A 57,671-nucleotide genomic window follows, 5' to 3' on the forward strand; every position below is an offset into this window, starting at 1 on the left:
CAGGGGGTAGCGACTGTTTAGTAAAAACACAGGGCTCTGCGAAGTCGAGAGACGACGTATAGGGTCTGACGCCTGCCCGGTGCCGGAAGGTTAAGAGGAGGTGTGCAAGCACTGAATTGAAGCCCCGGTAAACGGCGGCCGTAACTATAACGGTCCTAAGGTAGCGAAATTCCTTGTCGGGTAAGTTCCGACCTGCACGAATGGCGTAACGACTTCCCCGCTGTCTCCAGCATCGGCTCAGCGAAATTGAATTCCCCGTGAAGATGCGGGGTACCCGCGGTCAGACGGAAAGACCCTATGAACCTTTACTGTAGCTTTGCAGTGGCATCAGGAAAATGCTGTGTAGGATAGGTGGGAGGCTATGAAGCATGGGCGCCAGCTCGTGTGGAGCCATCCTTGAAATACCACCCTGAATTTTTCTGATGTCTAACCGCGTCCAGTCAGCCTGGACCGGGACCCTGCATGGTGGGCAGTTTGACTGGGGCGGTCGCCTCCTAAAGTGTAACGGAGGCGCGCGATGGTGGGCTCAAGTCGGTCGGACATCGACTGTTGAGTGCAATGGCATAAGCCCGCCTGACTGCGAGAGCGACAGTTCGAGCAGAGACGAAAGTCGGCCATAGTGATCCGGTGGTCCCGCGTGGAAGGGCCATCGCTCAACGGATAAAAGGTACTCTAGGGATAACAGGCTGATCTCCCCCAAGAGTCCACATCGACGGGGAGGTTTGGCACCTCGATGTCGGCTCATCACATCCTGGGGCTGGAGCAGGTCCCAAGGGTTCGGCTGTTCGCCGATTAAAGTGGTACGTGAGCTGGGTTTAGAACGTCGTGAGACAGTTCGGTCCCTATCTGCCGTGGGTGTTGGAGACTTGAGAGGAGCTGTCCCTAGTACGAGAGGACCGGGATGGACATACCTCTGGTGCACCGGTTGTCACGCCAGTGGCACCGCCGGGTAGCTACGTATGGAAAAGATAATCGCTGAAAGCATCTAAGCGAGAAACTTACCTCAAAACCAGGTCTCCCCGAGGGCCGTGATAGACCATCACGTTGATAGGCCAGATGTATACGGGCAGTAATGCCCTCAGCTAACTGGTCCTAATCGCCCAATAGGCTCAATCATAACCGGGACCGCAGCAATGCAATCCCAAAACCACATGCATAGAAATCATCCACAACACCAGAACTGCTACTCACACACACGACCAAACGACAACACGCACACGCACCAACCCCCACACGTCCCATCAAACATACCAAGTTTGCTCGGACGACCTGGTGGCCATGGCGGGGAATGATCCACCCGATCCCATCCCGAACTCGGCCGTGAAAACCCCCAGCGCCTATGATACTGCATCTTAAGATGCGGGAAAGTCGGTCGCCGCCAGGTCTTCCAAACAAACCAAGCCGCATCCTCCATGCAGCAATCACATCACCCACGCGGGGTGGAGCAGCCCGGTAGCTCGTCAGGCTCATAACCTGAAGGTCACAGGTTCAAATCCTGTCCCCGCAACCAAATGAACATAGCGACGAACCCCCCGCACCGTAAGGTTCGGGGGGTTCGTCGTTAGTCCTAGCCACGCCCTAAGAACGGCATCGCATTTGCCATCACCGTCAGAAACGGGATGTTGGTGCCGAGCGGTAACGACGCCATCAGCACGACAGTGCGGCCGACATCCTTCACGTCCATCATCGGCTCCACCGCGATATGGCCGGCCGCCTGTTTGGCACCGGTCTGCATCCTGGCTGCCAATGCAGTTGCTGCATTGCCGATGTCGATCTGGCCGCAGGCAATATCGAAAGCGCGGCCATCCAGCGAGAGCGTCTTGGTCAGTCCCGTAACGCCATGCTTCGTGACCGTATACGGAGCCGAATCCGGGCGAGGCGCGTGCGCCGAGATCGATCCGTTATTGATGATCCTGCCGCCGCGGGGCATCTGCGCCTTCATCATCCGGAATGCACCCTGCGCGCATAGGAAGATGCCCGTCAGGTTGACGGAAACGACGCTGTTCCAGTCCTCGAGCCGCAGATCTTCGAACGGAACGCCGGGCACGTTGATCCCGGCGTTGTTGAACAGCAGGTCGAGCCGCCCGAACTCGGCCTGGATCGTCGCGAACAACCTGTCGACAGAATTCGGATCGGCGACGTCGGCCGCGCAGGCGAGCGTACGGGTCGCGTCGCCGGCCTGGCCTATCGTTTCCTGGAGGGTCTCCATCCGACGTCCGGCAAGGACCACCGACCAGCCGTCCTGCAGGAGTGCCAGCGTGACCGCCCGGCCAATGCCGCTTCCGGCTCCGGTGACCAGGGCAACCCGACTGGTCCCGGTATCGGCATTCTGAGCTGTCATTCTGGTCGTCCTTCCTAAGGCACGGATGCGCGCGTCGTACCACGCGGGATCAAGGTGAAGCCAACGTCGGTTCGTGCGATCCCACTGGGGTCATCGTGCTGAAGCAGCTCTGCGACCAGCTCGCCGGTGCGCCGGCCGAGATCGTCGAAATCCACGGCGATCGTACTCAGGGCCGGAACCATCTGCTGCCCGATCTCGAAATCACCGAAACCGAGCAGCGACATGTCGTGGGGAACATCGATGTTTCGTCGCCGGCATTCCATCAGCACACCGACCGCGGCCAGGTCGGACACCGCGAATACCGCATCCGGCGGCGCCGCCTCGTCGAGCAGCCTGGCCATGATCCGTGCACCCTCGGTAAACGAGAAGGGAATATCACCCTCCATACGGACCATATCTGCCGGAAGCTTGGCGGCAAGCAGAGCATCGGTGAAGCCATGCAGGCGCGCCTCGCCACGCAGATCCCTGCGTTCGCCATCCGACGACGCTCCGATGGCGGCAATACGCTTGTGGCCGAGCCCGGCCAGGAAGTCGCCCGCCGCACGACCGATCGCATAATTGGAAAAGCCGATGACGTGGCCGATCGGATCGTCCGGCAGTTCAGCAACCTCGACAACCGGGATACACGCCTGCGCCACTTGCCGCCGCATGGTCGCGCTGTGCGCCGATGCGGCCAGCACCAGCGCTTCCGGGCGCCTGGAAAGCACCGTGTGCACCTGTCTTTCTTCCTCGGCCACGCTGTAGCTGGTGTAGCCGATCAGCAGTTCGTATCCGGCCGTCCGCAAGGCTTCGGTCAGGCCTTCGACCATCGCTGCGAAATTGCCGTTCGACAACGTGGGCAGCACCAGTCCGACAAAGCCGCTTCGCTGCGTGGCGAGGCTACCAGCCGCACGGTCCGGCACGTATCCGAGTTCCAGAACCGCCCTTTGCACCCGCTCGCGGGTTTCCGGCAGCACATGATCCGGGCGGATGAACACGCGCGTCACCGTCATCCGCGACACGCCGGCCAGCAGCGATACATCCCGCAGGGTGGCCTTGCGTCCGGCCGGCCTGGTCAAGGATCAGCCCAGGCCGTCAGTGTTCGGAAGGGAGCTGCCACGACGGTTCAGATACAGCGCATAGACCTCGCTGCTCGCACAGATGAACAATCTGCTACGGTGCCTGCCGCCGAACACCACGTTGGAAACCGGGTTTGCCAACCGGATCTTGCCCAGCAACTCGCCTTGCGGGCTGACGCAATGCACGCCGTCGCCAGCGCTGGTCCATATATTTCCATCCTCGTCGCACCGGAACCCGTCCGATGCGCCGACCGAAGGCGCGTAGAACGGCCGCTTCTCGCCAACGCGACCGGTTCCTGCGTCGAGGACATCGAAAACACTGATCTGTCGTTCGACCGACTTGTCGTTCATGCGCCCGGTATCGGAAACATAAAGCTGTTTCTCGTCGGGCGAAAAACACAGTCCGTTCGGACAGGCGAACGCGTCGCTCACGACGTCCAGCCGGCCGCCCGCATCAAGCCTGTAGATCTGGCAGGGCACTTCTTCCACGGCACGCTCGCCTTCATAATCCATCGCGATCCCGTAATGAGGATCGGTAAACCAGATCGAACCGTCCGACTTGACGACAACGTCATTCGGCGAGTTCAGCCTCCTGCCATCGTAGCGGTCGACCAGTGTGGTGATGCGCCCGTCATGTTCCGTACGAACCACCGAGCGTGCGCCGTGCAGGCATGAAATCAACCGTCCCTGCAGATCGCGGGTGCCGCCATTGGCAAATTGGCTAGGCTGGCGATAGACCGAAACGCCCTGTCCCTCGATCCATCGCAGGATGCGGTTGTTCGGAATATCGCTGAACAGCAGGCATCCTGCATCGCCGAACCAGACCGGCCCTTCGGTCCAGCGGCAACCTTCGGCAATGCGCTCCAGTCCGGCATTGAAGTGGATGTAGCTCGAAAACCGCTTGTCGAATGTCTCGAATATTTCCACCGCTCAGCGTCCCCAGATCTTTTTGTACGCCGCGCGGTAGTTGTTGTCGGGATCGTAGATGTCCTTCTTGCCGCCATCCAGGTCGACGTTCTTGATCGTGACCAGATGCACCGGCGCGACGTAGCCGGAGGCCGGCTGCCCGGCGAAGCTGCGGTTCATCTCGTCGATCACCTGCCAGCCCTGCAGCAGCAATGGTTCGGGCACCGTCGCTGCCTGGAACTGGCCGCTCCGGATGCGCTCGTAGGCGGAGTTGCTGCCATCGCCGGCGCTGATATTTGCCGGCGGTCCGGCGGCGTCACGTCCGGCGGAGATCAGAGGCGGTCCGATGAAGTCGTAGTACAGATCGTTGATCGCCAGCGTGTAGGTCCATTTGGCGCCGAACCGCTGCAGCAACGCGGTGGTCAACTGCGACATGCGCGTCGAGGTATCCGCCAGCGGCGTATCCTCGAACGACAGCACGGTACATCCGGGACAGGTCTTGATTTCGTCGCGCATCATCTGCGCCTTCGCCAGTGCAATCGCATAGGCGCTGTCGGTAAAGATCACTACGCCGGCCTTTCCGCCGCTTTGCGCGATTGCATAGTCCGCTGCGACCTTCGCTACCTGCGAACTGTCGCTGCCGATGTTGCTGACCACTTTGTATTCCGGCATCGGACCGGGCTTCGGGCCGCCGTGCCAGGCCATGATGGTGATCCCGGCCTCTTCCGCCCGGGCGATGTCGGCCGCGTTCTGGACCACATCGTAACCACCTATGACGATCCCGTTCGGCTTCAATGCCATGGCCTGGCTGAATGCGGAATGGATGCCCGAAACGCTGCCCTGGCCGTCGAGCACGCGGATGGTCCAGCCGATCGCCTTGCCAGCCTCCTTCACCCCGTCGCCGTTCTCCTGGATGCCGCCGTTGCGCAGGTCGGCGGCCACGTAGATGACAGTCTTGCCGGCAACTGCCTTCGGCCCGGTCGTTGGTCCGGTCCAGGTGACGGAAGGATTCGTGGCAGCCGTAACGACGGCCTGTGCACGGACGAGGGTGTCGTCCGCATGAGCGGGCCGACCAAGTGCGACCAGCCCAAGTCCTGTCGAGATCGCGATCCCGGCGTAACGGCGTGACGGATGATGTCTGGTCATGATGTTTCTCCCGTTTTGGCCTGCTTTGCGCAGTGCCGGTTTAATCAGTAGGCAGTGATCCGGCCGGAGCGGGCTTGGGCGCAGGACGGACGAGCCGCGCCATGCCGCGTCGCCGTCCCGTCCAGCCGGCAAGTCCGATGGCGATCAGCAGGGTGGCGCCGTTGAAGGCGGGCTCGACCCAGAAGGCGCCGCCCAGCTGCTCGATCCCGGAGATCCCGATCGCCAGGATCACCACGCCGACGACCGTGCCCCAGATGTTGACGCGGCCTGGGTTGATCGTCGTGGAGCCCAGAAACGCGCCGACCAGCGCCGGCAACAGGAACTCAAGGCCAACGCTGGCCTGGCCGACCCGCAGCCGTGCCGCCAGCACGACACCGGCAAAGGCGGTGATCAGGCCCGACGTCATGAAGGCCAGCATCACGTAGCGGCGGGTGGAGATGCCGTTCAGCTCGGCGGCGCGCGGATTGGCGCCGATCGCATACAGATAGCGGCCAAGCGGCGTGTACGTGGAGATCACCCAGAGAACTGCGGCGAGGCCGAGCACGTAGAAGGCCGGGATCGGGATCCCGGCGATCCGGGCGATGTCGAGCTCGAAGAACGATTGCGGCAGATGGCCGATCACTTGCCGGCCGCCGGTCCACCAGAGCGCGATCGCATAGGTCAGCGTGCCGGTGCCGAGTGTGGCGATGAAGCTGTCGATCTGCGCCACCTCGACCAGCAACCCATTGAGCAGGCCGAACAACACCCCCAGTGCCAGCACGATCACGACGGCGAGCGGCCACGGCACTCCGGCGACCTGTAGGGAGATGGCCAGGATGTGCCAGAGCACCACGCCGTAACCGACCGTAAGATCGATCTTGCCGGTCATCATCGGGACGGTGGCGGCGAGGGAAAGCATCGCCACGACCGCCTTGTCGCCCAGGATCGAGCGCACGTTCAGCCAGGTCGGAAAGGTGTCGGGCAGGATGACCGAGAACAGCACGGCGAGCAGCACCGTGAGGACCACAAGCCCATAGACCGGCAGCAATCCGGCGATGCGCCGGCCGAGCGGTAATCCTCTCAGGCTACCCCGCACCGGCTCCAGTGCAGTGGATTTCAACGACGTCATAGCTGAAATCCTTCGGTTCGAACGTGGGTTTCGGGCGATCCGGGCGGGTGACATGAACCACCGGCGGATGCCGCCTGGAGCAGGCTCTGCACCGACAAATCGTCGCGGGCGATCTCGGCCACCACCGAACCCTGGCTGAACACCAGGGCCCGGTGACAGATGGCAGCGACCTCCTCGAAGTCGGTCGCAACGACGATGATCGACAGCCCGCTCGAAAGCGCCTGCTGCAGCAGGGCGTAGATCTCCGCCTTGGCGCCGACATCGACTCCCGCGGTCGGTTCCTCCAGGATCAGCAGGTGACTGGCGATGCCGAGCCAGCGTGCCAGCACCACCTTCTGCTGGTTGCCGCCGGACAGGGTTTCCACCGGGCGCCTTGGATCGTTGGGACGCAGGCTCATGCGTGCCCCGGCGGCGACGCAGTCGGACCGCTCGGACGACGGCAGGCGCAGGCTGAACAGCCGGTGGCCCAGCGCGCCCGGGTTCAGGAACAGGTTCTCTCTCACGCTGAGCGGCATGCCGAGGCTCTCGGCGACCCTGTCGCCCGCGACCAGCCCAACGCCGGCTCCCATCGCGTCGGACGGGGTCCGCGGCTGGTACGGGCGTCCGTGCAGGCTGATGCTGCCGGCGTCGATGCTTCGCGAGCCGAACAGCGCCCGGCCGATGGCGTCCTGTCCGGCACCGCGCAGCCCGACCAGACCGACGATCTCGCCACGGGCCAGGGTCAGGCTGACCGGGCCGGTTTCGTCGACCACCAGCCGGTCCAGGACCAGGCAGGTCTCGCCGGACACCGGGCCCGGTCCCCGGAACAGCTGCTCCGGCGGCCGGCCGACGATCATCGTGACGAGATCGGTCGGGTTGGTCTCCGCGACGGTCTTGCGGCCGACCAGCCTGCCGTCCCGCAGCACCGCGACCTCGTCGGCGACCTGGAACACCTCGTCGAGCCGGTGCGAGACGTAGATCATGCCGATCCCGCTCAGCCGCAGTTCGCGGAGCACGGCCAGCAGCCGGTGTACCTCGTCGGCAGGCAGGCTGGCGGTCGGTTCGTCAAGCACCAGCACTTCGGCCTGGGCCGCAAGCGCCCGCCCGATGGCCACCAGGGACCGTTCGGTGCGGGAGAGATGCATGATGCGGGCATCCGGATCGATGTCGGCACTCATCAGATGAAGCACGGACAGCGCCTGCTTCCGCGATGCGCTCCACGAGATCAGGCCGTGGCGGCGCTTGTAGCCGACCCCGAGCGCTATGTTCTCCGCCACCGTCATCCAGTCGATCAGGCCGAGATCCTGGTGGATGAACGCAACCGACTGGTGGCTGCCCTTCCGGGCGGCGAGGTGCCGGTACGGCTGGCCGCGAAACAGGATCTGGCCGCCATCAGGCACATGAATGCCCGCGAGCATCTTGATCAGCGTCGACTTGCCCGCGCCGTTCTCGCCCAGCAGCGCCAGGATCTCGCCATGGTTCAGGCCGATCGACACATCGTCGACGGCGAGCGTGCCGCCAAACCGCTTGCTGACGCTCCTGAACTCGAGAAGTGGCGGCCCGGCTTGATCCATGGTGCGATGTCTCCCCGCTGCGTACCGGTTCAGGTGATGTCGAGATGCACCTTGATGGCGCGCTGCCGGTCGGCAGCCAGCACGAAAGCTTCCGGCGCATCCCGGAGCGGGAAGCTTGCGGACAGGATCGGGATAATATCGATCCGTCCGCTCGACAGCGCCGCGACCGCGATGTCGAACGCGTCGTGGAAGCGGAACGAACCGACCATGTCGATCTCGCGCGCCATCAGCAAATTGACCGGCAACGGCACCGCACCGGGCGGCAACATGCCGAGCTGGACGATGCGCCCTCCCGGACGCACCAGCAGCGGCAACTGGCTGACCGAGGCGGCGGCGCCGGTCGCCTCTATGGCGATGTCGAAGCCGTCCTGCTGCCGGGCTTCGCGATCGAGGCCTTCCGGATCGGCCAGGATGTTGATTGTGCTCGCGGCACCCATCGCACGGGCCACCTGCAGCGGGGGATCGCAGAGGTCGGTGATGGTCACGCCGGCGGCGCCCGCATGCAGGCTGGCGGCGAGGCATAGCAGCCCGATCGGACCCGCGCCGGCGATCAGCACCTGGCGCCCGACCATGGTGCCGGCCCGCGATACGGCATGAAGTGCCACCGCCAGTGGTTCAGCGCAGGCGGCGACGCGGTATGACATGGAGTCCGGCACCGGTACGCATTGGTCCGACCGCACCACGACGTTTTCGCTGAAGCCGCCTTGCACGTGCGGCATCAGAGCGGCACTGCCGAGGAAACGCATATTGCGGCAGAGATTGCCGCGGCCCTCGCGGCAGTAACGGCACTGGAGACAGGGGCGGCTCGGGTTGATCGCCACCCGGGTACCGACCGAGACACCGGCGCGTGCGGGGAGGTCCGCCTGCGGAGCCAGTTCGATTACCGTGCCGGATACTTCGTGCCCCAGGGTCAGCGGTTCGCGTATGCGAAAGTCGCCGACGCCGCCCTTGTTGAAATAGGACAGGTCGGAGCCGCAAATGCCACCACAGGCAACGCGGACGCGCGCCTCGCCCGGCAACAGGGCACGATCATCCCGATGTTCGACGCGCAGATCATGCGCACCGTGCAGCACGGCAGCAAACATGTTTCTCCCCCGAGGTCATTGTCCAGGCCGGATTATCGCTCCAGCTCTTGCAGTGTGACCGTGCACATCGCTATGCCAGTTTGTGCGCGACGACGGAAGCCCATTTGTCGGCATCCGCCCGGACGACGCGGCCCGCCTCGAAATGCCGAGGCTGCATAAGGATGTTCCATGAGCGGAACCAATGCCTTCAACCTGGCCGGGCGGCTTGCCCTGGTGACCGGCTCGAGCCAGGGGATCGGCTTCGCACTCGCCAGGGGCCTGGCCGATGCTGGCGCCAGGATCGTGCTGAACGGCCGGCGGCCGGATGCACTGGCGGACGCCGCTGTCAGGATAGGGGCAGCTTGCGTCGCACCGGGCTACGGGCTCGGCCTGTTCGACGTGACCGATCCGGACGCGGTGGAGGCCGGTATCGCGCGGATCGAGCAGGAGGCCGGGCCGATCGAGATCCTGGTCAACAATGCCGGGATCCAGAGACGCCAGCCCCTGGACGAGTTTCCGGTCGAGACCTGGCGCGAGGTCATGCGCACCAATCTGGACAGCGTCTTCTTCGTGGGCCAGGCGGTCGCCAAACGGATGATCCCCCGCGGGCATGGCAAGATCATCAACATCGCCAGCCTGCAGAGCGAGGCGGCGCGTTCGACCATCGCGCCGTATACGGCGTCGAAGGGGGCGGTGAAGATGCTGACGAAAGGCATGTGCGCGGATTGGGCACGCCACGGCCTGCAGATCAACGCGATCGGGCCGGGATATTTCGAGACGGAACTCAATCGTAAACTGCGTGACGATCCGGAGTTTCACGCCTGGCTCTGCAAGCGGACGCCGGCCGGCCGCTGGGGCAAGGTCGAGGAACTCTGCGGCACAGCGGTGTTTCTTGCGTCCAGCGCGTCGGATTTCGTGAACGGCCAGGTCATCTATGTCGATGGCGGCGTGTTGTCGGTTCTTTAAGGGGTTTTCGATCATGCCTGAAAAACTGCTTCAGCTTTGTGGTGTCCTGCCGGCGACGCAGGCGGTACTGGATGCGCGCTACGATGTGTCCAGGTGGACCGGCATTGCCGATCCCGACGCCTGGTTGTCGGAGCACGGTGCCACGGTGCGGGCAGTCGTCACCGGCGGCCATTTGGGCATCGAGACCGCAATGGCCGAACGCCTGCCGTCGCTTGGGATCGTGGCGATCAACGGTGTCGGCTACGATCGCGTCGATCTCGATGCGATGCGACGTCTCGGGGTTCGGGTCACCAACACCCCCGATGTGCTGACCGACGATGTCGCGGATCTGGCGATCGCGCTGATGCTCAACGTCATGCGGCAGCTGCCCGCGGCGGAACGACATGTGCGGGATGGGTTATGGCCGACCTCGCAGCCGTCGCTCGCCCGGCGGGCATCGGGCCTGCGATACGGCATAGTCGGGCTGGGCCGGATCGGGCAGGGGATCGCTGCACGCCTGGCCGGGTTCGGCGGCAGCATCGCCTATACCGGGCCGAACCCGAAGCAGAGCGCGCATCGCTATCATGCGAAGCTGCATGATCTTGCCGCTGCGTCGGACGTCCTGTTCATCGCCACGGCCGCGTCCGGCGCGACGAGGGGTCTGGTCGATGCGTCGGTGCTGGAGGCACTTGGACCGCAAGGCGTTCTGATCAATGTGGCCCGTGGTTCGATCATCGATGAGCCGGCGCTGGTAGAAGCACTCGCGACGCACAAAATCTGGGGCGCCGGTCTCGACGTGTTCGATGACGAGCCGAATGCGCCGGAAGCGTTGTTTACGATGGCGAACGTGTCGCTGGCACCGCATGTCGGGAGCGCCACCGCGGAGACGCGCGATGCGATGGGAAAGCTAATGCTGGAAAATCTCGACGCGTTCTTCGCGAACGCGGACCTACCGACAGCGGTGGTCTGACCATCCGCTCCAATGCCGCTCCCGGTGGATCGACCACGCGGGAGCGGACGTTCGATCAGTTACCGCGCTGCGTAACGCTGCCCGGTCGTGGCCTCGTGCGGGTCGCACTGCATGACGTAGGCGCGCATCTCTTCGACGGCGAGATCGCTTTCCTCGAGCCGGTGCTTCACGACGTCGCCGATGCTGATCAGGCCGACAAGCTTGCCGTCCTCACAGACCGGGATATGCCGATGCCGATGCAGGGTCATGAGTTGCATTGCCTGGGTGACGGTTGCATCGCCGGTGAGCGTCGGCATGTCGAGCGACATGAGATCGGCGGCTGTCAGCTCGGTCACCTCGTCATGATGCTCGGACAAACCCTTGACCACTTCGCGCTCAGATAGAAGCCCGAGAAGCTGGCCGCTTCGATCCTGGACGACGACGGCGCCGATATGGTTGGACGTCAAGGTATCGACGACAGCCAGAAGAGTATCGTCCGGATAAACCGTGGTCACTCCCCAACCCTTACGACCGAGGATGGTACGGATCGAAGTCGACATGACTACCTCCTTTGCAGTTCTCTTAAGGAACAACACCGGTTCTAGCCGCGCCGGCAACGGAAGCCGTAGTATAGTCCTCGTCATTCGCCATCGGCGCGTTTATTCCGAGTGCGAGCCGAGCTTCCGATCACTTAAAAGAGAGGACGCAGTTGCAGCATGGACAAATTCTGAATTCATGCGTGGGTCGGCATGTTGTATCGGCGCGATCAGCATCGATGGCACGAGACCGAGAACAACGACCAGCACTGCCAGGACACCGAGTGTTGCAACGCCGCTGAAGCGGGTTGGAAAGACGGTGCGATCGCCGAGACGGTCGGACACCGGCATCGCCATCACGACCACGATCCGCAGGTAATAATAGAGGCCGATGATGCTGCCCAGAATAAGCGCGATCAGGGGCAGGGTGAGGTGGCTGCCGACGCCGGCGGTCATGACGTAGGCCTTGGCGATGAAGCCCATGGTCGGCGGGATGCCGGCAAGCGAGATCAGCATCAGGGTCAGGATGCCGGCGAGCCATGGCCTGCGCCAGAACAGCCCTCGATAAGCGTCGATTTCCGCCACGTCGTGCGGCGCCGCGGGATCGGACAGGATGCCGATGACGCCGAATGCGCCGAGCGTGGTGACCGCGTAGGCGGCGAGGTAGTAGCTCGACGCCGCGATGCCGAACGTCTCGGGCGACAGGAACGCGACCAGCAGATAGCCGAGATGCGCGATCGAGGAATAGGCCAGGATCCGCTTCAGATTGTCCTGGCCGAGTGCCAGGAGATTTCCCGCGACCATCGACAGGATCGCGAAGACGGCGATCGCCGACATCGCCGCATGGTCCATTCGCCCAGGGCCTGCCACGAAGTAACGCATCAGCACGGTGAACACCGACAGCTTGGAGATCACCGCGATGAACCCGCCAACCGGGGCCGGCGCGCCCTCGTAGACATCCGGGGCCCACATGTGGAACGGCACGATCGACAGCTTGTAGCCGATGCCGGTCAGGATCAGTGCCGAGGCGACGAGCCGATACACACCGACAGTGTGTCCGGCACCGGAGCCGGCCGCGGAAAAAGACAAGGTGCCTTGGGCCGCATAGATCAGGGCGATACCGAACAGCAGGAACGCCGACGATGTCCCGGCCAGCACCAGGTATTTCATGCCGGCTTCGGTGGCATCCGGGCGATGCCGCGGGTAGGCGATCAGGCCCAGCAGTGCCACGCTCAGGGTCTCAAGCCCGAGGAAGAAGGTGGCGAAATGGTCGCTGCCCAGCATGACCACGGCCCCGAGCGTCGCGATCAGGAGCAGCAGGTAATATTCATCCGCCGGGCTGGATCGCAGGGCGCCGACATAGCCGTGCGACAGCAGCAGCACCGCGAGCGACGACAACAGCACGAGGGCGGTGGCGAAGGTGAAGTAGCCGTCGATCAGGAACAGCGGGGGCACCCGGACCGGCAGGCTGCCGGATGCGGGCCAGAGGCAGGCCAGCGATACGAGCAGGCACAGGCCGGTCAACCAGGCGGCCAGTCCGTTCGAGCGGCGAAAGGCGATCCCGGCCATCAGCACGACGGTGCCGCCCGACAGCACGATCATCGGCAACAGCGCCACGAGGTCTGCGATGGTCATGGTCATGGCAGTGTCTCCCGGGTGTTTGCCTGGCTGAGCACGACCGGACGCGCGGTGGCGGCGACCTGTGTCGATGGAACCAGATGGTCGAGCGACGAGGCCGCCACGTTGATGATCGGCTGCGGCAGCACGCCCACGGCGATGATGGCCACGATCATCACCGCCATCACCGCCATGTGGCGGCGGGACAGGTCGGTGATCACCGCGCCGGGCTGGCTCGGTCCGAGCAGGCTGCGCTGCACCAGCATCAGGACGTAGACCGCCGCCATCACCAGCCCGACGGCGCCGAGGATCGCGGCGGGAGGACTGACCCGGTAGGTGCCGAGCAGGGTCAGGAACTCGCCGACGAAGTTGCCGAGGCCGGGGAGCCCGAGCGACGCCACGCCGAAGAACAGGAAGATCGCCGAGAAATGCGGCGCGCTGTGCCAGAGACCGCCCATCCTGCGCAGGTCGCGGGTGTGCAGCCGGTCCTGCAACGTGCCCACCAGGATGAACAACGCGCCGGTGCTGATGCCGTGCGCGATCATCTGGATGACCACGCCCTGCAGGGCGAGGCCGTTCCAGGCAAAGATACCGAGCAGGACGAAGCCGAGATGGCTGACGCTGCTGTAGGCGACCAGCCGCTTCATGTCGGTCTGCGCCATCGCCAGCAGGGCGCCGTACAGGATGCCGATCACGCCGAGCGCCAGCGCCACCGGCGTGAACAACCGTGCCGCATCGGGGAACAGCGGCACGGTGAACCGGATCAGGCCATAGGCGCCGGTCTTCAGCAGGATGCCGGCAAGCAGCACGCTGCCGGCGGTCGGCGCCTGGGTGTGGGTGTCGGGCAGCCAGCTATGAAACGGCACCACCGGCAGCTTCACCGCGAACGCGATGAAGAAGCCGAGCATGAGCAGCATCTCGGTGCCGGGCGGCATGTAGGTGCCGAGCAGCTGGAAGTAGTCGAAGGTGAACTGCCCGGTCGCCTGGCGGTGCGCGAACACCAGCCCGAAGATTGCCAGCAGCATCAGCAGGCCGCTGCCCTGGGTGAACAGGAAGAACTTGATCGCCGCATGCACCCGGCGCTCGTGACCCCAGATGGCGACGAGGAAATACATCGGGACCAGCATGATCTCCCAGAAGAAGAAGAACAGGAACAGGTCGGTCGAAAGGAATACGCCGATCACGCCGGATGTCGTGGCCAGCAGGCATACGTGGAAGAAGCCGACATGCTCGGTGATCTCCTTCCACGAGATCACCACGCTGACGACCGAAAGCGCCAGCGTCAGCCAGAGCAGCAGCAGGCTGAGTCCGTCCATGTCGAGCCGCAGGCCGATACCGAGCTGCGGGATCCAGGGCGACGAGAAATGCGCGAGCCAGCCGGCGCGCAGTCCGGGATCCGGGGTGGCGACGGACAGGGCGGTCAGCAAGCCGGCATCGACCACCAGGGAGCCGATCGTCAGCCAGCGCGGCCAGTTTGAACGGCTGGCGCCCCCGAGACACGCGATCAGCGCGCCCAGTAGCGGGACGATGATGAGCAGGGGAAGCATCATGCGAATAATCCGATCGCAAGAGCGGTGATCGAGCCGGCGGCGACCCAGCCTGCGTACCAGCGGACGCGTCCGGTCTGGGTGAGCCGCAGCGCATCGTGGGCATGGCGGGTGGCAACGGCGATGCCCTCGTAGAAGCGGTCGATGATGTCGTCGCGGTTGATGTGCACCAGCCAGAGCAGCGGGCCGACGATGACCGTGTCGTAGAGCGTATCGAAGCCCCATCCGGTGCGAAGCAGGCGGGCCGTGGCAGTCTGGCTCGGAGAGAGTTCGGCCTGCGACGAGAACCGCCGCCAGGCCAGCCCGATCCCGACCAGCGGCACCAGCGAGGCGACCACCAGCGGCCAGGCGGACTCACCGACAGTCTCGGCGGTGACACCGAACACGCCGCCGAGCAGGTGCGACATGATGGCACTGGAGCCGAACAGCGCCGGCGTCTGCAGGAAGCCACCGATGAGGGCGAGCACCGACAACACGCCGAGCGGCAGCCCGATCCGCCAGCCGGTCACGCCGTGCGGGACGGTACGCACCGGTCCGAGGAACACGATGAAGAAGGCGCGGAAGATGTAGAGCGCGGTGAGGAACGCGCCGACCAGACCGGCGCACCAGAGCACCCGGCCCGCGGCACCACCGTTCCAGGCGCCCTGCAGGATCGCCTCCTTGCTGTAGAAGCCGGCGGTGATCAGCGGCAGTGCGGCCAACGATGCGCTGCCGATCAGGAAGCACCAGAACACGCCGGGCATGCTCCGGCGCAGGCCGCCCATCCTGAAGATGTCCTGCTCATGGTGCAGGCGCAGGATGATGGCACCAGCCGACAGGAACAGCAGCGCCTTGAAGAAGGCGTGCGTCACCAGATGGAAGATCGCCGCATCCCAGGCGCCGACGCCCAGCGCCAGGAACATGTAGCCGATCTGGCTGATCGTCGAGTAGGCGAGGATGCGCTTGATGTCGGTCTGGACGAGCGCACTGGCGCCGGACAGCAGCAGCGTGATTGCCCCGATCGCACCGGTCGCCAGCATCGCGTCCGGAGCCAGCGCGAACAGCACATGGGTGCGCGCGATCAGGTAGACGCCAGCGGTCACCATCGTTGCAGCGTGGATCAAGGCCGATACCGGTGTCGGCCCGGCCATCGCATCGACCAGCCAGGTCTGCAACGGGAGTTGTGCCGACTTTCCGAGTGCGCCGCCCAGCAACAGGAACGCCGCGACCGTCGGCATCAGGCTGCCCTGCGGCCAGGCGGTCGCCGCCTGTTGCATCAGCGGCTGGATCGACAGCGTGCCGAACTGCGTCGCCAGCAGGAACAGGCCGGTGATGAGTGCGGTGTCACCGATGCGGGTGACGATGAACGCCTTGCGTGCGGCACGGCCGTTGGCGGGATCGTCGTACCAGAAGCCGATCAGCAGGTAGCTGCACAGACCGACGCCTTCCCATCCGACATAGAGCGCCAGAAGATCGTTCGCGAGCACGAGCAGCAGCATCGCAGCAACGAACAGGTTCATGTAGGCGAAGAACCGGGCATAGCCGGCATCGCCATCCATGTAGGCCGAGGCATACAGATGGATCAGGAACCCGATCACGGTGATGACCAGCATCATCGCCAGCGACAGCCCGTCGAGACGCAGCGCCACGTCGGGGGCGAACGAGCCGATCCGCATCCAGTGCCACAGGGTCAGGTCGAACGGCGTCACCGCGCCGCCAGGCGCCAACTGCGTGGTCGCGACGATGCAGGCCAGGATTGCCGCGATGCCGACCGAGCCGACACCGACGATGCGTACGCCGTCCGTGCCGAGCCGTCGGCCACCCAGCATCAGGATCACGCTTCCGAGCAGCGGGAAGATCAGGACGAAGGCGAGCAGCGCGTGCATCGTTCATCCCCTCAGGGTGTTGCCGGTGTCGGAATCGAGCGTTGGTCGCCGCGTCTGCAGCAGAAGGATCAAGGCCAGTCCGACCGAGATCTCGGCAGCGGCCAGCGTCAGCACCAGCAGGAACATGATCTGCCCGTCGGGCTGGCCCCAGCGGGCGCCACCGGCGACGAAGGCAAGGCCGGTCGCGTTCAGCATGATCTCGATCGACATCAGCATGAAGATCAGGTTGCGCCGGATCAGGACCCCGGCGAGACCGAGCGCGAACAGGATTGCGGCGAGCAGGATGGCGTTCTGCGGCGAGACGGTGCCCATGATGTCATGTCCCCCTGCCGCTCTCGCGGCCAAGATGGAAAGCGCTGATCAGGCCGGCGAGCAACAGGATCGAGGATAGCTCGACGGCGAGCAGGTACGGCCCGAATAGGGCCAGCCCGACCTGCTGTGGCCCGACCATCGCGACACCAGTCGCTTCGCCGCGTCCCATCACCCCGGCATAGAGCAGCTCGGCGCCGAGCACGGCGGCCAGCAGCGCCGGGCCGGCCCAGCTGCTCGGTGCCAGCCAGGCATTCTCGCGGGCCGCGTCGTCGGCATCGATGTTGAGCATCATGATGACGAACACGAACAGGATCATGATCGCGCCGGCATAGATGATGATCTCAAGGGCCGCCGCGAACGGCGCGCCGAGCGTGTAGAAGATGGTGGCCACCGCCAGCAGCGACACGATGAGATACAGCAGCGCATGCACGGTGACGGTGCGGGTGATGACCATGGTCGTCGAGATCACGGCGACGATGGCGCTGAGCGTGAAGAGCAGGTTCATCGCACGTCACGGCAGCAGGCTGTGGATGTCGACCGGCGGGTCCTCGCGTTCGGCCGTGCCCTTGTCCTTGCCGGGCACGGCCATTCCGGCGATCCGGTAGAAATTATAGTCCGGGTATTTGCCGGTTCCACTGATCAGCAAATCCTCTTTTTCATAGACGAGGTTGGGGCGCTCGTATTCGCTCATCTCGAAATCGGGGGTGAGCTGGATGGCGTAGGTCGGGCAGGCCTCCTCGCACAGGCCGCAGAAGATGCAGCGGGAGAAGTTGATCCGGAAATATTCGGGATACCAGCGGCCCTGGTCCTCGGTCTTTTGCAGGCTTATGCAGTCGACCGGGCAGACCGCCGCGCAGAGATTGCAGGAGACGCAGCGCTCTGCGCCGTCCGGGTCGCGGGAGAGGATGATCCGGCCTCGGTAGCGCGGCGACAGATAGGGTTTCTGTTCGGGATATTGCACCGTCTCGCGACGGTGGAACATGTGCAGGAAAGTCAGCCAGAGCGTGCGCACGGAGCTGAGCATTGCGGAAGATCCTAGGGCGAGACGAGAAGCATCACCGCGCCAGTTACGGCGACGTTCAGGAGACAAACCGGCAACAGGACTTTCCAGCCGAATGCCATCAGCTGGTCGTAGCGGGGCCGCGGCAAGGCTGCCCGCAACAGGATGAAGAAACAGATCAGCACTCCGGTTTTCAGCACGAACCAGACCAGCGGCGGCAGCACCGGGCCGAGCCAGCCACCGAGGAACAGGGTGGTAACCATCGCGGCGATCAGCACGATGCCGGCATATTCGGCGATGAAGAACATGCCGAACTTCATGCCGGAGTATTCGGTATGGAAGCCGGCGCCGAGTTCGTTCTCGCCTTCCGGCAGGTCGAACGGCAGGCGATGCGTCTCGGCGATGCCGGCCAGCAGGAACGTCACGAAGCCGAGGAACTGCGGCACGATGAACCAGAGATGAGTCTGCGCCAGCACGATGTCGCTCAGACTGAAGGAATGCGCCAGCATGACGGTGCCGAGCAGCGAGAGGCCCATGAACACCTCGTAGCTGACCATCTGCGCCGCGGCGCGCATGCCGCCGAGCAGGGCGAACTTGTTGTTCGAGGCCCACCCGGCCAGCACGACGCTGTAGACGCCGAGCGAGGTCATCGCGAGGAAGAACAGCACCCCGACATTGAGGCCGCCGGCCAGGCTCCAGCCGGAGGTGACCGGGATCACGGCGAAGCCGAGCAGCACCGTCACCATGCCGATCGCCGGCGCCAGCACGAACACCGGGCGGTCAGCGAACGGGGGCGTCCAGTCCTGTTTGAACAGCATCTTTACCCCGTCGGCGACCGCCTGCAGCAGTCCGAACGGGCCGACCCGGTTAGGTCCGTAGCGGTCCTGCCAGACGGCTAGCAGCCGGCGCTCGACCCAGGTGAGGAAGGCCGCCGTGCTCAGCAGCACGAACAGGCTGACGATGATCTGGAAGATCCCGAACCCGATGGTCATGCGGCACCCGAGGCGATCGGGGCCCATTGCGGCGCATCGAACGCCGTGAATGGGGCTGCATGAGCGGGATACCGGGCCACGCCGTCCGGCAGGCTGGGGTCGGTGACGACTGCCACCGAATGGCCGGTGCCATCCAGCGTGAGCCGTATCGTGTCACCGAGCCTTGCGTGCATGGCGGCCGACACCGAAAGCGACGGCGGGGCGATGCGGGATTTGCAGGACGGCGACCGGTCGCTCAGTTCTTCCGAGCCGAACAGCCGGCCGGCCGGCAGGACCAGCAACTCGTCGTCGCGTGCCAGGAACGCCACCGGAACGACCGGGTGATAGGCGCCCGCGGCGGGTGTCGCGTCCAGCAGCCTGATGCCGGGGTCGCCGCCCTGGAGCGGACCGCCAACCTCCTCCTGGAACTTGTTCAGCGACTGCACCGAGTTCCAGGATGGTGCCCAATAGAACGGGCGCAGGGCTGCCGGCATGTCGCCGTAGAAGCCCTCCATGGTCGAGCTGAGGGGCGCGTCGGCACTGGTTTCCGGCATGCGGTCGCGCACGCTGACGTTGGCCTGCGACGCGGTGCGTCCGCTGAACCGATGCGTCTCGCTGCGGATGCGTGCGCCCTTGATCCGGAAGGTGGCACCCGGGGCCGCATCGCGCACGGCGGCAAGCGCGGGATGGGCTACGCCAAGGGCCGCGATGACGTCATCCAGGTTGGCCCAGGAGAAATCCTCGTTGCGCCCGGCGGCGCGCGCCGCATCACGCAGCCAGCGCCATGAATCCTGGATCGGCGCTGCAGGATAGCTCGCCTGGAAGAAGCGTTGTGCCCGGCCCTCGCTGCTGACAAGGGTGCCGTCGGTCTCGGCAAAGCTGGCGGCCGGGAGAACCAGGTCGGCCAGTTCCGAAGTCGCGCTCTGCAGATGGTCCAGCACCACGACCCGGGCCGCACTCTGCATCGCGTCCGCCAGTTGCTCGTTGGGCACGCGGCGGAAGAGGTCGTTTTCCAGCACGATCACCGTCCGGGCGGCACCGCTGACGAGCGCCTCGATCGCGGCGGCCAGGCGCTCTCCGCCCAGCATCGCCAGTCCCATGCTGTTGCACTCAGGCATCGTCAGGCTCAGCCGCGCATCGGGCCGGGTGCGGTGCAGCGCACGCGCGATGTCGGCGGCGGCGTTCATCATCGCCGGCGAGCCGCATTCGGTGCCGCTGACGATCAGCGGCCGTTTCGCCGCCAGCAGCGCGCCGGCGATCAGGTCGGCCTGCTGCGCCAGCGCGTCCGGCAGCGCCGGTGCCGCACGGGCCCCAGGATCGATCCGGTGCGCGATCGCAGCGCCGAGGCGGACGATGTCGTCCGGGGCCAGGTGCACGCAGAGGGTGGAGACCGGATCGAGATCGGTCGAGGCCGGGGTCAGCTGGAACAGCGGGGACCGCACATCGTCGCCGAGGGTGCGGACCGCGGCGTCGAGCCAGAGCGGCACCTTGGCCTCGTTTGCCGCCTCGAACGAGGCCTGCCGCACTGATTGCCGCAAGGCCAGCCCAAGGCGCGGTGCGGTCTTGCAGACATCCTCGCCGAGCACGAGCACCGCGTCCGACTGCTCGGCCTGCTGCAGGGTCGTGATGGCGGCGGGATTCGAGCGCAGGATGTCCAGCGTCGTTTCGAGCAGGGTCTGTTCGAGGTCCGACACGCCGAGATGGAAATGCGCCCGCCCGACCAGGGTCTGCAGGGCGAAGTTCGCCTCAAGCGACGCGCGCGGCGAGCCGATGCCGATGACCTGACCTTCACGCAACGCATCGGCAAAACGCTGCACCGCGTCGGACATGTCGATCGGCTGCAGCATACCCGATGCATCGCGCAGCAGCGGCGTGCGCACGCGTTCGGCAACGTTGACGAAGCCATAGCCGAAGCGTCCGCGATCGCACAGGAAGTAGCGATTGACCTCGCCGTTGTAACGGTTCAGCACGCGCCGAACGATGCCGGCGCGCTCGTTGACCATGGTGTTGCAGCCGACCGCGCAATGCACGCACACCGAGGGTGCGCCGCGCATGTCCCACTTCCGGGCATAGTTGGCGGAGAACGGCTTGTCGGTGAACACGCCGGTCGGGCAGACCTCGACCAGATTTCCGCTGAAATCGCTTTCCAGGGTGCCGCTCTCGTGGCGACCGAAAAACACGCTGTTGTTCGAGGCGAACGCGGCCAGGTCCTGCCCGCCGGCATAGTCGCGATAGAAGCGGACGCAGCGATAGCAGGCGATGCAGCGGTTCATCTCGTGCTTGACGAACGGGCCCAGATCCTGATTGCGGTGGGTGCGCTTGGTGAAGCGGTAGCGGCGGTTCTTGTGCCCGGTCATCACCGTCATGTCCTGCAGGTGGCATTCGCCGCCTTCCTCGCAGACCGGGCAATCATGCGGGTGGTTGGTCATCAGCCACTCGACCACGCTCGAGCGGAAATCGGTGGCTTCATCGTCCTTGATCGAGAGCCGCGCGCCTTCCGTCACCGGCGTCATGCACGCCATCACGATGCGGCCGCGCGTGTCGTCGGGGCCGCTGAACTGCTTGACGGCGCACTGGCGGCAGGCGCCGACCGAACCCAGTTCCGGATGCCAGCAGAAATACGGAAGGTCGCTGCCGGCGGACAGGCAGGCCTGCAACAGGTTGGTATCCGGCTTTGCCTCGAAGTCCTTGCCGTCGATATGGATGATTGCCATCGCCTATCTCCCCGTCGCCTATCGCCAGGAACAGTGCCGCTCGCGGACATGACGCTCGAACTCGTCACGGAAATGCCTAAGGCCGCTTTCCAGCGGCGCCATCGCACCGGGCGCGTGCGCGCAGAAGGTGCGGCCGGGACCGAGCAGCCCGACATGCCGCTGAAGCTGGTGCAGGTCCTCGTCCTCGCCGTCGCCATCCTCGAGTGCCCGCAGCATGCGCTCGACCCAGGGCAGGCCGTCGCGGCACGGGGTGCACCAGCCGCAGGATTCCTGGGCGAAGAAATGTTCCAGGTTGCAGATCATGCCGACCGGACACGACCTGTCGTCGAGCACGATCGCCGATCCGGTGCCGAGCCGGCTGCCGGCCTTCTCGACGCTGCCGTAATCCATCGCGGTGTCGAGCTGGTCAGCGCCGAGGAAGGCGGTCGACGCCCCGCCGGGCAGCAAAGCGCGGAGCTGGTAGCCGTCCTGCATGCCGCCCGCATGCTCCTCGAGGATCTCGCGCATCGGGGTGCCGATCGGCAGTTCCCAGGTGCCGGGCCGCTTCACCCGGCCGCTGATGCCATACAGCTTGGTGCCGCCGTCAGCGCCACGGCCCAGGCTCTTGAACCAGTCGGCACCGTTGGCGATGATGTGCGGGATGTTGCACAGCGTCTCGACGTTGTTGACCACGCTGGGTGCGCCCCACAGGCCGCTGACCTGCGGGAAGGGGGGCTTGTTGCGCGGTTGCGCGCGACGCCCTTCCAAGGCCGTCAGTAGGGCTGTTTCCTCGCCGCAGATATAGCGGCCGGCGCTGGCGTGGATATGCAGGTTCAGCGAGTAGCCGGAGCCCAGTATGTCCTCGCCTAGATAGCCGGCGGCGTGTGCCTCGCCGATCGCCTGGGTCAGCCGGGCGATCGCCAGCTTGTATTCGCCGCGCACGAAGATGTAGCCGTCGGTCGCGCCGACCGCGTAAGCGCTGACGATGACCGCCTCGATCATCTGGTGCGGATCGCCTTCGAGCAGTAGGCGGTCCTTGAAGGTGCCGGGCTCCATCTCGTCGGCATTGGCGATCAGGTAGCTGCGGCGCCCCGGCTTGCGCTTCGGCACGAAGCTCCATTTCTGGCCGGTGCCGAACCCGGCGCCGCCACGGCCGCGCAGGCCGGATTTGGTGACTTCGCCAACCACATCGGCCGGGGTCATCTGCAGCAGCGCGCGACGCATCGCCTGGTAGCCGCCGGCCCGTTCGTAGGCGGCGCAGTCCGGCGGCGGGGCGTTAGGACGGATATTGGCGGTCAGCGGGCGTTGCATCACGGCATGGCCTTCGCGGTTCCGTCAATGATCGCGTCCATGCGCTGCTCGTCGAGATCGCCATACAGCTCGTTGTCGAGCATCATCGCCGGCGCATGGTCGCAATGGCCGAGACAGACGGTCGGCAACAGGGTGATGTCGCCATCCGGCGTGGTCTGCCCGGGAACGATCCCGAGCCGGTGACGCAGATGCGCCTCGAGCCGTTCGCGCTGCATCAGCCAGCACGTCACGCTGTCGCACAGCAGCAGCACGCGCCTCCCGACCGGACGGCGAAAGATCAGGTTGAAATAGGTGGCGACCCCATCCAGGTCAGCTGGCGACATGCCGAGCAACGGCGCCACTTCCCGCAGATGCGCGTCGCTCACCCAGCGATATTCCTCCTGCACTCGCTGAAGCGCCGCGATGCAGGCGGCACGCGGATGCGCCTCGTGCTCGCCGAGTGCGCGGATCTCGTCGCGAAGCTGCTCCGACAATGGTTCGTCGGTGCGGGGCTCGATGATGTCAGCGGTCGACATCGGCCATCACGAAATCGATGCTGCCGATGATGGCGATCAGGTCGGCCACGAAGGCGCCGCGGCTGATCAGCGGGATCATCTGCAGATGTGCGAAGGATGGCGTGCGGATCCGGGTGCGATACGATGTCGTGCCGCCGTCGCTGACCAGGTAATAGCTGTTCAGCCCCTTGGTCGCCTCGACGCAGGCGCGCGCCTCGCCGGCGGGAATGACCGGTCCCCAGCTCACGTTGAGGAAGTGGGTGATCAGCGTCTCGATGTCGTGCATGGTCTTCGGCCGTGGCGGCGGCGTCGCCAGCTTGTGGTCGGCCATGACCGCCCCGCCCGGCATCTGGTCCAGGCACTGGCGGATGATGCGCAGGCTTTGGCGCATTTCCTCGATATGCACGACGATGCGGTCGTAGCAGTCGCCCTGTGTCGCCGTGGGAATATCGAACTCGAGCTGGTCGTAGCAGGAATAGGGTGCCCGGCGGCGATAATCCCAGTCCAGGCCGCATGCCCTGAGGCCAGGCCCGGTGATGCCCCATTCGATCGCCTCGTCGAGCGAGTAGGCGCCGACGCCCTTGGTGCGCGCCTTGAAGATGCGGTTCCGCATCACGAGCTTGTCGTATTCGTCGAGCCGCTTCGGCAGATAGTCGAGGAACGTGCGGATCAGCCCGTCCCAGCCTTTCGGCAGGTCGCCGGCGACGCCGCCGATGCGGAACCAGGCCGGGTGCATGCGAAAGCCGCAGATCGCCTCGATGATTTCCAGCACGCGTTCGCGGTCGGTGAACATGTAGAACACCGGCGAGAGCTGCCCGACATCCTGGGACATGGTGCCGTAGAACACGAGGTGGCTGGCAAGCCGGAACAGCTCGGCCAGCATCACCCGGATCATCTCGGCGCGCGGAGGCACAGTTATGCCGCCGAGTTTTTCCACCGCCATGACATAGGGGAAATTGTTCATGACACCGCCGAGATAGTCGATACGGTCGGTGTAGGGGATGTAGCTGTGCCAGCTTTGCCGCTCGCCCATCTTTTCGGCGCCGCGGTGATGGAAGCCGATATCGGGGACCGCCTCAACGATCTCCTCGCCCTCGAGCTGGAGGATGATGCGGAACACGCCGTGCACGCTGGGGTGATTCGGGCCCAAATTCAGGAACATGAAGTCGCTGTTCTCGCTGCGACGCTTCATGCCCCAGGCTTCAGGGTCGAAGCGAAGCGCTTCCTGCTCGGCGATCTCCTTGTCTTCGGTCAAATCATACGGGCCCATCTCGGTGGCGCGCGCATAATGGTCCTTGCGCAGGGGGTGCGTGGTCCATGTCGGCGGGGTCAGGATTCGACGGAGGTCGGGATGGCCGTCGAATTTGATGCCGAACAGGTCCCAGATCTCGCGCTCGTACCAGTTCGCGTTCGGCCACAGATCGACGATGCTGGGACTGGTGAGCGATGCCATCTGCAGCGCGACCTTGATGCGGATCTCGCGACGATCGTCGAACTGCATCAGGTGATAGACCAGCGTGAAGTCCGACGCCGGCTGATCGTCGCGTCGGGTTCGCTGCCGCTCGTCGATCGCGGTCAGGTCGAACAGCATCAGCCGGGTCGGCGCTTCCTGCTTCAGCGCCGCAAGCACGTCATGGATCGTGTCGCGATCGGTCCAGCCTGTCTCTACGTCGTCGCGCACCGCCTGCCGGTGCAGTGCGAAGCCGGCCGCGGAAGAGCGTCCAGGTGCCAGATCCGATGTGCGTGCAACCGCAAGATCCATTTTGGTGGTTCCTACACGGTATCGGGTGAGCGCAGGTCGCGCATCGCCTGGCGTTCGGGACGCTTGATGTCACGCAGGCTAGGCCGCGGCACACGCTCGATGCCCTGCGGCCCTACCATCCAGCTCAGCGGCCGGCGCTCCTTGCCGATCATGCTCTGCAGCAGCATCAGACCTTCGAGCAGTGCATCGGGGCGGGGCGGGCACCCGGGAACATAGACATCCACCGGCAGGAAGCTGTCGGCGCCCTGCACCACACTATAGATGTCGTACATCCCGCCGGAATTCGCGCATGCGCCCATCGAGATGACCCAGCGGGGCTCGAGCATCTGGTCGTAGAGATGCTTGATGACCGGGGCCATCTTCACGAACACCGTGCCGGAGATCACGATCAGGTCGGCCTCGCGTGGGGTCGAGCGCAGCACCTCGGAGCCGAAGCGGGCGATATCGTATTTACTGGTGAACGACGTCGCCATTTCGACGTAGCAGCAAGAAAGACCGAAATTGAACGGCCAGACTGAATTCTTCCTGCCCCAGGCTACGAAGTCCTGAAGCTTTCCGAAGGCGAGGTTCTTCGTGACCGCTTCGCTGAAACTGGTGCCCTGTTCAGGATGCGGTCCGGGTCGGCCAGGGGCGGGATCGGTCGAGGTCAGCGACCAGCGCATCGTTCAACTCCGTTCGTTTGCTGTCATGACGGTCCGGCTGGGGCGCACCCGGCGCGGATGCGGTCCCCATTCCAGCGCACCGACGCGCCAGAGATAGACGAAGGCCACGACCAGCACTGAAAGAAATACCATCATGGTGACGTATCCAGCCCATCCAGCCGGCCTGACGACCAGCGCCCAGGCAAAGATGAACACCGCTTCCATGTCGAAAATCACAAAGAACATCGCAATTACATAGTATTGAACCGGGAGCCGTAGTCGAGCCGTTCCGACCGGAAGTATTCCGGACTCGAACGGCAGTCTCATCGCGCGGCTGTCGCGGACGCCGCCAAGGACGAAGGAAAGGCCGATCATGAGTGCGACCAACAGGATGGTGGCACAGATGTAGAGACCCAGGACGACCATGCCGGACGAGTCCAACACGACAATACCCCGCTTTCTCTGAAGAGCCGGTGACACTGGAAAGCGTCAGTGCAACTTCACGGTATGCGACTAATTCCGGAAATGAAAGGGTCGATTATTTGTGCACTGCAATAGTCGGCTTTTCGAGAGTAGCCGATCTGGCAACGCAGAAATCTACGGCGTGAGCGAAACGCCCGCGGCGGCGATCGACCCGCGCGTAGCGGCGTGCTGCCCGAAACGCGCGGGGATCGGCCGGGAAATCGGTTCCCGGCCTTCTACATCCTACTGGTAGCGCCAGTAGCGGTGATGCCACCGGTCGTAGGCCCATGTGCGGGAATGCCAATGCCGTCCGTGCCAGTAATAGTGGGGTCCGACCCAGCCCGGGGGCGGGGGCGCCACGATGTAGGGCCGGGGCGGCGGCGGGTAGTATGGCTGGGCAACCGCCACGTTCATGACGCTTCCAAGCGTGATGGCCGCCACAAAAGTGATTTTCGCGAAACGCATCGTGTAGTCCTTTCCTGACGAACGCCAGGACAGCACCCACTTCGTGGCACCGGGAAGATCGAGTTGTTACGGAGTGTGGTCGCCCCGGGTCCCACCTGGGCGGACGGGCCGTCTTCCAATGCCGCAGAAATCTCAGTTGCAGGCAGCCGGGGCTGCAATCTCAGATTGTCTGCGGCAGCCCCCCGCCGTAGGATGCGGGCGGCTGCACCATCGTGCACGCGTTGTTGCAGCCGCCCAACCGTGTCGACGAGACATCCTCACGGTCTGTAACGTCGAGGCCGGGGATTCTTTGGCTTCGACGCTTTTGCAAACAGGCCAGATTGTGGCCGGTGATTCAATGCGGATCGTCTCCAGTTTGAGATATTATCGTGATCATCGCACGGTTTTCGATCACAATTAATAATGTTTTGTCGTTTCAGGCAGGCGGGGCGAACAGCAGCATCGTGATGTCGATGCCGACCCGATGGACGGCCACAGCCGGACCGAGCGGTGCGAGCTTGTCGAGGAAGCTGCCCAGCCGGTACGGATCGTTCTGCCCGACCACCCCATGCACCGCCCAGACTCTCGCCCCGGCAGCATACCGCGATGCGGCGGTGGCGGGATCGGTGGTCCAGTCGGCCGGGCCGAGCGCATGCCCGGTCCGGGCGAGGTAGACGTTCATCATGTTGACCGTGCCCGGGTCGTCGGTGACCAGAAGGTCGCCATCCTGGTGGTCGCGCAGCAACTCGGCCGCGGCCTGGTTCCAGAGCGGCTTGGTCTCCGCCTGGTAGTACGGAAGCAGGTTGGCGAGGCTGAACAGCGCCAGCAGGGCGAGTGCGGGTGAGCGCAGGCGCTCCGGCAGGCGGATCAGCCCGAGCCCGGCCAGCAGGAAGAACACCGGCCCGCTCCAGAGCAGGTAGCGCGGCATCCAGATCGAGGACACTGCGGCGGACGCGGCAAGCGCAATCGGCAGGGTGAACAGCCCGATCGCGATGACCCCTCCGACGAGCCCGCGACGGATGGCGGATATCATGCCGGCGAGGGCCAGGGCCGTCACCAGCCAACCCAGCCACTCGATGCCCATGATGTGCAATGGTCCCGGGAATATCCTGAAGGCGATCAGGCTGGAGGTGCGCATGAGATACACCGTCTGCAGCGTCGTCCAGACGTTACGAACACTGAGCGGCGGCACCCAGTCCAGCCCGGAACCCATCTTGCCGTGGGTCAACACCATCATGCCGACGATGAACGGCAGGTAGACCGCGAGCACCAGCAACTGCACCAGGATCCAGTTGCGCACGAAGCCGCGCCGGTTCGCCGGCGATCGTACCGCGATGAAGGCCGCACCGAGGTTGGCTGCCAGGAACCAGAAATTCGCGACGCTGAGGGTATCCAGCGCCAGTGCGGTCCCGATGCCATAGAGCAGCCAGCCGGTCCGGGCCGGTCCGGCGGTACGCAGTGGTCGCGCGGCGGCGGCGGGATCGCGCGCCAGCAGCGTCAGGCCCCAGAGACCCAGCAGGATGAGCGTGGTGACCAGCGTATAGGACCGGGCCTCCTGGCCGTACTGGACCTGGAACGGCGCCATCGCAAGCAACAGGGAAGCGGCGAGCCCGCTTCGCCAGTCACCGAGACTGCGCCCGAGCAGGAACAGCACGCCGCAGGACGCCGCCCCGAAGAAGGCGGCCGGAAGGCGCATGACGCTCTCGTTCAGCCCGAACGGCACGAACCAGGACGAGACCACGAAGTAGAGCGGCAGGTGGTGGAACGAGAGCGAGTCGCGCACCAGGGACCCGAGGCCCAGCGACGAGCGTCGCAACGTGGTGATCTCGTCCATCCAGTAGGGCTTGCCGCCGAGCCCGTGCAGCCTCGCGGCCAGGCCCAGCAGGGTGACCAGCAGGAGCGGCATGACGAGTTCCATTCGGTGCGCTGCGTTCCCGAATACGGAACGGTTCCGCTTCCTGATCTGCGTGTCATCGTGCTGAAGCTGCGGCGGTCGCGGAACGGTGAGGCTCAACATGTGTTCCAGCTGAAGAGAGCGATTGCAGGATGCCGTTGCGATCAAGATCGCAGCAAGGCATCCCATTGCACCACATCAGGAGTAACGCCTTCATGACAACGCGAACCAGCACCCAGAGCCGGCCTTCGAACCGGAACTCCATGAAGACGGTCCGGTCGATCGGCGCCCTTGCAGGCGCGGCGTTCATGCTCGGAGGCTGCGTCGTCGAGGCTCCGACCTCGGCCTCTGTCGGCGCAGCTCCAGGCTACGGTTATACCTGCTATGCAGGCGCCTATGTCTGCCGGGTGCCTGTGCAGACGCCGATCGGCGCTGAGTGCAGCTGCCCCGGGATCGGAGCGCCGTCATTCGGCCGGGTTCGCTAGCGGAACAGCCTGTGCGGCCGGTGCCTCATGCAGGGCCGGCCGCGCGGGCGAGACGCGTGCTGTATGGACGAAGCACGCGCATGCTCAGCAGGTAGCCGCCGCCGGCCAGGACGAGCACGACGACCGGGATCGGCCATGAGGGTGGCAGGACCAGCGTGTAGAGCGCCACTCCGATGACTGTCCAGATCACTGCCACCAGGTTGAAGCCGCCCCAATACCAGTAGGCACCGTGCGGCTCGAACAAGGCCGGCACGTCGAGCCGCATACGCTTCACGAACACGTAATCGGCGATCAGGATGCCGGCGAGCGGTGCGAAGGCGGTGCCGAGCAGGTTCAGCCAGCCGGTGTAGCCTTGTGCCAGCGCCGGGAATGCCGAAAGGCCGATCCCGACGACACTCACGATGAGCGTTGCACGGAAGCGGCCCAGCCGCTCGAACACGTTCAGCAGCGACAGGCCGCCCGTGTAGAGGTTGAGGACGTTGATGGTCCAGTTGTCGAACACGATGACCACCAGGAGCAGCGCCAGTGACAGCTTCGTCGTGGTGATGTCGGCCATCAGCTGGAATGCGTTCGGGATCAGGCCGAGCGTGGCGCCAGCCGCGTAGGCACCGATGGTGCTGACCAGCAGGGCACCGACCACCGAGGCGAGCAGGGTGCCGATCCACATGTCCCGGCGCGAGCGGGAATAGCGGCAGAAGTCGGCGGCGTCGGTGATCATGGTTAGCCAGGTGGCGATCGCTGCGTTGAGCCAGCCGACGAACAGCAGCCAGTTGCTGCCCTTGCCCATGTAGCCGAACACCGTGCCGGGCGCGAAGTGCGGGTCCGCATGGGTCATCAGGGTGAACAGCACCCAGCCGAGGATCGCCGCCTTGAGGGGCAGGGCGATGCGCGAGAGGATCCTCAGCGAGCCGTATCCGATCGCAGCCACCAGCGCCTGCAACGCACCGAATACCAGGCTGATCCACAGGAGCGAGTGCGGCGTGCCGGTCCAGCGGTCGAGCACGGCGACGATCGCGAACGAGCCGGCCACGGTCTGGAAGGCGAACCAGTAGACCGAGGCGATGGTCCGCAACGTGGAGGGCAGCAGCTTGGCGCCGCGCAGGCCGAACGCCATGCGCGTCGCAGTCTGGCCGGGGATGCCGTAATCGACGCCGACCGTCGCCATCATCAGGTAGGCGAGATAGGCGATCAGGGTGCCGCCGGTCTGCGCCACGATCGCCTGCCAGACCGGCAGGCCGGCTGCGACCGCCATGCCGGCCACCAGGATCTGGCCGGGATTGAGCTGAAAATTGACGATGATGCAGAACAGGTCCTGCCAGCGGACGGTCTTGAGGGCGTCGGGCACCGGTTCGATGCCATAGCGCTCGATGCCGCGCATGGGCACGGTCGCGTCGATGGTTTGGGTGGCTGTATCGAGGGTGGCTGACATCGTGGCCTTCATGGCAGGTGCGGATCGACCGTGACGGAATCGATCCGAACATCGCAAGCGGCGTGCCATGCCGGGAAGGTCAGTGGGGAGGCGGCGGCGGAGCTGGGGGTTCGGCTGTTACCGCCGCCGCAGGCAGTGAAGCTGGAGCCGCAGGCACCGGAGCCGGAGCTGCTGGAACCGGGGCCGGGACAACCGTGCCGGGTGGCGTCGAGCCCGGGACGATCTGGGCCGGAACGCGCAGCACGCCGCCCCGGCCGGCCAGGATGAGCGATTGATCCGGGGCTTCGGCGAGCGCCAGGATCGGGTACGGCGCAGTGGCTCCATATGGGGTCAGCTTTGCCTCGTCCGGCTTGCCCTGCAGCTTCCAGGTGGCGCCAGAGGCGTCGGCCAGCAGCAGGGTCCCGTCCGGCTGAAGCAGGGCGGCGGTCAGTGTGGTAGGAGATGGATCGGCGATCCGGCGCCAGTTAACCGTCTTTCCCGGCGCCCAGTCGGCAGCCAGGTCGATACTGTAGGCGCGGCCCTGCTGCCCGAAGATCACCAGGCCATGCGGGCCGCCGTCGATCGCGCCGAAGAAGGTGCCGTCGAAGGGCGGCTTCAGCTTGCGCAGCCCGTCCTCCGGCTTGCCGGCCAGCACCAGGCCCAATTCGCCGGCGACGAGCGTGATGCCGTTGCGCTGGGCCAGGCCGTAGACCTGCCGCCCGTCCGGATTCTCGATCGCGTCCGACCAGGGGTGCCAGCTCTTGCCGGCATCGTCGCTCGCGATCGCCAGGTTGGCGCTGCCGATCAGGCGGACCGGGCCGCTTGCGCCTGCCTGGATCAGCAGGAAGGGCCGGGCGGTGTCCTGGCTGAGCAGGCGTTGGGCGGCTTCGATCTTTTTCTGCCGGATGCTGTCGGCGGCGTTCGCGGACCGCGCGGCATCGAGCGTGGCCTGGGCGGCGCGGACACCGTCGAATACCAGGGCCCAGTGCTCGCCCGAGTCGACGGTACGCAGCACTGCGCCGGAATGGCCGACCGCCCAGCCGCTGCGCTCGTCGGTGAAGCGGAGGCCGGTGATGGTGGTCGCGACCGGTAGCTGGACCTGTCGCCACGTCGCGCCGCTGTCGTCGGAGAGCATGATCAGGCCGTCCGCACCGCCGGCGACCAGGCGCCGTCCGGCCGGGACGACGGTTTCGATCTGCGCCTTGTCCGGATGCGCGATCATCTTCGACGGCGTGGCGAGCGGATCCGCAGGCTTGGGCGGTGGGGCAGGCACCACAGCCGGCGTGGGATCGGCGACCGGTGCGACGACCGTTGCAATGGGCGGCGCCGCGATCGGGACAGGGTCCGGCGTGGTGGCCTGATGCGGAGCAGGCTTCGATCTGGCGTCAACGGTTTTCATGGAGCCCCGGTCATGCTCGGCCGCCGTCGGCTCGGCCCTGGCTGCCTGCGTCGAGACCGCGAGCGCGAGGGCGATCGCCAATACGGCGCGGCCCGGAGGCAGCGGATCCTGCTGGTTCGACATCGCGGTTCTTTCTCCGGCGGAAATCCTGGTGAACGCTGGTACGAGTTCCGGACCGGACACGCACGCCCTATGATATCCACATGAAGCAGACGCGCGACAAAGCGGCACCGTCGTCGGACCTTTTCGGCGCCGACGAGGTGCCGGCAGGACCGGCGAACGGTGGCCAGGACGCTGGCCGCGATGCGGCGACCCGGCCGCTGGCGGACCGGCTGCGTCCGGCGACCCTGGACGAGGTGGTCGGGCAGCCGCACCTGCTGGGCCCGGATGGAGCCCTTCGGCGGATGCTGGAGCGTGGCTCGCTCGCCAGCCTGATCCTGTGGGGCGGCCCCGGCGTCGGCAAGACCACCATCGCCCGGTTGCTGGCGCAGGCGGCGGGCCTGCGCTTCACCCAGCTCTCCGCGGTGTTCTCGGGAGTCGCCGATCTCAAGCGCGCCTTCGAGGAGGCCAGCCGCCGGTTGCAGGCATCGGGCGAGGCGACGCTGCTGTTCGTCGACGAGATCCACCGGTTCAACCGCGCCCAGCAGGACGGCTTCCTGCCGGTGGTCGAGAACGGCACCGTGGTGCTGGTCGGTGCCACCACCGAGAACCCGTCCTTCGCGCTGAACTCGGCGTTGCTGTCCCGGTGCCAGGTGCTGGTGCTGCGCCGCCTCGACGACGATGCGCTGGAGGCACTGCTGGCCCGGGCGGAGATGGAGGCGGGTGGCGAGCTGCCGCTGACCCCGGACGGCAGGGCGACGTTGCGGGCGATGGCCGACGGGGACGGGCGCTACCTGCTCAACATGGTCGAGCAGCTGCTCAGCCTGAAGGACGCCACCCGGCTCGATCCGGCAGCCTTGTCGGCGCTGCTCGCCAGGCGGGCGGCGCTCTACGACAAGGATCGCGAGGAGCACTACAACCTGATCTCGGCGCTGCATAAGTCGCTGCGCGGCTCCGATCCGGATGCGGCGCTCTACTGGTTCGCGCGAATGCTGAGCGGCGGCGAGGACCCGCGCTTCATCGCCCGCCGCCTGACCCGCTTCGCCGCCGAGGATGTCGGGATCGCCGACCCGCACGCGCTGCTGCAGGCGATCGCCGCGTGGGAAACCTACGAGCGGCTGGGGAGTCCGGAGGGCGAGCTGGCCCTGGCGCAACTCGTCGTCTATCTCGGCACGGCACCGAAATCGAACGCCGTCTACAAGGCCTTCGGGGCTGCCATGCGGGCGGCCAAGGCGACCGGCAGCCTGGCGCCGCCGGCCCATATCCTGAACGCGCCGACCAAGCTGATGAAGGAGATCGGCTACGGCCAGGGCTATGCCTACGACCACGATACCGACGAAGGGTTCTCGGGTCAGAACTACTTTCCGGACGGCATGGAACGGGAGCGTTTCTACCGGCCCACCGATCGCGGCTTCGAGCGCGAGATCAATCGAAGGCTGGACACTTGGTCGCGACTGCGGGACAGCCCTCGCGCATGACCCCGTCGAACACAACTCCCCCGCCGCCTGGCGCCCTTTCGAACATCGTCACCCTTGCCGTCACCGAGGACGAGGCGGAGATCCGCCTTGATCGCTGGTTCCGTCGCCACTACCCGTTCCTGACCCAGGGTGCGCTGCAGAAGCTGTGCCGCACCGGCCAGGTCAAGGTGGACGGCAAGCGCGCCGAGACCTCGACCAGGCTGCAGCCTGGTCAGATGGTGCGGGTGCCGCCGATCCCGAACGCCAACAAGCCGGCGCCGATCGTGATTGCGGTGAATGCCCAGGACGCCAAGGAACTCGGGCGGATGGTGGTCTATCGCGACGACCATGTGATCGTGCTGAACAAGCCGTCGGGCCTGGCGGTCCAGGGCGGCCCCGGCATCACCCGGCATGTCGATGGCATGCTGGAGGCATTGCGCGAAGGCTCGGAGCATCGGCCGCGGCTGGTGCATCGCATCGATCGGGACACGTCGGGGCTGCTGCTGCTGGCCCGTACGCCGGGCACGGCGGCCAAGCTGGCAGCCTCGTTCCGCACGCGCGAGGTCCGCAAGACCTACTGGGCGGTGGTGGCGGGCCGGCCGGTGCCGGCCGAGGGCGTCATCGACATGCCGTTGGCACGACTGGGCTCCGGGCCGGGCGCGCTCACCATCGCCGCCGATCGCGGCGACGAGGATGCCGCCTACGCGATCACCGAGTACGTGGTCCGGGATGCGGCGGCGCGACGACTCTCTTGGCTCGAGCTGTCGCCGCTGACCGGACGCACCCATCAGCTTCGCGTGCATTGCGAGGCCCTGGGCACGCCGATCCTGGGCGATCCGAAATACGGCGGCGAGGCGGCGCACATGGAAGGCTTCGAGGACCGGCTGCACCTGCACGCGCGGTCGCTCGAGCTGCCGCATCCGAGCGGTGGGACGCTGACCGTCACCGCGGAGCTTTCGTCGCACATGAAGGAGACCTTCAAGATCCTGGGCTTCGAGGCGGGCGTGACCCCGGCGGCCAGACGGAGCTGAGAAACATGGGATCCACCGGCGCAAAAGGCCCTGTCGTGAAGCGCCCCGTCGTGAAGCGCAGGCGCGGGCTGCTCTCGCGCCTGCTGCTGGTCGCGCTGGTGCTGCTGGCGATCGTTGTCGGCATCGCGCTGGTGGTGCAGTCGCAGCTCGACGACAACAGTCTGCGGCTCAGGATCGAGCGCGACGTGCTGCGCCAGACCGGCCGCCGGCTCACGCTCGGCACGCTGCATGTAAGGCTGCTGCCGGTCCCGACCATCGAGGCGGACGATATCGCGTTTGCCGACTGGCCGGGTGGCCGCAGGCCGCAGATGCTGACGGCCGGTGCGGTCCGCGCACACGTGGCGCTGCTGCCGCTGCTGGAGCATGTGGTCAGGCTCGAAGGCCTCACCCTGGACCGGCCGGACATCCTGCTCGAGCGGGCGGCCGACGGGCAGGCCAACTGGCAGATGCACAAGCCGGAACAGCCGGCCGGCGATGACGATGGAAGCAGCGGCACGCATTCGGCGCCGTGGGAGATCCAGGTCGGCAGCGTGCGCCTGCTGGATGGCAGCGTCGCCTGGCAGGACCTGCTGCACGGATCGACCGGTGCGGTGGCGGGACTGCGGGCCGACGGCAGCGGGCTGGCCGGGGATCATCCGGCGGCGACGCTGACCGGCCAGCATGGCGGCGCCGGCTTCATGCTGGATGCGAAGTCCGGGCCGCTGGCTCGCCTCGACGACGCGCAGGCCGATGGTGCCGCGTGGCCGATCCGGCTGGTTGCCACGGAACGGCAGCAGGACCGCGAGACCGGCCGGCTCGTCATCGACGGGACCTTCACCAACCCGGCGCGGGAGCGCGGCTACGCGCTCGACGTCGAGGCGCATCTCGACCATCTCGACGCGCTGAACGCATTGTTTCCGCACGCGGCACTTCCGGCGGCGGACGCCCTGTCGTTGCGGACCCACATGGTCGATGAAGCTGCCGCCGATGCCCCGCATGGCCAGCCGGAGCTCGGGTTCCTGTCGCTGCATACCGGTGCGTTCGAGGTGGCGCCGATCGTCCGCAGCCAGGCGCCTTCCTTGTCGGCGCTGTCGTCGGTTTTGGTGTCGGCTCTCAGGATCGATGCGCGCGATCGCACGGCGCCGGTGGATGTGGCCCTCGATGGACGATGGCATGACCAGGCGCTCTCGCTGCATGGTACCGCCGGCACGCTCGCCGGATGGCAGGGCTGGCAGCATGGCGGGACGCCGCAGCCGGCGCCGCTGGCGCTCGACCTGTCGATAGGGGGCGCCACTGCGCAGCTGCACGGGACGGTGGGCAATGCGGCGCTCGACCTGTTGATTGCGGCCAGGGCTCCGAGCCTGCGAGCGCTGTTGCGCCAGGGGCCCGACCTGACCGACATGGTGCTGGCCGGACACGTGCAGATGCAGCCGGGGGCGGCGGTCACCGTGTCCGATCTGCGGCTGGAGTCCCACCAGCTTGCGATGACCGGCTCGGCAAGCTGGCTCGGTGGCACGCACCCGACCGTTACCGCCGCACTCGACGCGGCACATGTGGATCTGGATGCCCTGCGTTCTGGCTGGGGCACCATGGATAAACCGGCACCGCGGGTCAGCCAGCCAGCCGGCCCGGCGCCATCGTCACCGCCGGCGGTACCGGGCCCGCCGGGGCAGGTGATTCCGTTCGCGGCTTTGCGGCTGGCGGATCTCGCCGTGCAGCTTGATGCGCATGAGCTCAAACTCCGGCAGCAGACCTATCATGACCTTGTGGCGAAGCTCTCGGTGCAGGATGGCAAGCTGGCACTGGCGCCGTTCTCGGTAACCGGCCCGGCCGGCCCGATCGCCGGCCAGTTGACGGCGGATGCCGATGGCCAGGCGCTCGCGGTCGTGCTGCAGCCGTCGATGATTAGTGCGGAATCGCTCCAGTCCATTTTCGGACGGCCGACCACGCTTCGCGGGGTCCTGGAACTGGTCGCGGAACTGCACGCGACCGGCGGCACGACGGATGCGCTGCTCGGCACCATGTCCGGGCATTTCGGCGCATCTCTGGTGAACGGGGCGGTGTCGAATGCATCCCTGTCCGGGCTGGTCGGGCGCTCGGTCGGGATACCGGCCGGCGGCGAGACGAAGCTGCGCTGCCTGGCCTTTCCGGCATCGGTCTCGAACGGGGTGGCGACCCTTTCGACACTCGCCCTGCAGACCCGCCAGCTCGACGTGCAGGGACATGGCACGGTGGCATTGGCGGATGGGCGACTGGATCTGCATCTGCTGCCGAAACTGTCGGTCGGCGTGGCCGGAGCATCGTTACCGGTGCATGTCGGGGGCCACCTCGGCGAGCCGCAGGCGGCACTCGATCCGGCTGCACCCGGCGGACGCTTCGCCCTCACGATCGGGCCGGTCGGACCGATGCTGGACCTGTGCGGCCCGGCGCTGGCGGCGGCGCGGTTCGGCAATCCCGGTCCGCAGCCGGCGGCGGATACCGGCCGTTCGGACCCCGGGCGATCGCACAAGATCCCCAAGCCGATCGACATCCTGCGCGGCCTGGGGTTGTTCCGCTGACCGCGACGCTCAGCCGTCCATGAGCGGCACGATCCGCAAACGGTTCTGGACGGCGGTGCGCCATGAGCCGGATGGCGACCGCTACCGGATCATGCTGGACGAACGGCCGCTGAAGGTCCCCGGCGGCCCGCTGCTCCGGTTGCAGTCCGAGGCGCTGGCGGCTGCGGTGTCGGACGAGTGGACGCGGGCAGGCGGACAGGTCGGGGACGCATTCGGCCCGGAGATGTTGCCGCTGACCCGGCTTGCCGGGACGCAGCAGGAACGCGTTGCCCCGCGCCGGCCGGCGGTGGTGTCGGCGCTGCTCGGATATGTCGACGGCGACCTGCTCTGCTACCGCGCGACCTATCCGGAGGTGCTGCTCGAGCGCCAGCAAGGCGCGTGGGAGCCCTGGCTGGACTGGTGTGCGGCTCGTCATGGTGCGCGCCTGGTCGTCGGGCAGGGGGTGATGCCGCTGGTGCAGCCAGTGGATGCGACCACCGCGCTCGAACAGGCCCTGCATGCGCAATCCGATGCCGCGCTGACCGGGCTGGGGGTGCTGGTGCCGATCCTCGGAAGCCTGGTGCTCGGGCTGGCGGTCGCGGACGGCGCTCTCGGCGCGGACGCGGCGACCGGCCTTGCCCTGCTGGATGAAACCTACCAGCTGGAGCATTGGGGCGCGGATGCCGACACATCTCAGCGGCAGGCCGCGCTGTTGCAGGAGGCGCGGGAAGCCGAGCGGTTCATGACGCTCAGCGTGGGTGCGGGTCGCGGCCCGCCCGGAACCCTTCAGCGCTGGTTGATCGAAGGCCGGGTGCAGGGCGTCGGCTACCGGATGTGGCTGGTCGCGGAGGCACGGTTGCTCGGACTGACGGGATGGGTGCGCAACCTTCGGGATGGCCGCGTCGAGGCGTTGCTGCAGGGACCGGAGCAGGCTGTCTCGAACCTGCTGGCCGCCGCACATGTGGGGCCAATGGCGGCACGCGTGACCGGGATCGCTACCGAGCTCCGGACGGATCCGATCGCACCTGTCGGCTTCACCCAGGCTTCAAGCTCGGATCAGCCCCTAGAGCCTTATTCGTCGCGTTAGCGCAATATTCGGACTGTCATGTGGCAATAATCGAGCACCATGTCGTGACACGATGGCAGCATTGTTGCAAACGCCGGCGTTAAAGTGACTATTGGTTACATCCACAGGCCTCGGTTCTTGGTAGATCTGCACCGTCTTCAGGTGGGAACTATAATATGAATGATGTGCCGACCAGGATCGGAGGAGCAAACCGTCTCGCTCTTTCGAATACACAGCGGTTCAAGCGCAACATGGCGATCATCGTCGCACGTGGCGCCAGCCGCTCGTGGCTGGTGCTTGCCGCAATGCCTGTCGCCGTCGTGGTCTGCGCGCTCGTCTACGCGTAGGGCTTCCATCGGCAGCTCGAAGGTATGTCGCCGGCTACAGTGGCACGTGCACGCACCGGACGATCGAGCATGGCAGGCGCAGACCGAACGTCCGCCCCCATCGCAGGGCAGTGCCGCCCGAGATCGTGCTTGAGGCCGGGCCATCAGGCCAATGGCCCAGCCCACTAATGATCACCGGGCCGATGAATGGCCGGCTCAATGCAATCAGGCGCCACCCCTGCTCATCCGGCAGCGCCCGAAAATCCCTGGTCGGCATCAGCACGCCGCGATCATCACGCAGCGTCATGGTGGCGAAGTAGGCTTCGTCCCATCCGGGGATCGGTCCGGGCTGCTGGATCAACCAGGCAGGAACCGCATCGCCAACCAGCTTTGGCGAGAGGCGCAGATCGACCAGCACCAAGGTCAGCATGCAGGCCAGCAACGCAGGCAGCCTTGGCCCCTTGGCCAGCGCACGCAGCAGCAGGAACCCCAACAATGCAAATCCAGGCAATGTCCATTTGAAGTAATGGACATTGTTGTAGCGCCAAAGTCCGGATGGGATCAGATCGACATAGGCGAAGAACAACAAGCTGTATGCAGTAATCATACAAGCCAGGACCACCAGTAGCATGCGGCCTGTCCCACGGACGATCCATGGAAGTGCCAGCATTCCGGCAAGTCCAGGCAGAACCCACGGCAGGCGCTGGACGATCCCGGCGCCGAACGGGAACCAGGGGCGCGGCGTCACCAGAAGCAGATAGGTCTTCCATCCCAGGCTGCTGAAGTCGAAACCAAGCACCCTGGAATTGATCATGTATTGGCTCGCGTGGGTGCCATAGATGCGTAACCAGATCAGAGCCTCAGGCACTCCAGCTATTATCACACCGCAAGCAATCAACTGCAGATCGGTTCGGCGTAGGGCTTTCAAACGAATTGCCGCTACGCTTGCGCCAATGCCCCAGATTGCCACCAGCAAGGCATCGGTCGGTCGGGTGGCCGGAATGGCCGGAATGGCCGCAACCAGGAGTCCGATACAGAAAAGACCAGCAAGCCTGCTGCGTTGTGTCTTCGGCAAGCGAACCAGATGGCGTGCCGTCAAGGCAAGCAACCACCAGATCAGCACGCACGATAGGCTGGTGTTCCAGGGTTCTGCCCAGACAGCGCGCAAGATCTCGTTCCCGCAGGTGGCAAGCAGGAACAGCATCGCCGCCCAGCGTCGACCAACGCCAACCGTGCCGGCAAAAACCAGAAAAGCCGCGTAGGTCAGCAGCAAGCAAACGAGATCGGGCACCAGGTATGGATGCGAACTCGATATCAGAACGAAAGGAGCGCCCAACAAGGCATACCCGAACGGATACCAATGGTGCGGTGCCCGGAAATCCGCATGCGCGAACGACTGCGCCGAAAGTAAGTATTGGGATTGGTCCCACCAACCCCACCAGCCTAGCGGATAACGCCCGTGATTACCTGGAACCGCGGGGTTGCTCAGATAACTGAGGATATAGATGGCTGTCAGTAACGCACCGACCGACACGACCAGTGACGGAAGGCGCCAAGCTGCCCGCCCGACAAAAAGACGATCCGATAACGTAACGCCCATTATTCTTGTATCCACGAGTGGTAGAGGACGCTGCCCGGCCTTCTTCCGGGCGGAAACTCAGTTGTATGGCCTGCATTGTCAATTGTTTCGCCTCTACAATTCGTGCCTGAACCGCCGGATCAAGCACACCCGTCATCCGTGTTCTGAGCGGGCTTCCGCTACAGGCTTTGCCTGCCCAGGAAATCAGTCATTCGTTCCGCGATCTCAGCGTGACTGGTCTCCAGGGCGAAATGGCCAGCATCGATCAGGTGGATCTCGGCCTGCGGCAGGTCGCGCCTGAAGGCCTCGGCACCAGCGGGGATGAAGAACGGATCGTTGCGGCCCCAGACCGCCAGCAAAGGTGGCTGATGCTTGCGGAAATAGGCCTGGAAATCCGGGTAGAGGGCGACGTTGGTGCGGTAGCTCAGGATCAGGTCGAGCTGGATCTCGTATCGTTCCGGGCGATGCATGTAGCCGATATCGAGGGTGTAGCCGTCCGGTGACACCAGGCCGGCAGGGGCCCCATGCTGATACTGGAAGCGGATCGCGTCATCGGTCAGCGCGGCCCGGCACGCCTCGCGATGCTGCGCCGATGGCTCGCGCCAGTAGGTCTGCCAGCTCTCCCACTCGGCGCTGAGGCCTTCCACGTAGGCATTGCCGTTCTGGGTGATGATGGCACTCACCCGCTCGGGATGGCGCATCGCCAGCCTCAGCCCGGTCGGCGCCCCATAATCGAAGATGTACAGCGCATACCTGTGCAGGCCCATCGCATCGACGAAGCCCTCGATAACCTCGGCCATGGTGTCGAAGCTGTAGTCGAAAGACGCCCTGCCCGGCGCCACGGTGTTGCCGAAGCCCGGCAGATCCGGCGCGATCACGCGATATCTGCCAGCCAGTGCCGGCATCAGGTCGCGAAACATGTGGCCGGCGGTCGGGAAGCCGTGCAGCAGCAGCAGCACCGGCGCATCGGCCGGCCCCACCTCGCGGTAAAATACTTCTACGTCGCCGACCTGCTTGGTGCCGAAGATCATCTTCATGTCGCTGGTTTCCTTGAGGTTGACGGTGCGAGGCGGTGCCCCGGTCCCGGATTTCGCGATGGCTGGAGCAAGGCCCGGGAGGGCGATCAGTCCGGCGGCGAGCACGGTGCGCCGGTGCAGGTTGCCATCCGTCGTTGCCATGTCTCTCGCATCCGTCTTTGTCATGCACCTTGACGTAGAGCGTCCGGAACGATGCAGTAACCGCTGTCATGCGCAATGCATGGTTCCAGGATCTGAAATCATGGACCGCCTCGGTGCGATGCAGCTGTTCGTCGGCGTGGTGGAGCAGGGCTCGCTGGCCGGCGCATCCCGGAAGGCCGGGTGCTCGACGGCGACCGTCACGCGTGCGGTGGCGCTGCTGGAAGCCCAGCTCGGCGTGCGCCTGTTGCACCGGACGGCACGCCGGCTGCAGCTGACGGAAGCCGGCCGGGAGCAGCTCGCCACCTATCGTGTCGTCCTGTCGGAACTGACGGCGTCCGGGCTGATCGGTGGACAGCGCAACCAGCCGGCAACGCCGGTGCTGCAGGGCCATTTCGGGATCACCGCGCCGGAGCTGTTCGGCACCCTGTATGCCGTCCCGGTTATCGGCGACTTCATCGCCCTGCATCCGGGCGTACGGGTCCGCGCGCTGCTGCTGAACCGGCTGGTCAACCTGGTCGAGGAGGGGATCGATGTCGCGGTCCGGCTCGCGTGGTTGCCGGACTCAGGCCTGATGGCGGTGAACTTGGGTGAGGTGCGCAGGGTGGTGTGTGCGGCCCCTTCCTACCTCGCACGTACGGGCGTGCCCGAGCTCCCGTCCGACCTGGGGCGCCATGCGTGCATCGGAATCGACGACGCACGCGAGCGGGAGCTATGGCGCTTCGACCGGCCGGCACAGAGCGGAAGGAGTGGCACGGGCACGGCGATGTCCGTCGGCATCCAGCCGGTCGTGTCGTTGAACAGCGCCGGGGCCGCGCTCGACATGGCCCTGCGCGGCGGCGGGCTCTATCGGGGCTTCTCCTACCAGGTCGCACGTCACCTGGCGGAGGGACGGCTGGTTTCGGTGCTCGATGAGTACGAGCCGCGGCCGACGCCGGTGCATCTGGTGTTCCACCCGATCCCGGCACGAAGCACCGTGCTCCGTGCCTTCATCGACTTCGCCGCACCCCGGTTGCGGGACGCCTTGTCCGCTGTCGAGGCCGAGATGGAGACCTACGCCGCGGCAGGTACTAGTCGCGATCGACCGCACGACGACCGATCGCCGGATCGTCGGTAAAGAAGCCGTCGATTCCGGTATCGATGTAGCGCTGGATCTCGGCAACCGAGCCGTCCGGGTTGCGGGTGGTGTCGCCGGCCTGATTGCGGAAGTCGGCTGGGAGGAAATGATTCTCGGGCCTGAACGTGTATGGGTGCACGAGCAGGCCGGCCGCATGCGCGTCGTGCACGAGAGTGGCCGGTGCCCCGAGATGGGAGGTGGCATCGAGCGGAATGACCGATCGGATATCGGGCCCGATCACGTCGGCATAGGTGGCGATCTCGGCCAGGCCCTTCGGCGACATCATGTCCGCGAAGCCGGTGGCGTCGCCGTTGCCGGATTTCGCGGGGAACCTGATCGAGCTGGATGCCAGCAACTGCATCAGCCGGATGTTGGAGTGCGACCGGCCGATCCGGTCGCGGACCATGCGCAGGCTGTCGCCGTAGAAGCTCTGCACCTCCAGCGGCCCGGTGCCGGTGTAGCGATGCGCGCCGATGATGCGTACGAACACATCCTCGGTGGGAAGCCCGGCCGAGCGGAAAAACGGGGTCGACTTGAGTTCGGGGATCAGCCCGATCTCGCGACCGCGGGCGGCGGATTCGGCGGCCACGAAGTCGATGATTTCTTCGAACGTGGGGATGTCGAACATCCCGTCGTACCGGGCATTGCGCGGGCGGATCAGCGGCATGCGCTCCCGGGCACGCAGCGTCTTGAGTTCTCCCAATGTGAAATCGATGGTGAACCAGCCGGTCGAGGCCTGGCCGTCGACGGTGCGCGTCGTGCGGCGCGACGCAAACTCCGGATGCAGGGCGACGTCGGTGGTCTCGGTGATGTTGCTCTCGTGGCGCGCCACCAGCACGCCGTCCTTGGTGATCACCAGGTCGGGCTCGACGAAATCGGCGCCGTCGGCGATCGCCTTGGCATAGGAGGCGAGCGTGTGTTCGGGGCGCAGCGCGGAGGCGCCGCGATGACCGATGACCAACACCTTGGGCGCCAGTGGCCGCTCGGCCTGGGCCAGGCTTGGAGCGGCCGGACCGGTCTCGGCAGCGGCAGGCGGTGCGAAGGCGCTCGCGACCATGGCGGTTCCTCCTGCTCCCAGTGCGCCGCGAAGGACGGCGCGCCTGGTCGGATCGGGGTGTTTCGGCATCATGGCGCGGCCCTCAGAACTGTGTCGAGAGGGTGAGGAAATACATCCGCGGCGCGATCGGGAAGGTATTGTAGGTGCCGGATGCCGCGCCGACCACCACGGTCGAGACGCCGCGCTGGTTGTTCAGGTTGGTGATATTGCCCTGGACGTAGATGTTCCTGAGGTATGAGCCGGCCGGAAGCGGAATACGATATCCGGCCTCGAGGTTCAGCATGAAGTAGCTCTTGACCGACAGGTCGTTGGTGTAGGTCGCATAACGCTTGCCGACATAGTCGCCCATCAGCTGCGCGTCGAAATTGCCGAAGTTCGCGCTGATGACCGACTTGTTCAGCCATGCCGGATCGCCGGGCACGTTCTTGCCGGCGGTGTGTACAAGAGTGCTGCCGCTCTGGTAGTTATCGTCGTAGACCGACTTGTTGTAGGACAGCGCGTTGTAGATCGCGAAGTGCCGTCCGAGATGCGCGGTCAGTGCAAAGTCGGCACCGTCGGTCGTCACGCTGCCGACATTCTGCAGGATCGACGCGCCGCCGACGATCGACGTGATGATCGCAGTCGGGCTGACCACGAGCTGACGATTGCTGAAGGCGACGTGATAGTAGCTGACCTGTCCCTCGATGCCGCTGAGCGGCCCGAACGACAGGTCGCGATGCTCGCGCAATCCACCCTCATAGGTCCAGGAGGTTTCCGGCTGTGCGGTGCGCTTGAAGAGGTCGAACGCGGCCTGGCTGCCGACGCTCCAGGGTGATGCGCCGCCGCCGCCATACGTCATGTACTGGCGCACGTTCTTCTGGATGTTGGCGAACAGCTGCTCATGCGACGTCGCGTCCCACACCGCGCCGACCTGCGGCAGGAACGCCTTCTCGGTGTCGATCTGGCCGACCGGCATGCCGGTGGAGCCGACCAGCGATCCGGGGAGTGGCTGCACCGGCACGGTCCCGTTGGCGAACTGCAGGCTCGATTTGAACCCGGCCTGCACGGCGAGTGTCGGCAGAATACGCCACTCGTCCTGGATGTGGGTCTGCACGACGGTGTTGGCGATCTGGCTGTAGTATTGCGTGAAGATCGAGCCGTCGGGTCGTTCGTAGGGGGTGGTCGGGGCGTTGACGTCCAGCCCGTACCAACGCCGGATCGCGGACGAGCTGTTATGCTCGACCCAGACCCCGGCTTCGATCGTGTGATGCCCGAGCGTCCAGTCGAGTGCGCCGATATAGCCGCCGCGATTGATCAGGTATTCGGTGGTGCGGGTGGCATAGCCGGAATTGCCGAAGATCTGCTTCAGGTTCTGGCCAGGAAAGTAGACGTTGAACAAGGCGGGCAGGCCGGCTGCGCTGATCGGTCCCGCAACCACACCGACCGAGTTGTCATGGTGATAGTAGAACTGGCTGTGCCAGATGAGATTGTCGGTGAAATGGTGGTCGAGCGTGGCATAGGCCAGCGCGTCTTCGCGTTGTGCGTCGCTGTAGTAGTTCCGGTAGTTGGCACCGGCGGCAGCGGGGGTAGCGCCGCTTGCACTCAGGTAGCTCAGCGCCTGCGGAAAATTCGGATACGTGAATGGGCGGGTATAGGGTGCACCGGATTCGCCGGCGACGTGGACGGTGCTGTCCTCGTTCGGTTCGACCTTGGTGGAGAAGTCGAAATACAGCGTCAGCTTGTCGCGGTCGGTCTCGTGCACGAACTTGCCGTTGACTTGGTAGCCGCCCTGCCGGCCATTGAAATCCCAGGCGCGGGCATCCTGCCGGGCGAACGCGACATAGGCCGAGTTGCCATTGCCGAACAGGCCGGTATCGACGCGTGCAAAGGTGCGGTAGGTGTCGTAGCTGCCGAAGGTCTGCGCGACTTGGCCGCCGAACTTCTTTTTCGGGTCCGACGAGAAGGTGTCGATGGTGCCGCCGAGGTTACTGGTCGATGCGGTGGCGAGGTCGCCGGCGCCGGAGGACAGGGTGACGCGGCTGATGTCCTCGCTGATCACTGCGCGCTGCGGCGACAATCCATTATAGTTGCCATAGTTCTGGTCGCCGAGCGGCACGCCGTCCAGGGTATAGCCGAGCTGCTGCGCATTGAAGCCGTGGATGTAGAGCGAGATGTTCTGCTCGTTGTTGCCCCATGGGTCCGAGGTTTCGTAGACCACGCCTGGAAGTGTTTGAAGCGCCTTCAGCGCGTTCGTTCCGGGAAGAAGCTTCTGGATCTCGCGGCCGGACAAAGAGACTGCGGACCGGCTCGAGCGCTTTGCCACGACCATGACGGTCTCGCCGTTGTCCGAGGCAGCCTTTGTCTTCGAAGTTCCAGGCTGGACGTCGACTGTGCCAGGGCTGGGTGCAAGGCGAGGCCGAGTGCGAGCGGAAGCAGCGCGCATAGCGACGATGACCCCAGCAGCATCCGCTGCGGAGAAATAAATCGACCGTATATCAAGTAGGCTCTCCAGAGGAAAAAGCAGGCGTCCGGCTTATTGCGAGGCAGACTAAAATATTGTGGAAATGCCGAGGAAGGTTAGACTTGCGTTGTACTTATTTTTCTCGCCTCTCGTCGCGAAGTGCAGTTACTGCAGTAGAAAAATCCCGGCAATCCGCAAAACCTGCTTGCACAGTATTGTCACGGCTCCTTCATAAAAACGTTGCCTTACCATCATCGAACCAAGGGTGTACGGGCAGGTGGCCTTGCGGGTGCTCGCTGGCTCGGCCAACCTGCCGAGCCGCTCCCGATGCGGTCCTGAAGGAGAGAATACATGACCAAAGCCAACGACCGCGTCGCCGATCATCCGATCGATGCGCAGTTCCTGGAGCGTTGGTCGCCACGGAGCTTCACCGGAGAGGCGATTCCCGAGACCGAGCTGATGACGCTGTTCGAGGCGGCGCGCTGGGCTCCGTCATCCTACAACTCGCAGCCGTGGCGATTCGTCTACGCACGTCGGGATACGCCGAGCTGGGACGGGTTCTTCGGATTGCTGAACCCGTTCAACCAGTCCTGGGCCAAGGATGCCGCGGCGATCATCGTGGCACTGTCGAAATCCACGATGCTGCCGCCCGGCAAGGATCGTGAGATCCCATCGCACAGCCATTCTTACGATGCGGGTGCCGGCTGGGCCTACCTTGCCCTGCAGGCGTCGCTGTCGGGCTGGGCCGCGCATGCCATGGTCGGCTTCGACATGGACACGGCGTTCGCGCAGTTGCAGGTGCCGCAGGGCTACCGGATCGAGGCATCGATAGCGATCGGCCGCCGTGGCGACAAGGGGCTGCTGCCGGAAGCGATGCAGTCCCGCGAAGAGCCGAACGGCCGCAACCCGATCGGGCAGTTCGTCATGGAAGGCCGCTTCCGCAACGACGCCTGATCCGGGGTCCCGAGGGCTTCGTCTCTGGCGAAGCCCCGGGCCTCGTTTCTAAGGAACCAGTACGGTTGCCGACGCCTGCGCCGCGATGCCTTCGCCGCGCCCGGTGAAGCCCAGCCGCTCGGTGGTGGTCGCCTTGACCGAGATCCGCCCGATCTCGACCTTGAGCAGGTCGGCCAGGCGTTGGCGCATCACCTCCGAGTACGGCCCGATCTTGGGCCGCTCGCAGATCAGGGTGACGTCCGCGTTCACCAGGACCCCGCCGCGGGCGGCGATGCGTTCGCCGGCATGGACCAGGAAGCGGGCGCTGTCGGCGTCCTTCCAGGTGTTCTCGCTGGGTGGGAAGTGGCGGCCGATATCGCCCTCCGCGAGGGCTCCGTAGATCGCGTCGCAGAGCGCATGGATGCCGACATCCGCGTCGGAATGGCCGGCCAGCCCGCGCTCGAACGGCACCGTGATGCCGCAGAGGATCAGTGGGCGTCCTGCCTCGAAGGCATGGACGTCGAAGCCGCTGCCAGTGCGCGGCAGCAGGGCGGGTCCGATCAACCGCTCCAGTCGCATCAGATCCTCCTCGTAGGTGAGCTTGATATTGTCCTCGCTGCCGGCGACCAGCGCGACCAAGTGGCCGGCCTGCTCGAGCAGGGCCGAATCGTCGGTAGCCCCCAGGGCACTGCTTCTGGCGGCCGCCCGGTGCAGGTCGAGGAGCAGGTCGAAGCGGAACCCCTGCGGGGTCTGGGCGCGAAACAGCTCGTCCCGGCGCACGGTCTCGACGACCGCACCGTCACGGGCGCGCTTCAGCGTATCTGCGACCGCGACGCCCGGTATGGCCCCGACATGGGTGGCAAGCGCCGCGATCACCCGCTCGATCAACGAAGCCGGGACGTAGGGGCGGGCGCCGTCATGGACCAGCACCAGCTCCGGCCGCAGATGCACCGGCAGCGCGGCGAGGGCCTCGAGCCCGATCAGCACGCTTTCCTGTCGGGTGCTGCCGCCCGGGATCGCTTCGGCAACCGACAGGCCGTGCAGCGCATCGGCGAGCAGCCCCGCGTCGCCGACCGGCTGGAGGTAGGACACATGCGGAAGCAGGGCTTCGGCGGCGTGACGAATGACGGGCCGGCGGCCGAGCGCAACGAATTGCTTCGGCGTGCCGGTGCCGTATCGGCGTCCGTTTCCGGCGGCAAGGAGGAGGGCGGCTATACGCATGGCGGAGGAATGCGGTGGGGGGCCGCTTTGGTCAATATGGCGTCCGCATCCACGGGGCCGTCCGTGGTCCGGAAGGTGTCCGCAGCGTGTGTCGCGCCGTGAGAGGAACGATTGCACCGATACGTCCCTGAGCGTATTTTGCCCAAATCATGGGCACTCCAAATGAATCCGGGTCGGATGACTGCATCGCACGCACCGTTTCTGCATCGGCTGTGGCCAGTGGCGGCGTGTGGCCGGTGAGCGAACGCGGGGACAGTCTGCTGAAGCCGATAGACCTGGGCGGCGTCGTCATCGAGACGCCGGTGATTCTGGCGCCGATGTCCGGCGTGACCGATTTGCCGTTCCGCCGGCTGGCACGATCGCTTGGTGCCGGGCTGGTGGTGTCGGAGATGATCGCCTCCTGGGCGATGGTGCACGAGAACTCCGCCACGCTGCGCATGGCCGAGACGCTCGACGAGGGCCCGAATGCGGTGCAGCTCGCCGGCTGCGAGCCGGAGGCGATGGCTCAGGCGGCACGGATCGCGGTCGATCTGGGCGCCAACATCATCGACATCAATTTCGGGTGCCCGGCGAAGAAAGTCGCCGTCGGACAGCAGGCCGGCTCGGCGCTGATGCGTGACGAGATCCTGGCGGCACGGCTGCTTGAGGCGACTGTAAAGGCAGTGGATGTACCCGTGACGCTGAAGATGCGGATGGGATGGGACCATGCCAGCCTGAACGCGCCGCGGCTGGCGGTGATCGCGCAGGAGTGCGGCATCAGGATGGTCAGCGTGCATGGGCGCACGCGCCAGCAATTCTATACCGGTCACGCCGACTGGAACTTCGTGCGCCAGGTCAAGGAGAGCGTTCGCCTGCCGGTGATCGTGAATGGCGACATCCTGACGCTGGAGGATGCGCGCGAGGCGCTGCGCCAGTCCGGTGCCGATGGCGTGATGATCGGCCGCGGCTGCTATGGCCGACCCTGGTTTCCGGCCCAGGTCGCACAGGCGCTCACCACCGGCCGCGTGGTGCCCGATCCGGACCTGGCGGCCGAAAAGGCGATCGTGCTGCAGCACTACCAGGCGATGCTCAGCCATTTCGGCACCTATCCCGGGCTTCGGCTCGCCCGCAAACATGTGTCCTGGTATTCGGCGGCGCTGCCGCAGTCGGCCCAGTTCCGCGCCGCCTTCAACCGGATCGAGGATACCGTCGAGGCGGTCGCGGCGATCGAGGCCTTCTACGATCGCCAGATCGCCGCCGGCGCCGGACGCGACCGGCGCGAGCCGAGCTTGCAGGATCTGGCCGCATGAGGACCACCACCTTCAAGGCGTCGAGCACCGTGGCCGTCGCGCACCGTGCAGCGTCAAGGCCGGCGACGGCCACGCTGGCACCGGACGCGGCGGCGATACTGGATTGCCTGCCGGTGCCGGTGCTGATGCTCGATGGCTCGGACAGCATCCGGTATGCCAACAGCGCCGCGGAACCGTTTTTCGGCATGTCCAAATCGCAGCTGCGATTGCTCGGCATGGCGGACCTGCTGCCCGGCGACCACCCGCTGTTCCAGCTGATCGAGCAGGTCAGGTCGACCGGTGCCACCATCGTCGAACACGAGTTGACCCTCGAAGGTCCGCGTCTCAGCCGGGCGGGGATTACCGTGCAAGGCGCGCCGGCCAGCGACTCTCCTGAATTCGTGCTGCTGACGCTCCATGACTCGTCCGCCGCGCGAGCGCTCGACCGGCAGATGACCTTCCGCAACGCCGCCCGCAGCGTGTCCGGCATGGCGGCGATTCTGGCGCACGAGGTCAAGAACCCGCTCTCCGGAATACGCGGCGCGGCCCAGTTGCTGGAAAGCACGGTGGTCGAGAACGACCGCGAGCTGGCGGTGCTGATCCGCGAGGAGGCCGATCGCATTCGCGCGCTGGTCGAGCGGATGGAAATGTTCAGCGAGAAGCCGATCGAGCGGCGTCCGGTCAACATCCATCGCGTGCTGGAGCATGTGCGGCTGCTGGCCCAGCGCGGGTTCGCCGCGCATATCCGCTTTATCGAGAATTACGATCCGTCGCTGCCGCCGGTCTGGGGCAATCGCGACCAGCTGGTCCAGGTGCTGCTCAACCTGGTGAAGAACGCGGCCGAGGCGATTACGGCGGATACCGGCAGCGGCGAGATCACGCTGTGCACCGCCTATCGCCATAGTGTCCGGCTGGCAGTTCCGGGTTCCGACCAGCGCATGCATCTACCCCTGATGGTGACGGTGCGCGACAGCGGGCCCGGTATTTCAGAATCGATCCGGCCGCATCTGTTCGAGCCGTTCCTGACCACCAAGGTCACCGGAACCGGCCTCGGGCTGGCGCTGGCGGCCAAGATCATCGGCGATCATGGTGGCCTGATCGAGATCGAGAGCCGCCCCGGCCGCACCGACGTCCTGCTGCACCTGCCGGTCCTGGTCGAGGACGAAGGCGAGCAGTAAAGCGGCGGCAACGTCCCATTTTCGTCGCGCGAGCGACCTTTTAAGAAGTGTCCGGTAACCCAATGACCTTGCCAACCGTTCTCGTGGCCGACGACGACCGCTCGATCAGGACCGTCCTGACGCAGGCACTCGGGCGGTCGGGATACCAGGTGCGTACGACCGGCAATGCCGCGACCCTCTGGCGCTGGGTCGAGGATGGGGAGGGCGATCTGGTCATCACCGACGTGGTGATGCCGGACGAGAACGGCCTGGACCTGATCCCGCGGATCAAGCGGATCCGGCCAGAGCTGCGGATCGTGGTGATGAGCGCGCAATCGACACTGATGACCGCGGTGAAGGCGGCCCAGCGCGGCGCATTCGAGTATCTGCCCAAGCCGTTCGACCTGAAGGAGCTGCTGTCGGTCGTCGGACGCGCGCTCGCGGCCCCACAGCCGCCATCGGTGGATACCAGCCTCCCGCCCGACTCCGACGAGCGCATGCCGCTGATCGGCCGGTCGGGCGCGATGCAGGACATCTACCGGATCATCGCACGCCTCACGACCGCCGACCTGACCGTGATGATCAGCGGCGAGAGCGGCACCGGCAAGGAGCTGGTGGCGCGCGCCCTGCACGATTACGGCCGCCGTCGCGGCGGTCCGTTCGTCGCCATCAACATGGCGGCGATCCCGCGCGAGTTGATCGAGAGCGAGTTGTTCGGGCATGAGCGCGGCGCCTTCACCGGCGCTACCAATCGCAACCAGGGCCGCTTCGAGCAGGCTGCGGGCGGCACCCTGTTCCTCGACGAGATCGGCGACATGCCGCCAGAGGCACAGACGCGCCTGCTGCGGGTGCTGCAGGAAGGCGAGTTCACCACTGTTGGCGGGCGGCAACCGATCAAGGCGAACGTACGCATCATCGCCGCGACCCATCGCGACCTCCGCCAGCTTATCCGGACAGGCGCATTCCGCGAGGATCTGTTCTACCGGCTGAACGTGGTGCCGATCCGGCTGCCGCCGCTGCGTGAGCGCGCCGAGGACATCGCCACCCTGGCCCGGCACTTCCTGGACAAGGTGCAGCAGAGCGGCCTGCCGGCGAAGAGCCTTTCCGACGAGGCGATCGAGCGGCTGCAGTCGCATCGCTGGCCCGGCAATGTCCGCGAGCTCGAGAACCTGATGCGCCGGCTGGCGGCCCTGTATCCGCAGGAAGTGATCAGCGGCGATGTCATCAGCATCGAGCTCGAGGAGAACTCGATGCACAACGACCCGGCGGTGACCTCCAACGAGCAGGAGAAACTGGCCTCGGCGGTCGAGCGGCACATCCGCCAGTACCTGGCGGCGAGCCATGACGGCATGCCGATGCGCGACATCTACGACCGGGTGATCGCCGAGGTGGAGCGGCCGTTGATCCAGATGACCCTGGCCTCGACCAAGGGCAACCAGATCAAGGCGGCCGCGATGCTCGGGCTCAATCGCAACACGCTGCGCAAGAAGATCAGGGATCTGGAGATCCCGGTCGTGCGCGGCATTGGCTGAGGAACGACCGGGCGCCGTGACGACATTGTTTTCGCGCAGCTGGCACGCCGGGCCACGCCTGGTCGATATCCTGCTCGGAAAGGTGGCGACACTGACCATCGCGGCGACGGCCCTGGCCCTGGGCGTCGCCACCTTCGCGGTCCTGTCGCGGGGCATGTCCCTGACCCACCGGCCGCATGTCGAGGTCGGGCTGTTCATCTGCAACCTGGTGGCGCTGCTGCTGCTGGCGGCCGCACTCGTGGTGCGGCTGGCACGGGTGGCGTCCGACCGGCGGAGCGGGCTCGCCGGCGCCAAGCTGCATGTGCGGCTGGTGATGCTGTTCAGCGTCGTGGCGGTCGCGCCAACCATCGTGGTCGGCGTGTTCGCCGGCGTGTTCTTCCATCTGGGGATCCAGATCTGGTTCAGCGACCGGGTCCGCACGGCGCTCGACGAGGCGGTGGCCGCCAGCCAGGGCTACCTGCAGGAGCACAACAACAACATCCGGGCCGATGCGATCGCGATGGCGAACGATCTCGGGCAGGCCGGGGAACTGCAATATATCGACCCGCGGACGCTGGGGCAGGTCCTGGTCGACGAGAAGAACTCGCGCAGTCTCAACGAGGCCGCCATCTACGACCCGCACACCAACCAGGTGGTGGTATCGGCCGGACTGCTGGGCGGCCTCGGCGTCGCGGTGCCGCCGGCCGCGGCGACCATGCTGGCCCGGTCAGGCGACGTGGCGATCCTCGATAGTCCGGACGGCCAGACCGTGAGTGCGGTGATCGGGATCGGCGAGGCGCCCAACCCGGCGCTGATGCTGGTGATTTCCCGGCCGGTCGACTCCGTCATTCTCGAGCACATGCACCACACCCAGAGCGTGGTGGCCGACTACAACCGGCTCGACAAGAACCGGTCCGTGCTGCAGATCACCTTCATCATGATCTTCGCGCTGGTGGCACTGCTGGTGCTGGCGGCGGCGGTGCTGTTCGGCCTGGTGCTTGCCAACCAGATCGCCCGGCCGGTCGGACTGCTGATCCTGGCGGCCGAACGGGTGCGCGGCGGTGACCTCGCGGTCAGGGTCCCGGAAGCCGATCGCGACGACGAGGTTGCCGGGCTGTCGCGTGCCTTCAACCGGATGACCGACCAGCTCTCGTCGCAGCGGCGCGAACTCATGTCCGCGTACAGCCAGATCAACGAGCGGCGGCGCTTCACCGAGGCGGTGCTGTCCGGGGTGTCGGCCGGGGTGATCGGCCTGGATGCCGACCAGCGTGTCGAGCTGCCCAACCTGACAGCGAGTGCCTTGCTGGAGACCGAACTCATGGACGCGGTCGGGCACCGGCTTGCGGATATCGTCCCCGAGTTCGCCGCGCTGCTGACCCTGGCCGCCGCGCAGCCGGAGCGGGCGCAGACGGCGGAAGTACAGCACGGCGCGCTGTCGAGCCGGCGAACGCTGCTGGTGCGGATCGGCCCGGAGATGCGCGGCGCGGTGACCGAGGGCTACGTGGTGACGTTCGACGACATCACCGAGCTGCAGTCGGCGCAGCGGAAGGCCGCATGGGCCGATGTGGCACGGCGGATCGCGCACGAGATCAAGAACCCGCTGACCCCGATCCAGTTGTCGGCCGAGCGGCTGAAGCGGCGGTTCCTGCGCGAAATCGCTTCCGACCCGGACACATTCAGCCAGTGCGTCGACACCATCGTTCGACAGGTGGGGGACATCGGCCGAATGGTGGACGAGTTCTCCGCCTTTGCGCGGATGCCGCAGCCGATGATTCGGCCGGAAGACCTGTCCCGAATCGTCCGGGAGACATTGATCCTGCAGAAGAGCGCACATCCGGAAATCGCCTTCATCACCAGCCTGCCCGATCGCGGCCCGACCATCGCCTGTGACCGGCGCCTGATTGGCCAGGCCCTGACCAACCTGCTTCAGAATGCGGCCGACGGCATCGCGATGCGGCCCAGGCTTGCCGCGCCGGATGCGGGCGAGCCCGGCTTGGACGAGCCGGCCGCAAAAATCCCCGATGGTGCAGCGGGAAGCCAATTTGCAACGCGTCCCGGAGCTCCTGCGAGCAATGCGGCGTCCGGGAATTTCGGAACGATCTGGCTAAGTCTGGAGGCGCACGGACGCGACATCTGGATCTCGGTGGCCGACGACGGTGTCGGATTGCCGACCGAGGAGCGCGCGCGCCTGACCGAGCCCTATGTGACCCATAAGCCCAAAGGTACCGGGCTAGGGCTTGCTATCGTCAAAAAGATCATGGAGGACCATGGAGGTTCCATCATGCTGGACGATCGGGGCAGTGGAACAGGAGCGGTTGCGACATTGATATTGCCGGTGAAATCTTCCGATGGCGCATGAGATTCTAATCGTCGACGACGAGCCGGACATCCGGCTCTTGCTCGAAGGTATCCTTCGGGACGAAGGCTATGAAACCAGGCTCGCCGCCGACTCCGATCAGGCGATCGCTGCCTTCAGGGCCAGAAGGCCGTCCCTGGTGATCCTCGACATCTGGCTGCAGGGCTCCCGGCTCGACGGACTCGGCATCCTGCAGGCGATGCAGGGCGAGGAGCCGGCGGTACCGACCATCATGATTTCGGGTCACGGGACCATCGAGACCGCCGTCGCCGCCCTCCAGCACGGCGCCTACGACTTCATCGAGAAGCCGTTCCAGTCGGACCGGTTGCTGGTGGTGGTGCGTCGTGCACTCGAGGCAGCCCGGCTCTCGCGCGAGAACGCCGAGCTGCGATTGCGGGCCGGGCCGGAGAGCACCCTGCATGGCGAGAGTGCCGCGATCGTGGCGGTGCGCGCGCAGATCGATCGCGTGGCACCAACCGGGTCGCGTGTGCTGATCAGCGGCGCCGCCGGGTCGGGCAAGGAGGTCGCAGCCCGGATGATCCACGCGCGCTCGCGCCGGGCGGACGGGCCGTTCGTGGCGCTGAACTGCGCGACGCTGGCGCCGGTGCGGTTCGAGGAAGAGCTGTTCGGGATCGAGGGCTCGGCGGACGGGCAGGGCGCGGTACGACGGACCGGGCTGCTGGAGCGTGCGCATGGTGGCACGTTGCTGCTCGACGAGGTCGCCGACATGCCGGTCGAGACCCAGGGAAAGATCGTCAGGGCGCTGCAGGACCAGACCTTCGAGCGGCTTGGCGGGGCGACCCGCGTCAAGGTCGATGTGCGGGTGCTGGCCACCACGAACCGCGACCTGCAGGCCGAAATCGCTGCCGGACGGTTCCGGGAAGACCTCTATTATCGGCTGGCGGTGGTGCCCTTGCGGGTGCCGAGCCTGCGCGAGCGACGCGAGGACATTCCCGACCTGGCACGGCTGTTCCTGACCCGCTCGGCGGAAGCGGCCGGCCTGCCGATGCGCGAGCTTTCGGCGGACGCGCTTGCGGCCTTGCAGAGCTACGAATGGCCAGGCAATTCGCGCGAGCTCCGCAACCTGATGGATTGGCTGCTCATCATGGTGCCGGGTGGGTCTGAAACCATCCGTGCCGAGATGCTGCCTCCGACGATCGGGCAAGGGGCACCGGCCTTGCTGAAGTTCGATCCGGCGGCGGACGTGATGGGCCTGCCATTGCGCGAGGCGCGCGACCTGTTCGAGACGCAGTATCTGCAGGCGCAGCTGCTCCGTTTCGGCGGCAACATCAGCCGCACGGCAGGCTTCGTCGGTATGGAGCGGAGTGCGCTGCATCGCAAGCTGAAGCAGCTCGGGGTCAACTCCGAGGACCGCATTCCAGGCTGAGGGATGGATTTTGCGGTCCGTGCGACTGGCTGCTAAATAGCCCATAACTGGTCGCTCGTTCGCGTCGCGTCGCGCCGTGGCTGCTGCCGGAACAATAAGAAAAAAGGGCTTTAGCGATGGCTAAGGACAACTCGCAGAACGTGCAGGACGTATTTCTCAATCACGTCCGTCGTTCCAAGACTCCGGTGACGATTTTCCTGGTCAACGGCGTCAAGCTCCAGGGGATCATCACCTGGTTCGATAACTTCTCGGTCCTGTTGCGTCGGGATGGGCACACCCAGCTCGTCTACAAGCACGCCATCAGCACCGTGATGCCGGCGGCGCCGATCGCCTTGTTCGATCAGAACAAGGTCGAGGGTGGCGTTGCCGTTCCCGCCGGCGCCGAGACCGAGCAGGAAGTGGCGCTGATGAAAAGCATCGTCTGACGGTGACGTCCTCGGAAGCCGCTTCCCGACCGACCCGCGCCGCGGTCATTCTGCCTTGGGAGCGTCATGATCGGCAGGTCGACCCGGGATCGGTTCCGGGCGGTGTCGATCACAGAACCGGCGATACCAAGGGTTACCAGACCAGGGCGGCAGAAGCCCGTCTCGAGGAAGCGGTCGGACTGGCAGCCTCGATCGGGCTGGTCATCGTGCGCCAGGCGGTGCTGCCGATCCGGATGCGGAAGCCGGCCACCCTGCTCGGAAGCGGGCAGGTGGAGGCGCTGAAGGAAGCCGTCGAGGCGGACGAGGTGACCGTCACCATCATCGATGCGCGGCTGAGCCCGGTGCAGCAGCGCAATCTTGAACGGGCACTCGGCTGCAAGGTCATCGACCGGACCGGGCTGATCCTGGACATCTTCGGCGAGCGTGCAGCGACGCGTGAGGGCTCGCTGCAGGTCGAACTGGCGCATCTGGAATACCAGCGCAGCCGCCTGGTCAGGTCATGGACCCATCTCGAACGGCAGCGGGGCGGCTTTGGCTTTCTCGGCGGCCCGGGCGAGACGCAGATCGAGGCCGATCGCCGGCTGATCACCGACCGGATCGTCAGGCTGAAGCGCGACCTGGACCAGGTCAGGCGCACGCGTGGCCTGCACCGCGATGCACGCAAGAGGGTACCGTTCCCCATCGTCGCCCTGGTCGGATACACGAATGCCGGCAAGTCGACGCTGTTCAACGCGCTGACCGGTGCCGCCGTGCATGCGCAGGACCAGCTGTTCGCGACGCTGGACCCGACCATGCGCGGGCTGCAACTGCCGTCCGGCCGGCGGGTCATCCTGTCCGACACGGTCGGGTTCATCAGCGATCTGCCGACCGAACTGGTCGCCGCGTTCCGCGCCACGCTCGAGGAGGTGGCGGAAGCCGACATCATCCTGCACGTGCGCGACGTGGCACATCCGGACAGCGTGGCGCAGCGCGGCGACGTGATCGGGGTGCTGGACGGCATGGTGCGCGACGAGACGCTCGACCCGGAGTGGCCGGGCCGGGTGATCGAGGTGATGAACAAGGCGGACCTGCTGACGGAGCTCGACGTCGTGCCGATGCGCGACGGTGCGGAGATCATCTCCGCGATCACCGGCGAGGGGCTGGATCATCTGCGCGCCTCGATCGACCAGCGCATGATCAAGTCCATGGAGCAGGCGCAATACCGGGTCGCGGTTCAGGATGGCGCGGCGCTGGCGTGGCTCTACGCGCATAGCGAAGTGATCGAGCGAGCGGACAGCGAGGAAACGATCTCGCTGACGGTGCGGCTGCTGCCGGCCGACAAGGCGCGGTTCGATCGCCAGCAGGCCGAAGCGAAAGCCTGAAGCCTAGCTGCGCTCGGACGCCTTCACCGCCTGCCAGCCGGCTTCCATTTCGACCAGGCTGGTCTCGTGCATGGATTTTCCGGTGCTCTCGACGATCTGTTCCATCGCGTTGAAACGGCGCTGGAACTTGTCGTTGGCGTGGCGCAGGCAGGCCTCGGGATCGAGGTGGAGCTTGCGGGCGAGGCTCGCCATGGTGAACAGGATGTCGCCGAATTCGTCCTGCAGTCGCGCCGGATCGGCATCCTCGAGTTCCGCCCGGAACTCGGCGATTTCCTCAT

48 protein-coding genes, 1 tRNA gene and 2 rRNA genes (2 of these 51 running past the window's edge) are annotated in these 57,671 nt (G+C 65.7%); 20 read left to right on the forward strand and 31 right to left on the reverse strand.

Going from position 1 to position 57,671, the window contains the following annotated elements:
* From HN018_RS10400 to HN018_RS10410, 3 genes are all read left to right on the forward strand, one after another.
* Positions 1–1,117, forward strand: a 23S ribosomal RNA gene (locus tag HN018_RS10400) (it extends 1,626 nt beyond the left edge of the window).
* Positions 1,118–1,268: 151 nt separating this feature from the next.
* A 5S ribosomal RNA gene (gene rrf, locus HN018_RS10405) occupies positions 1,269–1,384 on the forward strand.
* Between the two features lie 49 nt (positions 1,385–1,433).
* Positions 1,434–1,510: transfer RNA gene (locus HN018_RS10410), tRNA-Met, on the forward strand.
* Positions 1,511–1,567: 57 nt separating this feature from the next.
* Here HN018_RS10410 and HN018_RS10415 read toward each other — a convergent pair.
* The 7 genes from HN018_RS10415 to HN018_RS10445 are packed head-to-tail and all read right to left on the reverse strand — an operon-like array spanning position 1,568 to position 9,197.
* Positions 1,568–2,341, reverse strand: coding sequence for an SDR family oxidoreductase (locus HN018_RS10415; RefSeq protein WP_171837240.1), 774 nt, complete (start codon positions 2,339–2,341; stop codon positions 1,568–1,570).
* 14 nt (positions 2,342–2,355) lie between these two features.
* A complete protein-coding gene (locus tag HN018_RS10420; RefSeq protein ID WP_239479199.1) occupies positions 2,356–3,399 on the reverse strand; it encodes a LacI family DNA-binding transcriptional regulator in 1,044 nt (347 codons plus the stop codon).
* 3 nt (positions 3,400–3,402) lie between these two features.
* Positions 3,403–4,326: an SMP-30/gluconolactonase/LRE family protein gene (locus HN018_RS10425; RefSeq protein WP_171837241.1), complete on the reverse strand. Its 924-nt coding sequence runs from the start codon at positions 4,324–4,326 to the stop codon at positions 3,403–3,405.
* A gap of 3 nt (positions 4,327–4,329) precedes the next feature.
* The gene (locus tag HN018_RS10430; protein ID WP_171837242.1) at positions 4,330–5,451 is read right to left on the reverse strand and encodes a substrate-binding domain-containing protein; all 1,122 of its coding nucleotides are present in this window, start codon (positions 5,449–5,451) and stop codon (positions 4,330–4,332) included.
* A 40-nt stretch (positions 5,452–5,491) separates the two neighbouring features.
* Positions 5,492–6,559: an ABC transporter permease gene (locus HN018_RS10435; protein ID WP_171837243.1), complete on the reverse strand. Its 1,068-nt coding sequence runs from the start codon at positions 6,557–6,559 to the stop codon at positions 5,492–5,494.
* Complete coding sequence (locus HN018_RS10440; RefSeq protein WP_171837244.1) at positions 6,556–8,112, reverse strand: sugar ABC transporter ATP-binding protein; 1,557 nt, start codon at positions 8,110–8,112, stop codon at positions 6,556–6,558. Before HN018_RS10440 ends, HN018_RS10435 begins: the two co-directional genes overlap by 4 nt.
* Before the next feature lie 29 nt (positions 8,113–8,141).
* A complete protein-coding gene (locus tag HN018_RS10445) occupies positions 8,142–9,197 on the reverse strand; it encodes an L-idonate 5-dehydrogenase (protein ID WP_171837245.1) in 1,056 nt (351 codons plus the stop codon).
* 168 nt (positions 9,198–9,365) lie between these two features.
* Here HN018_RS10445 and HN018_RS10450 point away from each other — a divergent pair, with 168 nt between their 5' ends.
* Both HN018_RS10450 and HN018_RS10455 read left to right on the forward strand, forming a co-directional pair.
* Positions 9,366–10,142, forward strand: a complete 777-nt coding sequence (locus tag HN018_RS10450) for an SDR family oxidoreductase (RefSeq protein ID WP_171837246.1) — start codon at positions 9,366–9,368, stop codon at positions 10,140–10,142.
* A gap of 13 nt (positions 10,143–10,155) precedes the next feature.
* Positions 10,156–11,091, forward strand: a complete 936-nt coding sequence (locus HN018_RS10455) for a 2-hydroxyacid dehydrogenase (protein ID WP_171837247.1) — start codon at positions 10,156–10,158, stop codon at positions 11,089–11,091.
* 59 nt (positions 11,092–11,150) lie between these two features.
* Here the strand turns inward: HN018_RS10455 and HN018_RS10460 are convergent, their stop codons facing one another.
* The 16 genes from HN018_RS10460 to HN018_RS10535 all read right to left on the reverse strand — a co-directional run bounded on the left by HN018_RS10460 (position 11,151) and on the right by HN018_RS10535 (position 28,631).
* Entirely contained in the window at positions 11,151–11,630 is a 480-nt protein-coding gene (locus HN018_RS10460; RefSeq protein ID WP_171837248.1) for a CBS domain-containing protein, read from the reverse strand.
* Positions 11,631–11,729: 99 nt separating this feature from the next.
* Positions 11,730–13,247, reverse strand: a complete 1,518-nt coding sequence (locus HN018_RS10465; RefSeq protein ID WP_171837249.1) for an NADH-quinone oxidoreductase subunit N — start codon at positions 13,245–13,247, stop codon at positions 11,730–11,732.
* On the reverse strand, positions 13,244–14,773 hold the full coding sequence (locus HN018_RS10470) for a complex I subunit 4 family protein (RefSeq protein ID WP_171837250.1): 1,530 nt from the start codon (positions 14,771–14,773) through the stop codon (positions 13,244–13,246). The genes HN018_RS10465 and HN018_RS10470 overlap by 4 nt, the downstream gene beginning before the upstream one ends.
* Positions 14,770–16,635 carry an NADH-quinone oxidoreductase subunit L gene (gene nuoL, locus HN018_RS10475; RefSeq protein WP_171837251.1) on the reverse strand — a complete coding sequence of 622 codons (1,866 nt, stop codon included), beginning with the start codon at positions 16,633–16,635 and terminating at the stop codon, positions 14,770–14,772. The genes HN018_RS10470 and nuoL overlap by 4 nt, the downstream gene beginning before the upstream one ends.
* Positions 16,636–16,638: 3 nt before the next feature.
* Positions 16,639–16,947, reverse strand: coding sequence for an NADH-quinone oxidoreductase subunit NuoK (gene nuoK / locus HN018_RS10480; RefSeq protein ID WP_171837252.1), 309 nt, complete (start codon positions 16,945–16,947; stop codon positions 16,639–16,641).
* A 4-nt stretch (positions 16,948–16,951) separates the two neighbouring features.
* Complete coding sequence (gene nuoJ / locus HN018_RS10485; protein ID WP_171837253.1) at positions 16,952–17,452, reverse strand: NADH-quinone oxidoreductase subunit J; 501 nt, start codon at positions 17,450–17,452, stop codon at positions 16,952–16,954.
* Between the two features lie 6 nt (positions 17,453–17,458).
* A complete protein-coding gene (gene nuoI / locus HN018_RS10490) occupies positions 17,459–17,971 on the reverse strand; it encodes an NADH-quinone oxidoreductase subunit NuoI (protein WP_171837254.1) in 513 nt (170 codons plus the stop codon).
* A gap of 11 nt (positions 17,972–17,982) precedes the next feature.
* Positions 17,983–18,939, reverse strand: coding sequence for an NADH-quinone oxidoreductase subunit NuoH (nuoH, locus tag HN018_RS10495; protein ID WP_171837255.1), 957 nt, complete (start codon positions 18,937–18,939; stop codon positions 17,983–17,985).
* Positions 18,936–21,632 (reverse strand): NADH-quinone oxidoreductase subunit NuoG, encoded by a 2,697-nt coding sequence (nuoG, locus tag HN018_RS10500; RefSeq protein ID WP_171837256.1) that lies wholly within the window; start codon positions 21,630–21,632, stop codon positions 18,936–18,938. The genes nuoH and nuoG overlap by 4 nt, the downstream gene beginning before the upstream one ends.
* Positions 21,633–21,650: 18 nt before the next feature.
* Positions 21,651–22,922, reverse strand: coding sequence for an NADH-quinone oxidoreductase subunit NuoF (gene nuoF / locus HN018_RS10505; RefSeq protein ID WP_171837257.1), 1,272 nt, complete (start codon positions 22,920–22,922; stop codon positions 21,651–21,653).
* Entirely contained in the window at positions 22,922–23,437 is a 516-nt protein-coding gene (gene nuoE, locus HN018_RS10510; protein ID WP_171837258.1) for an NADH-quinone oxidoreductase subunit NuoE, read from the reverse strand. Before nuoE ends, nuoF begins: the two co-directional genes overlap by 1 nt.
* Positions 23,424–25,178 carry an NADH-quinone oxidoreductase subunit C/D gene (gene nuoC / locus HN018_RS10515; RefSeq protein ID WP_171837259.1) on the reverse strand — a complete coding sequence of 585 codons (1,755 nt, stop codon included), beginning with the start codon at positions 25,176–25,178 and terminating at the stop codon, positions 23,424–23,426. The genes nuoE and nuoC overlap by 14 nt, the downstream gene beginning before the upstream one ends.
* 11 nt (positions 25,179–25,189) lie before the next feature.
* Complete coding sequence (locus HN018_RS10520) at positions 25,190–25,840, reverse strand: NADH-quinone oxidoreductase subunit B (protein ID WP_171837260.1); 651 nt, start codon at positions 25,838–25,840, stop codon at positions 25,190–25,192.
* A gap of 3 nt (positions 25,841–25,843) precedes the next feature.
* The gene (locus tag HN018_RS10525) at positions 25,844–26,245 is read right to left on the reverse strand and encodes an NADH-quinone oxidoreductase subunit A (protein WP_171837261.1); all 402 of its coding nucleotides are present in this window, start codon (positions 26,243–26,245) and stop codon (positions 25,844–25,846) included.
* Positions 26,246–26,524: 279 nt separating this feature from the next.
* Positions 26,525–26,746, reverse strand: a complete 222-nt coding sequence (locus tag HN018_RS10530) for a hypothetical protein (RefSeq protein WP_171837262.1) — start codon at positions 26,744–26,746, stop codon at positions 26,525–26,527.
* Positions 26,747–27,161: 415 nt separating this feature from the next.
* The gene (locus HN018_RS10535; protein WP_171837263.1) at positions 27,162–28,631 is read right to left on the reverse strand and encodes a hypothetical protein; all 1,470 of its coding nucleotides are present in this window, start codon (positions 28,629–28,631) and stop codon (positions 27,162–27,164) included.
* Positions 28,632–28,834: 203 nt separating this feature from the next.
* On the opposite strand from HN018_RS10535, the gene HN018_RS10540 reads away from it, so the two are divergent.
* On the forward strand, positions 28,835–29,104 hold the full coding sequence (locus HN018_RS10540; protein ID WP_171837264.1) for a hypothetical protein: 270 nt from the start codon (positions 28,835–28,837) through the stop codon (positions 29,102–29,104).
* A 25-nt stretch (positions 29,105–29,129) separates the two neighbouring features.
* On the opposite strand, the gene HN018_RS10545 is transcribed toward HN018_RS10540, so the two are convergent.
* Positions 29,130–30,533: a purine-cytosine permease family protein gene (locus HN018_RS10545; RefSeq protein WP_171837265.1), complete on the reverse strand. Its 1,404-nt coding sequence runs from the start codon at positions 30,531–30,533 to the stop codon at positions 29,130–29,132.
* 79 nt (positions 30,534–30,612) lie between these two features.
* Entirely contained in the window at positions 30,613–32,034 is a 1,422-nt protein-coding gene (locus HN018_RS10550) for a WD40/YVTN/BNR-like repeat-containing protein (RefSeq protein WP_171837266.1), read from the reverse strand.
* An 80-nt stretch (positions 32,035–32,114) separates the two neighbouring features.
* On the opposite strand from HN018_RS10550, the gene HN018_RS10555 reads away from it, so the two are divergent.
* The 5 genes from HN018_RS10555 (at position 32,115) to HN018_RS10575 (ending at position 38,427) form a co-directional block, all read left to right on the forward strand.
* Positions 32,115–33,488, forward strand: coding sequence for a replication-associated recombination protein A (locus HN018_RS10555; protein ID WP_171837267.1), 1,374 nt, complete (start codon positions 32,115–32,117; stop codon positions 33,486–33,488).
* Positions 33,485–34,498 carry an RluA family pseudouridine synthase gene (locus HN018_RS10560; protein WP_171837268.1) on the forward strand — a complete coding sequence of 338 codons (1,014 nt, stop codon included), beginning with the start codon at positions 33,485–33,487 and terminating at the stop codon, positions 34,496–34,498. Before HN018_RS10555 ends, HN018_RS10560 begins: the two co-directional genes overlap by 4 nt.
* Positions 34,499–34,503: 5 nt before the next feature.
* Entirely contained in the window at positions 34,504–37,035 is a 2,532-nt protein-coding gene (locus HN018_RS10565) for an AsmA family protein (RefSeq protein ID WP_172443472.1), read from the forward strand.
* Positions 37,036–37,054: 19 nt separating this feature from the next.
* Positions 37,055–38,101 (forward strand): ATP12 family protein, encoded by a 1,047-nt coding sequence (locus HN018_RS29220; RefSeq protein WP_171837270.1) that lies wholly within the window; start codon positions 37,055–37,057, stop codon positions 38,099–38,101.
* Between the two features lie 155 nt (positions 38,102–38,256).
* Positions 38,257–38,427 (forward strand): hypothetical protein, encoded by a 171-nt coding sequence (locus HN018_RS10575; protein WP_171837271.1) that lies wholly within the window; start codon positions 38,257–38,259, stop codon positions 38,425–38,427.
* 34 nt (positions 38,428–38,461) lie between these two features.
* Here HN018_RS10575 and HN018_RS10580 read toward each other — a convergent pair whose 3' ends face one another.
* Complete coding sequence (locus HN018_RS10580) at positions 38,462–40,006, reverse strand: hypothetical protein (protein WP_171837272.1); 1,545 nt, start codon at positions 40,004–40,006, stop codon at positions 38,462–38,464.
* A 158-nt stretch (positions 40,007–40,164) separates the two neighbouring features.
* Positions 40,165–41,163: an alpha/beta fold hydrolase gene (locus HN018_RS10585; protein WP_239479200.1), complete on the reverse strand. Its 999-nt coding sequence runs from the start codon at positions 41,161–41,163 to the stop codon at positions 40,165–40,167.
* A gap of 100 nt (positions 41,164–41,263) precedes the next feature.
* Here HN018_RS10585 and HN018_RS10590 point away from each other — a divergent pair, with 100 nt between their 5' ends.
* Positions 41,264–42,277: a LysR substrate-binding domain-containing protein gene (locus HN018_RS10590; RefSeq protein WP_171837273.1), complete on the forward strand. Its 1,014-nt coding sequence runs from the start codon at positions 41,264–41,266 to the stop codon at positions 42,275–42,277.
* On the opposite strand, the gene HN018_RS10595 is transcribed toward HN018_RS10590, so the two are convergent.
* Both HN018_RS10595 and HN018_RS10600 read right to left on the reverse strand, forming a co-directional pair.
* The gene (locus tag HN018_RS10595; protein WP_171837286.1) at positions 42,231–43,334 is read right to left on the reverse strand and encodes a glycerophosphodiester phosphodiesterase; all 1,104 of its coding nucleotides are present in this window, start codon (positions 43,332–43,334) and stop codon (positions 42,231–42,233) included. The genes HN018_RS10590 and HN018_RS10595 overlap by 47 nt on opposite strands.
* Positions 43,335–43,416: 82 nt before the next feature.
* Entirely contained in the window at positions 43,417–45,642 is a 2,226-nt protein-coding gene (locus tag HN018_RS10600) for a TonB-dependent receptor (RefSeq protein ID WP_239479205.1), read from the reverse strand.
* 483 nt (positions 45,643–46,125) lie between these two features.
* Here HN018_RS10600 and HN018_RS10605 point away from each other — a divergent pair, with 483 nt between their 5' ends.
* The gene (locus HN018_RS10605) at positions 46,126–46,728 is read left to right on the forward strand and encodes a nitroreductase family protein (RefSeq protein WP_171837275.1); all 603 of its coding nucleotides are present in this window, start codon (positions 46,126–46,128) and stop codon (positions 46,726–46,728) included.
* Between the two features lie 48 nt (positions 46,729–46,776).
* Here the strand turns inward: HN018_RS10605 and HN018_RS10610 are convergent, their stop codons facing one another.
* Positions 46,777–47,928 (reverse strand): bifunctional 2-C-methyl-D-erythritol 4-phosphate cytidylyltransferase/2-C-methyl-D-erythritol 2,4-cyclodiphosphate synthase, encoded by a 1,152-nt coding sequence (locus HN018_RS10610; RefSeq protein WP_171837276.1) that lies wholly within the window; start codon positions 47,926–47,928, stop codon positions 46,777–46,779.
* A 236-nt stretch (positions 47,929–48,164) separates the two neighbouring features.
* Between HN018_RS10610 and dusB the strand changes: the two genes are divergently transcribed.
* From dusB to hflX, 7 genes are all read left to right on the forward strand, one after another.
* A complete protein-coding gene (gene dusB, locus HN018_RS10615) occupies positions 48,165–49,217 on the forward strand; it encodes a tRNA dihydrouridine synthase DusB (protein WP_408886775.1) in 1,053 nt (350 codons plus the stop codon).
* The gene (locus HN018_RS10620) at positions 49,214–50,374 is read left to right on the forward strand and encodes a two-component system sensor histidine kinase NtrB (protein ID WP_171837278.1); all 1,161 of its coding nucleotides are present in this window, start codon (positions 49,214–49,216) and stop codon (positions 50,372–50,374) included. Before dusB ends, HN018_RS10620 begins: the two co-directional genes overlap by 4 nt.
* Positions 50,375–50,436: 62 nt before the next feature.
* Positions 50,437–51,885, forward strand: coding sequence for a nitrogen regulation protein NR(I) (ntrC, locus tag HN018_RS10625; protein ID WP_171837279.1), 1,449 nt, complete (start codon positions 50,437–50,439; stop codon positions 51,883–51,885).
* A gap of 25 nt (positions 51,886–51,910) precedes the next feature.
* The gene (locus tag HN018_RS10630; RefSeq protein WP_408886795.1) at positions 51,911–54,223 is read left to right on the forward strand and encodes a sensor histidine kinase NtrY-like; all 2,313 of its coding nucleotides are present in this window, start codon (positions 51,911–51,913) and stop codon (positions 54,221–54,223) included.
* Complete coding sequence (gene ntrX, locus HN018_RS10635) at positions 54,213–55,607, forward strand: nitrogen assimilation response regulator NtrX (protein WP_171837280.1); 1,395 nt, start codon at positions 54,213–54,215, stop codon at positions 55,605–55,607. Before HN018_RS10630 ends, ntrX begins: the two co-directional genes overlap by 11 nt.
* Before the next feature lie 116 nt (positions 55,608–55,723).
* On the forward strand, positions 55,724–56,032 hold the full coding sequence (hfq, locus tag HN018_RS10640; protein ID WP_171837281.1) for an RNA chaperone Hfq: 309 nt from the start codon (positions 55,724–55,726) through the stop codon (positions 56,030–56,032).
* Positions 56,033–56,034: 2 nt separating this feature from the next.
* Positions 56,035–57,393: a GTPase HflX gene (gene hflX / locus HN018_RS10645; protein WP_171837282.1), complete on the forward strand. Its 1,359-nt coding sequence runs from the start codon at positions 56,035–56,037 to the stop codon at positions 57,391–57,393.
* 3 nt (positions 57,394–57,396) lie between these two features.
* On the opposite strand, the gene mazG is transcribed toward hflX, so the two are convergent.
* Positions 57,397–57,671, reverse strand: partial view of a nucleoside triphosphate pyrophosphohydrolase gene (gene mazG, locus HN018_RS10650; protein ID WP_171837283.1) — the final stretch only. 514 nt of this gene lie beyond the right edge of the window; the window shows 275 of its 789 coding nt (coding positions 515–789); its start codon lies beyond the right edge, outside the window; it ends in the stop codon at positions 57,397–57,399.

The organism is Lichenicola cladoniae, from assembly GCF_013201075.1.
Taxonomy (GTDB): Bacteria; Pseudomonadota; Alphaproteobacteria; order Acetobacterales; family Acetobacteraceae; genus Lichenicola; species Lichenicola cladoniae.

Coding starts and splice junctions, on each gene's coding strand:
- HN018_RS10415 (WP_171837240.1), bottom strand. CDS start 2,341: ATGACAGCTCAGAATGCCGATACCGGGACCAGTCGGGTTGCCCTGGTC.
- HN018_RS10430 (WP_171837242.1), bottom strand. CDS start 5,451: ATGACCAGACATCATCCGTCACGCCGTTACGCCGGGATCGCGATCTCG.
- HN018_RS10435 (WP_171837243.1), bottom strand. CDS start 6,559: ATGACGTCGTTGAAATCCACTGCACTGGAGCCGGTGCGGGGTAGCCTG.
- HN018_RS10440 (WP_171837244.1), bottom strand. CDS start 8,112: ATGGATCAAGCCGGGCCGCCACTTCTCGAGTTCAGGAGCGTCAGCAAG.
- HN018_RS10445 (WP_171837245.1), bottom strand. CDS start 9,197: ATGTTTGCTGCCGTGCTGCACGGTGCGCATGATCTGCGCGTCGAACAT.
- HN018_RS10450 (WP_171837246.1), top strand. CDS start 9,366: ATGAGCGGAACCAATGCCTTCAACCTGGCCGGGCGGCTTGCCCTGGTG.
- HN018_RS10455 (WP_171837247.1), top strand. CDS start 10,156: ATGCCTGAAAAACTGCTTCAGCTTTGTGGTGTCCTGCCGGCGACGCAG.
- HN018_RS10460 (WP_171837248.1), bottom strand. CDS start 11,630: ATGTCGACTTCGATCCGTACCATCCTCGGTCGTAAGGGTTGGGGAGTG.
- HN018_RS10465 (WP_171837249.1), bottom strand. CDS start 13,247: ATGACCATGACCATCGCAGACCTCGTGGCGCTGTTGCCGATGATCGTG.
- HN018_RS10470 (WP_171837250.1), bottom strand. CDS start 14,773: ATGATGCTTCCCCTGCTCATCATCGTCCCGCTACTGGGCGCGCTGATC.
- nuoL (WP_171837251.1), bottom strand. CDS start 16,635: ATGCACGCGCTGCTCGCCTTCGTCCTGATCTTCCCGCTGCTCGGAAGC.
- nuoK (WP_171837252.1), bottom strand. CDS start 16,947: ATGGGCACCGTCTCGCCGCAGAACGCCATCCTGCTCGCCGCAATCCTG.
- nuoJ (WP_171837253.1), bottom strand. CDS start 17,452: ATGAACCTGCTCTTCACGCTCAGCGCCATCGTCGCCGTGATCTCGACG.
- nuoI (WP_171837254.1), bottom strand. CDS start 17,971: ATGCTCAGCTCCGTGCGCACGCTCTGGCTGACTTTCCTGCACATGTTC.
- nuoH (WP_171837255.1), bottom strand. CDS start 18,939: ATGACCATCGGGTTCGGGATCTTCCAGATCATCGTCAGCCTGTTCGTG.
- nuoG (WP_171837256.1), bottom strand. CDS start 21,632: ATGGCAATCATCCATATCGACGGCAAGGACTTCGAGGCAAAGCCGGAT.
- nuoF (WP_171837257.1), bottom strand. CDS start 22,922: ATGCAACGCCCGCTGACCGCCAATATCCGTCCTAACGCCCCGCCGCCG.
- nuoE (WP_171837258.1), bottom strand. CDS start 23,437: ATGTCGACCGCTGACATCATCGAGCCCCGCACCGACGAACCATTGTCG.
- nuoC (WP_171837259.1), bottom strand. CDS start 25,178: ATGGATCTTGCGGTTGCACGCACATCGGATCTGGCACCTGGACGCTCT.
- HN018_RS10520 (WP_171837260.1), bottom strand. CDS start 25,840: ATGCGCTGGTCGCTGACCTCGACCGATCCCGCCCCTGGCCGACCCGGA.
- HN018_RS10525 (WP_171837261.1), bottom strand. CDS start 26,245: ATGGTCGTCCTGGGTCTCTACATCTGTGCCACCATCCTGTTGGTCGCA.
- HN018_RS10530 (WP_171837262.1), bottom strand. CDS start 26,746: ATGCGTTTCGCGAAAATCACTTTTGTGGCGGCCATCACGCTTGGAAGC.
- HN018_RS10535 (WP_171837263.1), bottom strand. CDS start 28,631: ATGCCGCTCCTGCTGGTCACCCTGCTGGGCCTGGCCGCGAGGCTGCAC.
- HN018_RS10540 (WP_171837264.1), top strand. CDS start 28,835: ATGACAACGCGAACCAGCACCCAGAGCCGGCCTTCGAACCGGAACTCC.
- HN018_RS10545 (WP_171837265.1), bottom strand. CDS start 30,533: ATGTCAGCCACCCTCGATACAGCCACCCAAACCATCGACGCGACCGTG.
- HN018_RS10550 (WP_171837266.1), bottom strand. CDS start 32,034: ATGTCGAACCAGCAGGATCCGCTGCCTCCGGGCCGCGCCGTATTGGCG.
- HN018_RS10555 (WP_171837267.1), top strand. CDS start 32,115: ATGAAGCAGACGCGCGACAAAGCGGCACCGTCGTCGGACCTTTTCGGC.
- HN018_RS10560 (WP_171837268.1), top strand. CDS start 33,485: ATGACCCCGTCGAACACAACTCCCCCGCCGCCTGGCGCCCTTTCGAAC.
- HN018_RS10565 (WP_172443472.1), top strand. CDS start 34,504: ATGGGATCCACCGGCGCAAAAGGCCCTGTCGTGAAGCGCCCCGTCGTG.
- HN018_RS29220 (WP_171837270.1), top strand. CDS start 37,055: ATGAGCGGCACGATCCGCAAACGGTTCTGGACGGCGGTGCGCCATGAG.
- HN018_RS10575 (WP_171837271.1), top strand. CDS start 38,257: ATGAATGATGTGCCGACCAGGATCGGAGGAGCAAACCGTCTCGCTCTT.
- HN018_RS10580 (WP_171837272.1), bottom strand. CDS start 40,006: ATGGGCGTTACGTTATCGGATCGTCTTTTTGTCGGGCGGGCAGCTTGG.
- HN018_RS10585 (WP_239479200.1), bottom strand. CDS start 41,163: ATGGCAACGACGGATGGCAACCTGCACCGGCGCACCGTGCTCGCCGCC.
- HN018_RS10590 (WP_171837273.1), top strand. CDS start 41,264: ATGGACCGCCTCGGTGCGATGCAGCTGTTCGTCGGCGTGGTGGAGCAG.
- HN018_RS10595 (WP_171837286.1), bottom strand. CDS start 43,334: ATGGTCGCGAGCGCCTTCGCACCGCCTGCCGCTGCCGAGACCGGTCCG.
- HN018_RS10600 (WP_239479205.1), bottom strand. CDS start 45,642: ATGGTCGTGGCAAAGCGCTCGAGCCGGTCCGCAGTCTCTTTGTCCGGC.
- HN018_RS10605 (WP_171837275.1), top strand. CDS start 46,126: ATGACCAAAGCCAACGACCGCGTCGCCGATCATCCGATCGATGCGCAG.
- HN018_RS10610 (WP_171837276.1), bottom strand. CDS start 47,928: ATGCGTATAGCCGCCCTCCTCCTTGCCGCCGGAAACGGACGCCGATAC.
- HN018_RS10620 (WP_171837278.1), top strand. CDS start 49,214: ATGAGGACCACCACCTTCAAGGCGTCGAGCACCGTGGCCGTCGCGCAC.
- ntrC (WP_171837279.1), top strand. CDS start 50,437: ATGACCTTGCCAACCGTTCTCGTGGCCGACGACGACCGCTCGATCAGG.
- ntrX (WP_171837280.1), top strand. CDS start 54,213: ATGGCGCATGAGATTCTAATCGTCGACGACGAGCCGGACATCCGGCTC.
- hfq (WP_171837281.1), top strand. CDS start 55,724: ATGGCTAAGGACAACTCGCAGAACGTGCAGGACGTATTTCTCAATCAC.